Annotated in this window: 55 protein-coding genes and 2 tRNA genes (2 of these 57 running past the window's edge); 38 read left to right on the top strand and 19 right to left on the bottom strand. The window is 69.9% G+C overall.

The window, feature by feature from the left end; genetic code table 11:
• From ACQPZZ_RS32780 to dapC, 5 genes are all read left to right on the top strand, one after another.
• Positions 1–6644, top strand: partial view of an amino acid adenylation domain-containing protein gene (locus ACQPZZ_RS32780; protein WP_432925478.1) — the 3' portion only. The gene continues 619 nt to the left of window position 1, outside the view; only the last 6644 of its 7263 coding nucleotides appear in the window; its start codon lies beyond the left edge, outside the window; its stop codon occupies positions 6642–6644.
• Positions 6645–6772: 128 nt separating this feature from the next.
• Positions 6773–9826, top strand: a complete 3054-nt coding sequence (locus tag ACQPZZ_RS32775; RefSeq protein WP_432925476.1) for an amino acid adenylation domain-containing protein — start codon at positions 6773–6775, stop codon at positions 9824–9826.
• Positions 9827–9932: 106 nt separating this feature from the next.
• The gene (locus ACQPZZ_RS32770; protein WP_432925474.1) at positions 9933–10628 is read left to right on the top strand and encodes a class I SAM-dependent methyltransferase; all 696 of its coding nucleotides are present in this window, start codon (positions 9933–9935) and stop codon (positions 10626–10628) included.
• 6 nt (positions 10629–10634) lie between these two features.
• Positions 10635–11918: a diaminopimelate decarboxylase family protein gene (locus ACQPZZ_RS32765; protein ID WP_432925469.1), complete on the top strand. Its 1284-nt coding sequence runs from the start codon at positions 10635–10637 to the stop codon at positions 11916–11918.
• Positions 11915–13012, top strand: a complete 1098-nt coding sequence (gene dapC / locus ACQPZZ_RS32760) for a succinyldiaminopimelate transaminase (protein ID WP_432925468.1) — start codon at positions 11915–11917, stop codon at positions 13010–13012. The genes ACQPZZ_RS32765 and dapC overlap by 4 nt, the downstream gene beginning before the upstream one ends.
• Positions 13013–13070: 58 nt before the next feature.
• Here dapC and ACQPZZ_RS32755 read toward each other — a convergent pair whose 3' ends face one another.
• Positions 13071–14153, bottom strand: coding sequence for a tryptophan dimethylallyltransferase family protein (locus tag ACQPZZ_RS32755; RefSeq protein ID WP_432925466.1), 1083 nt, complete (start codon positions 14151–14153; stop codon positions 13071–13073).
• Between the two features lie 776 nt (positions 14154–14929).
• Between ACQPZZ_RS32755 and ACQPZZ_RS32750 the strand changes: the two genes are divergently transcribed.
• The 4 genes from ACQPZZ_RS32750 (at position 14930) to ACQPZZ_RS32735 (ending at position 18297) form a co-directional block, all read left to right on the top strand.
• On the top strand, positions 14930–15529 hold the full coding sequence (locus tag ACQPZZ_RS32750; RefSeq protein WP_432925464.1) for a hypothetical protein: 600 nt from the start codon (positions 14930–14932) through the stop codon (positions 15527–15529).
• Positions 15530–15599: 70 nt separating this feature from the next.
• A tRNA-Lys gene (locus ACQPZZ_RS32745) sits at positions 15600–15673 on the top strand.
• Positions 15674–15919: 246 nt separating this feature from the next.
• Complete coding sequence (gene nhaA / locus ACQPZZ_RS32740) at positions 15920–17338, top strand: Na+/H+ antiporter NhaA (protein WP_432925462.1); 1419 nt, start codon at positions 15920–15922, stop codon at positions 17336–17338.
• The gene (locus tag ACQPZZ_RS32735) at positions 17335–18297 is read left to right on the top strand and encodes an anti-sigma factor RsbA family regulatory protein (RefSeq protein WP_432925460.1); all 963 of its coding nucleotides are present in this window, start codon (positions 17335–17337) and stop codon (positions 18295–18297) included. The genes nhaA and ACQPZZ_RS32735 overlap by 4 nt, the downstream gene beginning before the upstream one ends.
• Here ACQPZZ_RS32735 and ACQPZZ_RS32730 read toward each other — a convergent pair.
• On the bottom strand, positions 18287–19462 hold the full coding sequence (locus ACQPZZ_RS32730; protein WP_363646558.1) for a cytochrome P450: 1176 nt from the start codon (positions 19460–19462) through the stop codon (positions 18287–18289). The two genes, ACQPZZ_RS32735 and ACQPZZ_RS32730, sit on opposite strands and share 11 nt — an antisense overlap.
• 360 nt (positions 19463–19822) lie before the next feature.
• Between ACQPZZ_RS32730 and ACQPZZ_RS32725 the strand changes: the two genes are divergently transcribed.
• The 3 genes from ACQPZZ_RS32725 to ACQPZZ_RS32715 all read left to right on the top strand — a co-directional run bounded on the left by ACQPZZ_RS32725 (position 19823) and on the right by ACQPZZ_RS32715 (position 21893).
• Positions 19823–20056 carry a hypothetical protein gene (locus ACQPZZ_RS32725; RefSeq protein WP_363646559.1) on the top strand — a complete coding sequence of 78 codons (234 nt, stop codon included), beginning with the start codon at positions 19823–19825 and terminating at the stop codon, positions 20054–20056.
• Positions 20057–20113: 57 nt separating this feature from the next.
• Positions 20114–21058, top strand: a complete 945-nt coding sequence (locus tag ACQPZZ_RS32720) for an aldose 1-epimerase family protein (protein WP_432925458.1) — start codon at positions 20114–20116, stop codon at positions 21056–21058.
• Positions 21059–21425: 367 nt separating this feature from the next.
• Positions 21426–21893: an ATP-binding protein gene (locus tag ACQPZZ_RS32715; protein ID WP_432925456.1), complete on the top strand. Its 468-nt coding sequence runs from the start codon at positions 21426–21428 to the stop codon at positions 21891–21893.
• 59 nt (positions 21894–21952) lie between these two features.
• On the opposite strand, the gene ACQPZZ_RS32710 is transcribed toward ACQPZZ_RS32715, so the two are convergent.
• Positions 21953–22483, bottom strand: coding sequence for a shikimate kinase (locus ACQPZZ_RS32710; protein ID WP_432925455.1), 531 nt, complete (start codon positions 22481–22483; stop codon positions 21953–21955).
• Between the two features lie 87 nt (positions 22484–22570).
• On the opposite strand from ACQPZZ_RS32710, the gene ACQPZZ_RS32705 reads away from it, so the two are divergent.
• Complete coding sequence (locus tag ACQPZZ_RS32705) at positions 22571–22831, top strand: DUF6458 family protein (RefSeq protein ID WP_363646563.1); 261 nt, start codon at positions 22571–22573, stop codon at positions 22829–22831.
• A gap of 44 nt (positions 22832–22875) precedes the next feature.
• A complete protein-coding gene (locus tag ACQPZZ_RS32700; protein ID WP_432925453.1) occupies positions 22876–23268 on the top strand; it encodes a ChaB family protein in 393 nt (130 codons plus the stop codon).
• A 120-nt stretch (positions 23269–23388) separates the two neighbouring features.
• Here ACQPZZ_RS32700 and ACQPZZ_RS32695 read toward each other — a convergent pair whose 3' ends face one another.
• Complete coding sequence (locus tag ACQPZZ_RS32695) at positions 23389–24387, bottom strand: helix-turn-helix transcriptional regulator (protein ID WP_432925451.1); 999 nt, start codon at positions 24385–24387, stop codon at positions 23389–23391.
• 62 nt (positions 24388–24449) lie between these two features.
• Between ACQPZZ_RS32695 and ACQPZZ_RS32690 the strand changes: the two genes are divergently transcribed.
• Positions 24450–26717 carry an ATP-binding cassette domain-containing protein gene (locus ACQPZZ_RS32690; protein ID WP_432925449.1) on the top strand — a complete coding sequence of 756 codons (2268 nt, stop codon included), beginning with the start codon at positions 24450–24452 and terminating at the stop codon, positions 26715–26717.
• Positions 26718–26723: 6 nt separating this feature from the next.
• Here the strand turns inward: ACQPZZ_RS32690 and ACQPZZ_RS32685 are convergent, their stop codons facing one another.
• From ACQPZZ_RS32685 to rfaE2, 4 genes are all read right to left on the bottom strand, one after another.
• Positions 26724–28550: a transketolase gene (locus tag ACQPZZ_RS32685; protein WP_432925447.1), complete on the bottom strand. Its 1827-nt coding sequence runs from the start codon at positions 28548–28550 to the stop codon at positions 26724–26726.
• Between the two features lie 77 nt (positions 28551–28627).
• Positions 28628–29626 (bottom strand): SDR family oxidoreductase, encoded by a 999-nt coding sequence (locus tag ACQPZZ_RS32680; protein WP_432925445.1) that lies wholly within the window; start codon positions 29624–29626, stop codon positions 28628–28630.
• Between the two features lie 7 nt (positions 29627–29633).
• Entirely contained in the window at positions 29634–29882 is a 249-nt protein-coding gene (locus ACQPZZ_RS32675) for a hypothetical protein (protein WP_432925443.1), read from the bottom strand.
• A gap of 10 nt (positions 29883–29892) precedes the next feature.
• On the bottom strand, positions 29893–31338 hold the full coding sequence (gene rfaE2 / locus ACQPZZ_RS32670) for a D-glycero-beta-D-manno-heptose 1-phosphate adenylyltransferase (RefSeq protein WP_432925441.1): 1446 nt from the start codon (positions 31336–31338) through the stop codon (positions 29893–29895).
• A 429-nt stretch (positions 31339–31767) separates the two neighbouring features.
• Here rfaE2 and ACQPZZ_RS32665 point away from each other — a divergent pair, with 429 nt between their 5' ends.
• Together ACQPZZ_RS32665 and ACQPZZ_RS32660 are read left to right on the top strand one after the other, a co-directional pair.
• Positions 31768–32820 (top strand): glycosyltransferase family 9 protein, encoded by a 1053-nt coding sequence (locus ACQPZZ_RS32665; protein ID WP_432925439.1) that lies wholly within the window; start codon positions 31768–31770, stop codon positions 32818–32820.
• Positions 32817–33860 (top strand): DNA topoisomerase IB, encoded by a 1044-nt coding sequence (locus ACQPZZ_RS32660; RefSeq protein ID WP_432925437.1) that lies wholly within the window; start codon positions 32817–32819, stop codon positions 33858–33860. Before ACQPZZ_RS32665 ends, ACQPZZ_RS32660 begins: the two co-directional genes overlap by 4 nt.
• On the opposite strand, the gene ACQPZZ_RS32655 is transcribed toward ACQPZZ_RS32660, so the two are convergent.
• Both ACQPZZ_RS32655 and ACQPZZ_RS32650 read right to left on the bottom strand, forming a co-directional pair.
• Entirely contained in the window at positions 33820–34728 is a 909-nt protein-coding gene (locus ACQPZZ_RS32655; protein ID WP_432925435.1) for a glycosyltransferase family 9 protein, read from the bottom strand. The two genes, ACQPZZ_RS32660 and ACQPZZ_RS32655, sit on opposite strands and share 41 nt — an antisense overlap.
• Positions 34729–34753: 25 nt before the next feature.
• Positions 34754–35962: a glycosyltransferase gene (locus ACQPZZ_RS32650; protein ID WP_432925433.1), complete on the bottom strand. Its 1209-nt coding sequence runs from the start codon at positions 35960–35962 to the stop codon at positions 34754–34756.
• Between the two features lie 59 nt (positions 35963–36021).
• Here ACQPZZ_RS32650 and ACQPZZ_RS32645 point away from each other — a divergent pair, with 59 nt between their 5' ends.
• The 3 genes from ACQPZZ_RS32645 (at position 36022) to ACQPZZ_RS32635 (ending at position 37411) form a co-directional block, all read left to right on the top strand.
• Positions 36022–36207 (top strand): hypothetical protein, encoded by a 186-nt coding sequence (locus ACQPZZ_RS32645; protein ID WP_432925431.1) that lies wholly within the window; start codon positions 36022–36024, stop codon positions 36205–36207.
• Between the two features lie 233 nt (positions 36208–36440).
• On the top strand, positions 36441–36686 hold the full coding sequence (locus ACQPZZ_RS32640) for a BON domain-containing protein (protein ID WP_357217769.1): 246 nt from the start codon (positions 36441–36443) through the stop codon (positions 36684–36686).
• Entirely contained in the window at positions 36683–37411 is a 729-nt protein-coding gene (locus tag ACQPZZ_RS32635; RefSeq protein ID WP_363646576.1) for a metallophosphoesterase family protein, read from the top strand. The genes ACQPZZ_RS32640 and ACQPZZ_RS32635 overlap by 4 nt, the downstream gene beginning before the upstream one ends.
• A 102-nt stretch (positions 37412–37513) precedes the next feature.
• Here the strand turns inward: ACQPZZ_RS32635 and ACQPZZ_RS32630 are convergent, their stop codons facing one another.
• Entirely contained in the window at positions 37514–37663 is a 150-nt protein-coding gene (locus ACQPZZ_RS32630) for a GPGG-motif small membrane protein (protein ID WP_169947694.1), read from the bottom strand.
• Between the two features lie 226 nt (positions 37664–37889).
• Between ACQPZZ_RS32630 and ACQPZZ_RS32625 the strand changes: the two genes are divergently transcribed.
• Positions 37890–38852: a TIGR03557 family F420-dependent LLM class oxidoreductase gene (locus ACQPZZ_RS32625; protein WP_432925428.1), complete on the top strand. Its 963-nt coding sequence runs from the start codon at positions 37890–37892 to the stop codon at positions 38850–38852.
• Positions 38853–38864: 12 nt separating this feature from the next.
• Here the strand turns inward: ACQPZZ_RS32625 and ACQPZZ_RS32620 are convergent, their stop codons facing one another.
• Complete coding sequence (locus tag ACQPZZ_RS32620) at positions 38865–39356, bottom strand: DUF6328 family protein (RefSeq protein ID WP_432925426.1); 492 nt, start codon at positions 39354–39356, stop codon at positions 38865–38867.
• Positions 39353–39853, bottom strand: coding sequence for a DUF1360 domain-containing protein (locus ACQPZZ_RS32615; protein ID WP_432925424.1), 501 nt, complete (start codon positions 39851–39853; stop codon positions 39353–39355). Before ACQPZZ_RS32615 ends, ACQPZZ_RS32620 begins: the two co-directional genes overlap by 4 nt.
• A 55-nt stretch (positions 39854–39908) precedes the next feature.
• On the opposite strand from ACQPZZ_RS32615, the gene ACQPZZ_RS32610 reads away from it, so the two are divergent.
• On the top strand, positions 39909–40505 hold the full coding sequence (locus ACQPZZ_RS32610; protein WP_432925423.1) for a hypothetical protein: 597 nt from the start codon (positions 39909–39911) through the stop codon (positions 40503–40505).
• 83 nt (positions 40506–40588) lie between these two features.
• Here the strand turns inward: ACQPZZ_RS32610 and ACQPZZ_RS32605 are convergent, their stop codons facing one another.
• Positions 40589–40954: a PRC-barrel domain containing protein gene (locus tag ACQPZZ_RS32605; protein WP_432925421.1), complete on the bottom strand. Its 366-nt coding sequence runs from the start codon at positions 40952–40954 to the stop codon at positions 40589–40591.
• Positions 40955–41112: 158 nt separating this feature from the next.
• Here ACQPZZ_RS32605 and ACQPZZ_RS32600 point away from each other — a divergent pair.
• The 4 genes from ACQPZZ_RS32600 (at position 41113) to ACQPZZ_RS32585 (ending at position 43919) form a co-directional block, all read left to right on the top strand.
• Positions 41113–41189, top strand: a tRNA-Lys gene (locus tag ACQPZZ_RS32600).
• A gap of 28 nt (positions 41190–41217) precedes the next feature.
• Complete coding sequence (locus ACQPZZ_RS32595; RefSeq protein ID WP_432925419.1) at positions 41218–41799, top strand: TetR/AcrR family transcriptional regulator; 582 nt, start codon at positions 41218–41220, stop codon at positions 41797–41799.
• Positions 41800–41958: 159 nt separating this feature from the next.
• Positions 41959–42243, top strand: a complete 285-nt coding sequence (locus tag ACQPZZ_RS32590) for a hypothetical protein (protein WP_432925417.1) — start codon at positions 41959–41961, stop codon at positions 42241–42243.
• The gene (locus tag ACQPZZ_RS32585) at positions 42228–43919 is read left to right on the top strand and encodes a hypothetical protein (RefSeq protein WP_432925415.1); all 1692 of its coding nucleotides are present in this window, start codon (positions 42228–42230) and stop codon (positions 43917–43919) included. Before ACQPZZ_RS32590 ends, ACQPZZ_RS32585 begins: the two co-directional genes overlap by 16 nt.
• Positions 43920–44025: 106 nt before the next feature.
• Here the strand turns inward: ACQPZZ_RS32585 and ACQPZZ_RS32580 are convergent, their stop codons facing one another.
• Positions 44026–44232, bottom strand: coding sequence for a hypothetical protein (locus ACQPZZ_RS32580; RefSeq protein ID WP_432925414.1), 207 nt, complete (start codon positions 44230–44232; stop codon positions 44026–44028).
• A gap of 175 nt (positions 44233–44407) precedes the next feature.
• Between ACQPZZ_RS32580 and ACQPZZ_RS32575 the strand changes: the two genes are divergently transcribed.
• Both ACQPZZ_RS32575 and ACQPZZ_RS32570 read left to right on the top strand, forming a co-directional pair.
• Positions 44408–45331, top strand: a complete 924-nt coding sequence (locus ACQPZZ_RS32575) for a 2'-5' RNA ligase family protein (protein WP_432925412.1) — start codon at positions 44408–44410, stop codon at positions 45329–45331.
• 247 nt (positions 45332–45578) lie between these two features.
• Positions 45579–46910, top strand: coding sequence for a DUF2786 domain-containing protein (locus ACQPZZ_RS32570; RefSeq protein WP_432925410.1), 1332 nt, complete (start codon positions 45579–45581; stop codon positions 46908–46910).
• 80 nt (positions 46911–46990) lie between these two features.
• Here the strand turns inward: ACQPZZ_RS32570 and ACQPZZ_RS32565 are convergent, their stop codons facing one another.
• The gene (locus tag ACQPZZ_RS32565) at positions 46991–47614 is read right to left on the bottom strand and encodes a hypothetical protein (RefSeq protein ID WP_432925408.1); all 624 of its coding nucleotides are present in this window, start codon (positions 47612–47614) and stop codon (positions 46991–46993) included.
• Positions 47615–47710: 96 nt separating this feature from the next.
• Between ACQPZZ_RS32565 and ACQPZZ_RS32560 the strand changes: the two genes are divergently transcribed.
• Entirely contained in the window at positions 47711–48049 is a 339-nt protein-coding gene (locus tag ACQPZZ_RS32560; RefSeq protein ID WP_432925406.1) for a hypothetical protein, read from the top strand.
• A gap of 233 nt (positions 48050–48282) precedes the next feature.
• A complete protein-coding gene (locus ACQPZZ_RS32555) occupies positions 48283–48936 on the top strand; it encodes an HAD family hydrolase (RefSeq protein WP_432925404.1) in 654 nt (217 codons plus the stop codon).
• A 4-nt stretch (positions 48937–48940) separates the two neighbouring features.
• On the opposite strand, the gene ACQPZZ_RS32550 is transcribed toward ACQPZZ_RS32555, so the two are convergent.
• Positions 48941–49843 carry a LysR family transcriptional regulator gene (locus tag ACQPZZ_RS32550; protein WP_432925402.1) on the bottom strand — a complete coding sequence of 301 codons (903 nt, stop codon included), beginning with the start codon at positions 49841–49843 and terminating at the stop codon, positions 48941–48943.
• A 105-nt stretch (positions 49844–49948) separates the two neighbouring features.
• Here ACQPZZ_RS32550 and ACQPZZ_RS32545 point away from each other — a divergent pair, with 105 nt between their 5' ends.
• Together ACQPZZ_RS32545 and ACQPZZ_RS32540 are read left to right on the top strand one after the other, a co-directional pair.
• Positions 49949–50347: an SDR family NAD(P)-dependent oxidoreductase gene (locus ACQPZZ_RS32545; protein ID WP_432925400.1), complete on the top strand. Its 399-nt coding sequence runs from the start codon at positions 49949–49951 to the stop codon at positions 50345–50347.
• A gap of 9 nt (positions 50348–50356) precedes the next feature.
• The gene (locus ACQPZZ_RS32540; protein ID WP_432925398.1) at positions 50357–51049 is read left to right on the top strand and encodes a hypothetical protein; all 693 of its coding nucleotides are present in this window, start codon (positions 50357–50359) and stop codon (positions 51047–51049) included.
• Here ACQPZZ_RS32540 and ACQPZZ_RS32535 read toward each other — a convergent pair.
• Complete coding sequence (locus ACQPZZ_RS32535) at positions 51039–52379, bottom strand: helix-turn-helix domain-containing protein (RefSeq protein ID WP_432925397.1); 1341 nt, start codon at positions 52377–52379, stop codon at positions 51039–51041. The two genes, ACQPZZ_RS32540 and ACQPZZ_RS32535, sit on opposite strands and share 11 nt — an antisense overlap.
• Before the next feature lie 166 nt (positions 52380–52545).
• Here ACQPZZ_RS32535 and ACQPZZ_RS32530 point away from each other — a divergent pair, with 166 nt between their 5' ends.
• Complete coding sequence (locus tag ACQPZZ_RS32530) at positions 52546–52773, top strand: hypothetical protein (protein WP_432925395.1); 228 nt, start codon at positions 52546–52548, stop codon at positions 52771–52773.
• Between the two features lie 138 nt (positions 52774–52911).
• Here the strand turns inward: ACQPZZ_RS32530 and ACQPZZ_RS32525 are convergent, their stop codons facing one another.
• Positions 52912–53085 carry a hypothetical protein gene (locus ACQPZZ_RS32525; RefSeq protein WP_432925393.1) on the bottom strand — a complete coding sequence of 58 codons (174 nt, stop codon included), beginning with the start codon at positions 53083–53085 and terminating at the stop codon, positions 52912–52914.
• Positions 53086–53194: 109 nt separating this feature from the next.
• On the opposite strand from ACQPZZ_RS32525, the gene ACQPZZ_RS32520 reads away from it, so the two are divergent.
• The 5 genes from ACQPZZ_RS32520 to mgrA form a co-directional block, all read left to right on the top strand.
• Complete coding sequence (locus ACQPZZ_RS32520; RefSeq protein WP_432925392.1) at positions 53195–53788, top strand: PadR family transcriptional regulator; 594 nt, start codon at positions 53195–53197, stop codon at positions 53786–53788.
• Positions 53789–53908: 120 nt separating this feature from the next.
• Positions 53909–54142, top strand: a complete 234-nt coding sequence (locus tag ACQPZZ_RS32515) for an SgcJ/EcaC family oxidoreductase (RefSeq protein ID WP_432925390.1) — start codon at positions 53909–53911, stop codon at positions 54140–54142.
• Positions 54139–54594: a hypothetical protein gene (locus ACQPZZ_RS32510; protein WP_432925388.1), complete on the top strand. Its 456-nt coding sequence runs from the start codon at positions 54139–54141 to the stop codon at positions 54592–54594. The genes ACQPZZ_RS32515 and ACQPZZ_RS32510 overlap by 4 nt, the downstream gene beginning before the upstream one ends.
• Before the next feature lie 70 nt (positions 54595–54664).
• Positions 54665–55294, top strand: coding sequence for an alpha-ketoglutarate-dependent dioxygenase AlkB (locus ACQPZZ_RS32505; protein WP_432925386.1), 630 nt, complete (start codon positions 54665–54667; stop codon positions 55292–55294).
• Between the two features lie 143 nt (positions 55295–55437).
• Positions 55438–55455: the 5' end (the start) of an L-glyceraldehyde 3-phosphate reductase gene (gene mgrA, locus ACQPZZ_RS32500; RefSeq protein ID WP_432925384.1), read on the top strand. 978 nt of this gene lie beyond the right edge of the window; 18 of the gene's 996 nt are visible here — the first part of the coding sequence; it begins with the start codon at positions 55438–55440; its stop codon lies off the right edge, out of view.

Raw genomic sequence — 55455 nt, 5'->3', positions numbered from 1 at the left:
CGGCCTGGCAGCGGCAGTGGCTCTCCGGGGGGGTACGAGAGCACCAGTTGGCCTATTGGCGGGAGAAGCTCGCGAACCTCGAGCCCGTAGAGCTCCAAACGGACCGGCCTCGACCCGCGGTACCTTCCGGAGCAGGCGACAGTGTGTCATTCGCGGTGCCGGCAGAGGTGGTTTCATGCCTGCGCGACATCGCTACCCGAAGTGGCTCCTCACTTTTCATGGTGACATTGGCGGCCTTCAAGGTCGTACTGCAACGGTGGACCGGGTGCCATGACATATCTGTGGGCACCCCCATAGCCGGGCGGAACAGGTTCGAGGTGGAAGACCTGATCGGCTTCTTCGTCAACACCCTCGTGATCCGCTCCGACCTGCATGGGGATCCGACCTTCGAAGATCTGCTGGGGCAGGTCAAGGAGACAATGCTGGAAGCCTACTCCCATCAGGACCTGGCGTTCGATTTGCTGGTCGAAGACTTGGCTCCAGAGCGGGATCCAAGCCGCATGCCGCTCGTTGGCTGCACCTTCTCCTTCGATGATTCGAACGACGGAGGCTGGGACCTTCCCGGTCTGACCGTGGATCCGGTCGAACTTCCTTACAAGACCACGAAGTTCGACCTCTCGGTCTTCCTCGCCGAAGACGACAACGGTGGATTCCGTGGCGATTTCGTCTTCTCCACCGAGCTGTTCGACAAGGAAACCATCAGGAATCTCGCGGACCGATACGCAAGGGTTCTGGAGGGGGTCGCCGCCGGTCCGGATCTGGCGATCAGCCGGATTGATGTCCTTGCTCCCGCGGAGCGTGAGCTGCTGTTGCGGGTGTGGAACGACACCGCGGTTGTTCGTGCGGATGAGTTGACGGTGCATGAGCTGGTGGAGCGGCAGGCGGGGCGGACGCCGGATGCGGTCGCGGTGGTGTGTGGGGGGAGCCGGCTGACGTATCGGGTGTTGAACGGCCGGGCTAATCAGCTGGCTCGTCATCTGGTGGCGCGGGGGGTGGGTGCGGGGGATCTGGTCGGGGTGTGTCTGGAGCGCGGTCCGGACATGATCGTCGCGTTGCTCGGTGTTTTGAAGGCGGGTGCGGCCTATGTGCCGATGGATCCTGACTATCCGGGGCAGCGTTTGGAGTTCATGCTGGGTGATACCGGGGCGTCGTTGCTGGTGACGCAGGAGTCGTTGGCGGGGCGTTTCGCGGGTGTGGCTGTCGAGTGTGTGCTGGTGGATCGGGATCGGCCGGTTCTGGATGCTTTGGCGGATGCGGATCTTCGGCTGCGGGTGGGGCCTGATTGTCTGGCTTATGTCATTTACACCTCTGGTTCCACCGGGGTTCCCAAGGGCGTGATGATCGAGCATCGCTCGATCTGCCGGTTGGTGGAGGACAACTGGTTTGCTCCGCTGAGTTCGGAAGACGTGGTGGCTCAGGCGGCGAGTGCTTCTTTTGACGCCTTCACGTTCGAGTGCTGGGCTCCTTTGGTGTGGGGAGGCTCGATCGTTGTCCTGGACAAGGACACGGTTCTCAGTGCCACGGCGTTACGGGCCGCTTTGCGGGAGCATCGTGTTTCGGTGTTGTTCTTGACGTCCGCGCTGTTCAACCAGCACGGACGGGATTGTCCTGACGTGTTCGCGGGCGTCGGGAGGATTCTTTACGGCGGTGAGCTTGTCGATCAATCCGTGGCGTCGGAACTGGCCGCGGGTGAGCATCGCCCGGAGCGGCTGGTTCACCTCTACGGACCGGCGGAGGCCACTGTCATCGCGACGTCGTTTGTGGTGGGGGAGAGGCATCCGAGCAGCCTGACGATGCCGATCGGGCGTCCGGTCGCGAACACCGAGGTGTACGTGATGGACGAGTACGGGCAGCTCGCGCCGGTCGGGGTGCCCGGGGAGCTGTGGATCGGCGGGGCCGGTCTCGCTCGTGGTTATCTGAACCGGCCGGAGCTCACCCGGGAGAAGTTCGTCCCGCATCCCTTCTCCGGCGATCCCGATGCCCGCGTGTATCGCACGGGTGATCGGGTTCGCTGGCTTGCCGACGGCACCCTGGAGTTCCTCGGGCGTGTGGATCACCAGGTCAAAGTCCGCGGTCTGCGTATCGAGCTGGGGGAGATCGAGGCGGTGCTGGCCTCTCATGATCAGATCACCGCGGCTGTCGTGGTGGTCCGTGAGGACGGTCCGGGTGACAAGCGTCTGGTCGCCTACGTCGCGCCCGCCGCCGGTGCCGACCCCGGCGCGGCCGCGCTGCGGGAATGGTGCAGGCGTGCTCTTCCCGACTACATGGTCCCGGGGTGGATCGTCAGCCTGCCGGCTCTTCCCCTCACTCCCAACGGCAAGATCGACCGTGATGCCCTGCCCGAGCCTCCCAGCGACCGGCCCGACCTCGCCGACGCCTACACCGCACCCCGCGACGAGATCGAAACCGCCATCGCCGGCATCTGGTCCGACGTCCTCGGCATCGACCGCGTCGGCATCCACGACAACTTCTTCGACCTCGGCGGACACTCACTCCTCGCGACACGAGTCATCAACCAGATTTCGAAGTCGTTGAATTCGAATGTCTCGGTCCGTGACCTGTTCAGATTTCCGACGATTTCGGGGTTGGCCGCTGAGGTCTCGGCTGCCGTAGAGAGCTCCGCTCCGCCCGCCATCCAGCGGGTGGTCTCCGAGGAACATGCGCTGTCATTCGCACAGCGCCGCCTTTGGTTCTTGAACCAGCTGGAGCCGGGAAGCCCGGAGTACAACATCCCGATGGGCTTCAGGATCAGAGGAAATCTCGACATCGGCGCGCTCGAAGAAGCGCTCGCCGACCTGGTCGCCAGACACGAGACGTTGAGAACCAGGTTTGTGCTGCGCGGTGACGGAGAGCCGATCCAGGTTGTCGACGCCCCGTGGCACGTCGAGATCGGCCTGCTGGACCTCTCGGCGGTGCCCGACGACAGGAGCCGGGAAACCGCGGCTCGGGCGGCGGTCGACGCCGAGGCGTCCAAGCCCTTCGATCTGACATCAGGCCGACTGCTGCGCGCCATGGCTGTCCGCCTGACCGACAGCGAGTGGTGGCTCCTCATATCGCTCCACCACATCGTCGCGGACGGCTGGTCTGTGGGTGTGTTGACCCGCGAGCTCCAAGCACTGTACGAGGAGGCGCTCACCGGCGCACCGGCAAGGCTCGCGGAATTGCCCATCCAGTACAAAGACTTCGCCGCTTGGCAGCACGAGTGGTTGTCCGGATCGACGCTGGAACGGCAGCTGGCCTACTGGCAGGAGCAGCTGACCGGTTTAGAACCGCTGGAACTCCCCACTGATCGGATTCGTACTCCAACGCGGTCGAACGCTGGGGGCGAGGTCTCGTTCGTGGTTCCGGCAACCGTCGCCGCGGGGCTGCGTACCGTTGCCATCGAGCGTGGCGCATCGTTGTTCATGGTCTCTCTCGCAGCCCTCCAGGTCGTGCTTTCCCGCTGGAGCGGACAGCATGACATCTCGATCGGCACCCCTATTTCCGGCCGGAACAAGGCGGAGGTTGAGGATCTGGTCGGTTTCTTCGTCAACACATTGGTGATTCGCGCCGATTTGAGTGGGAACCCGACGTTCAGAGAGTTCCTCGAGCAGGTCAAGGAAACGACTCTGCAGGCATACACACATCAGGATCTTCCGTACCAGCAACTGGTCGAGGTCCTGGCTCCTGACCGGGATCTCACGCGTGCGCCGCTCGTTCAAACCACCTTCGCGCTGCAGAACGCGAATCAGGGGAAGCTGGTTCTCGGTGACCTCGATATCTCACCTCTCGCGCTGACGACGCACACCTCCAAGTTCGATCTCTCCGTCTTTCTCACAGAACGGGAAGACGGAGAACTCGTGGGCGAGGTGGAGTATTCAACGGATCTTTTCGATCCGGCCACGATCGAAAGGCTGACCAAGAATTTCGTGGCCACGCTGCGGTGTGTGGCGGACGATCCGACGCTGCCTCTGGGGAGCATCGACATGCTCTCGGCGACGGAGCGTGAGCTGCTGTTGCGGGTGTGGAACGACACCGCGGTCGTTCGTGCGGATGAGTTGACGGTGCATGAGCTGGTGGAGCGGCAGGCGGGGCGGACGCCGGATGCGGTTGCGGTGGTGTGTGGGGGGAGCCGGCTGACGTATCGGGTGTTGAACGGCCGGGCTAATCAGTTGGCTCGTCATCTGGTGGCGCGGGGGGTGGGTGCGGGGGATCTGGTCGGGGTGTGTCTGGAGCGCGGTCCGGACATGATCGTCGCGTTGCTCGGTGTTTTGAAGGCGGGTGCGGCCTATGTGCCGATGGATCCTGACTATCCGGGGCAGCGTTTGGAGTTCATGCTGGGTGATACCGGGGCGTCGTTGCTGGTGACGCAGGAGTCGTTGGCGGGGCGTTTCGCGGGTGTGGCTGTCGAGTGTGTGCTGGTGGATCGGGATCGGCCGGTTCTGGATGCTTTGGCGGATGCGGATCTTCGGCTGCGGGTGGGGCCTGATTGTCTGGCTTATGTCATTTACACCTCTGGTTCCACCGGGGTTCCCAAGGGCGTGATGATCGAGCATCGCTCGATCTGTCGGTTGGTGGAGGACAACTGGTTTGCTCCGCTGAGTTCGGAAGACGTGGTGGCTCAGGCGGCGAGTGCTTCTTTTGACGCCTTCACGTTCGAGTGCTGGGCTCCTTTGGTGTGGGGAGGCTCGATCGTTGTCCTGGACAAGGACACGGTTCTCAGTGCCACGGCGTTACGGGCCGCTTTGCGGGAGCATCGTGTTTCGGTGTTGTTCTTGACGTCCGCGCTGTTCAACCAGCACGTACGGGATTGTCCTGACGTGTTCGCGGGCGTCGGGAGGATTCTTTACGGCGGTGAGCTTGTCGATCAATCCGTGGCGTCGGAACTGGCCGCGGGTGAGTATCGCCCGGAGCGGCTGGTCCACCTCTACGGACCGACAGAGACGACCACCTTCGCTACGTCGTATCCGGTCGGGGAGGGGGAGAGACATCCGAGCAGCCTGACGATGCCGATCGGGCGTCCGGTCGCGAACACCGAGGTGTACGTGATGGACGAGTACGGGCAGCTCGCGCCGGTCGGGGTGCCCGGGGAGCTGTGGATCGGCGGGGCCGGTCTCGCTCGTGGTTACCTGAACCGGCCGGAGCTCACCCGGGAGAAGTTCGTCCCGCATCCCTTCTCCGGCGATCCCGATGCCCGCGTGTATCGCACGGGTGATCGGGTTCGCTGGCTTGCCGACGGCACCCTGGAGTTCCTCGGGCGTGTGGATCACCAGGTCAAAGTCCGCGGTCTGCGTATCGAGCTGGGGGAGATCGAGGCGGTGCTCGCCTCTCATGATCAGATCACCGCGGCTGTCGTGGTGGTCCGTGAGGACGGTCCGGGTGACAAGCGTCTGGTCGCCTACGTCGCGCCCGCCGCCGGTGCCGACCCCGGCGCGGCCGCGCTGCGGGAATGGTGCAGGCGTGCTCTTCCCGACTACATGGTCCCGGGGTGGATCGTCAGCCTGCCGGCTCTTCCCCTCACTCCCAACGGCAAGATCGACCGTGATGCCCTGCCCGAGCCTCCCAGCGACCGGCCCGACCTCGCCGACGCCTACACCGCACCCCGCGACGAGATCGAAACCGCCATCGCCGGCATCTGGTCCGACGTCCTCGGCATCGACCGCGTCGGCATCCACGACAACTTCTTCGACCTCGGCGGACACTCACTACGAGCAGTGGCGGTGGCGACTCGTCTACAGGATGTCGGCATCGACGTTTCGGTACGCCAGGTCATGCAGCACAGGTCCATCGCGGAGATCGCGGAGGCCGTCACGGGGCAACCCCGCTCGTCGCTGCGGGCCCTGACCCTTGAGTTCGCGTCCGAGGGATCGGCGCGCACCGACGACCTGGTCTTGTTCTGCATCCATCCCAGCGGCGGAAGCGCGCACTGGTATGAAGCGCTCGCCCAGAAGCTCACAGGCTCCTGCCGGACGTACGGAATCCAGGCTGCGGGAATGGATCCCGGTGAGGTTCCGTACAGAAGCGTCCCGGAAATGGCGAGCCGCTATTGGGAGGAGATCAGAAGGGTCCAGCCGAGGGGCCCTTACCGTGTGCTGGGATGGTCGTTCGGAGGGCTGGTCGCCCACGAGATCGGGCAACAGCATCCGGATGAGGTGGACGCGGTCTATCTATTGGAGCCTCCGACGGTGCAGCCCGGTATTCGGCGCCGGATGCTTGATTATGCCGATGTCTACCGTAAGGCCGGCGAGATCTGGCTCGAGGGGCGCGCGGCCGACGGCGCCAGGCGCGTTGAGATCGAAACAAAATTTCGAGACTTCGTGGATTCCCTTGAATTCACCACAGAATCTCCCGGGTTGGACGACTGGCTCCCGTTCGGCGCATTGGGCGGAATCATGGAGGCCGCCGGAAACTACATGCCCGGCGTCTCCCGGGCCAACGCCACCCTGATGATCAGCGAAGACAGCCGCAGTATGTCTGCTGAATCCAAGTACAGAGAGGGGGGACTCGCAAAATACCTCGAATTCTGGAAGTCGCTCTATCGAGATGACATCCGAGTGGTCGATGTCTCCGGAGATCATATCGATATGATGACCAAGGACTCTTCGATCGCGGAGGTCTCCCAGCAGATCAGGACGGCATCTTCCGGTTTTCGTGACCGGTCCTGACCGCTCTCGGCCTGTCATGCGGTTTCCGGCGTAGGTGTCCGGGCCGCCGAGTGATGTGACTCTTCCGACCGTCCTCTGAAAACAGCTCCATTCACTGTTGGGCCGTAGAACCAGGAGATCCAGTCCAGATGACGCATGTTTCGCCCACCGAGCCGATCGGGAGCCCGGCGCGGGAAGCCAGGATGCTGTCCGAACGGGAACGGCACCAGGTGCTGGTGGAGTGGAACCGCACCCGGCACGAGGTCGAGCCGGCCACGCTGCCGGACCTGTTCGAGGCCCGGGTGGAGGCCACTCCCGACGCGGTCGCCGTCGAGTTCGAAGACCACACCCTCACATACGGCCAACTCAACGCCCGGGCCAATCAGCTGGCCTGGCATCTGATCGGCCAGGGCATCGGCCCTGAGGACGTCGTCGCCCTGGCCATCCCACGTTCGCATGAGCTGATCATCGCGGTTCTCGCAACCATGAAAGCCGGCGCCGCCTACCTTCCCCTGGACCCCGAATACCCCGCGGAACGCATCGCGTTCATGCTTCGGGACGCAGCGCCCGGCTTGCTCCTGACCGCCGAAGCCGTCACGCTCGAACACCCGGCCGGCACCCGCCTGCTGATCACCGATCCCGCCATCGCCCAGCGACCCGCCACAAACCCGACCAACGGCGATCGCGTCCAACCTCTGCACCACCAGAACGCCGCGTACCTCATTTACACCTCAGGATCCACCGGCCTGCCCAAAGCCGTTCTCGTCCCTCACACCGGGATCAGCAGCCTCATCAGAGACCACATCTCCTGTCTCGATCTCGGTGAAGAAACCCGTCTGCTGAATCATGTGTCGCCCAACTTCGACGCGTGGAGCGCAGAAATCTTCTTCGGACTGGTCAGCGGCGCCACTGTGATTGTGGCTGGCGCGGACAAGCTGCTGGGAGAGGACCTGCTTCTGGCCGTGGAAAGCAAGAGGGTCACCCACCTCAGTGCCCCCGCTCCGGTCCTGGCCACCGTCCCAGCGCGCGACCTGCCCGAGCTGCGGACTCTGCTCGTAGGCGGTGATGTCTGCTCGGTCGCTCTGGTCAACGACTGGGCTCCGGGCTGTCGGATGCTGAACGGTTACGGTCCGACGGAGTCGACCGTTGCCGCGACACTGAGTTTCCCGTTGGTGGCCGGCGAGACGCCTCCCATCGGCGCACCGGTGTCGAACACGCGGGTGTTCGTGCTGGACGCGGAGCTGCGTCCGGTGGCACCGGGCGTCGCGGGTGAGCTGTACGTGAGCGGGGCAGGGCTGGCCCGCGGGTACGTCAACCATCCGCGCCTGACCGCGGAGCGGTTCGTCGCCTGCCCGTTCGGCACTGGGGAGCGGATGTACCGCACGGGTGACATCGTGCGGTGGCGTCACGACGGACAGCTCGAGTTCCTTTCCCGGGCGGATGAGCAGGTGAAGATCCGCGGTTTCCGGGTCGAGCCCGGTGAGATCGAATCCGTCCTGACCGGCCATCCGGGGGTCGCCCGGGCCGTGGTCCTGGTTCACGAGAACCAGCCCGGCGACAAACGCCTCGTCGCCTACTTCGTCCCCCAGCGGAACGCGTCCGGCGGACATCGTTCTCAGCACCACGTCGACGAGTGGCGGCAGTTGCACGAGGAGCATTTCGAAACATCGAGGATGGCTCCCTTCGGTAGAGATTTCGAAGGCTGGGCGAACAGCTCGGACGGCTCCAGGATTCCCGTCGAGGAAATGCGGGAGTGGCGAGACGAGATCGTGCGGAGGATCGTCTCGCTGAAGCCGCGGCGCGTACTCGAGATCGGCGCCGGATCCGGAGCCATCGTGGAGAAGCTGGCTCCGCACTGTGTGGAATATTGGGCGACAGACTTCTCGGCGGCGGCGATGGAGAAGCTCTCGGAAGACGTTGCGGGTGTCCCGGAGTTACGCTCCAAGGTTCACGCGAGAGTCATGGCTGCGGACGATTTTTCTGGAATCCCTCAAGCGTATTTTGACACCATCGTCATAAATTCGGTCATCCAGTACTTTCCCTCTGGATCGTACCTGGAGGATGTACTCGCGCAGGCGTCCCAGGCTCTGCGGCCTGGAGGAAGGATATTCGTAGGGGACGTCCGCAATCTTCGTCTCCTGGACGAGTTCCATACTGCGGTGGCACGGAGTAAGGTCGGCGGCGACATGGGCAGGATTGCTCTGTGGAAGTCGGCGAGCTTGGCGCGGGAGAAGGAGCTTCTCGTCGACCCGGCATTCTTCACCGCACTGGGCGACCGTATTCCCGCTTTCTCGAACGTCGATATCAGAATCAAAAGTGGCAGGGCGGTCAACGAGCTGACCCGATATCGATACGATGTGATTCTGCACACCGAAACGGTGGACCGGGAGGCATCTGGGACGAGGTTCCGGGACTACCGCTGGGGTGAGGGGGTCGGCAGCCTCTCGGAGGTCAGGGGGCTGCTGGGTGAGTTGAGGGGCGAAGCACTCCGGGTGCTCGGCATTCCGAACTCCCGCCTCACAAGCGGAATCTCCGGCCCTGGTCCGGGCTCGGAAAGCCCGCACGCCCTCTGCGCACTCGGTGACGATTTAGGAATCGACGCTGTACCGACCTGGTCCGAGCATCCCCACATGTTCGACGTGATCTTCACGGACAAGAGCATGGCGTCAGGCGGCCGTGTCAATTGGCGACCAATGGCCGGTGGCGTCGGCCGTGAAGGTCTCACGAACACTCCATTCAGTGGTCACGCCGAGACTCCAAGCAGTCTGGAGCTGGCCTCATTCGTCAACTCCCGGCTTCCGTCGCACATGGTCCCTGCCTCGTTCGTTCCGTTGGAGGAATTTCCTCTGACGCACAACGGAAAGCTGGACCGAAGCCGGCTGTCCGAGCTGGGAGCCCTGGCGGTGACCAATGATCGCCGGCCGCATGGCCCCACATCTCACAGCCCCGCAGTGGAAACTCTCTGCTCACTCTTCGCGGAGGCCCTCGGGCTTGACGGGTTTCGGGCCACAGACAACTTCTTCACGTCCGGAGGGCACTCGTTGATTGCCACGCGTCTGGTGAGCCGCATCCGCACCTGCTTCGACGTCGAGATCTCTCTGCGGGTCCTCTTCGAGGCTCCGACGCCAGAAGAGATCGCTTCGAGGATCGCCGGTGCCGGGAAGCGGCGCCGGCCGGCACTCCGCCGGAAGCCGCCAACGTGAGTCCACTCCTGTACGTGACTCAGCCGGAGCGACCCATCACATGCACTTCATGGGCCCCAGCCAATACTGGTCAGACTTATTACGAATGCCAGGCAGAGGAGAGAATATGCGGCATCCGCTCGTCACCGAGACGTACGTGAAACCTGTCGAGGATTTCTATCTCCGCCGCGACCCCGCAGGTGGCACCGTCTTCGACGTCTGGGAGCGCGGCGAGGCCGTCGGGGACTCGATCACACCGTCAACGTACGACAACGGCTACCGGGCATGGATGGGTTTCCTGCTCCACTCCCAGCTCGGGCGGCCGGGCGAGCACACGCTGATCAGCGTCGGCTGCGGCAACGCGATGATCGAATCGGAGCTGGTCCGTCGTGGGCACGGGGTCACGGCGGTGGACGTGCTGCCACAGGCCGTCAGCTTGGCGCAGGCCAAGGGCGTCCCCGCCGTGTGTGCCGATGTGATGACCTGGACGCCGTCCGCACCGGGACCGCTCATCGTGTACGCCGACGGTCTGCTGGGGCATCTCTACTCCACCGAAAATCACAGCCTGCCGATCCTCGACGTCATCCACCGGTGGCTCGCCGAGCGGCCGGGCAGCGCCTTGATCATCTCGAACGACGAGAGCCACGACGAGCTGCCGGTCGAGCCGGCGCGCGGGGTGCCCGGGTTCCACTGGTTTTCCGCCGGCTACCTCCAGGAACAGTGCGGACGCGCCGGATTCACCGACGTGGATCACATCCGGTACACCTACCAGCGACCGCTGTCCGGACCGCGCCACCGCGTCGTCCTGATGGCGCGCGGCTGATCCGCCATGCCCGTCTCCGACGACTTCCGGCAACGCCTCGATGCCTGCCTGCCTGCCGTGGCCGAGCATTTCGGCACGCCGTTCTACCTCTACGATGAGCAGGGCATCGTCGACACGATGGCTCAGCTGCGGGACGCCTTCGCTCCACTCGACTTCCGCGAGTTCTACGCCGTCAAGGCCGTGTCCAACCCACGCATTCTGCGCCTGCTGCGGGAGCACGGCGCGGGCTTCGACTGCGGCTCGGTGCCCGACCTCGGCGTCGCCCGCCGGGCCGGTGCGACCGCCGGCGATCTGATCTTCACGTCCAACAACACGACCGCCGCGGAGTTCGCGGCCGCCCGCGCGACCGGAGCCCTGCTCACCATCGACGACCTGGCCGCGTTCGGCAAGCTGCCGGACCTACCCGAGCGGGTCGGGCTCCGGCTCAACCCCGGCACCCTGCCCTACGGCGGCGAGGCGGAGCTGGTGACCAGCGGGCAGAAGTTCGGCCTGCGCCCTGACCAGCTTCTCGCCGCCGAGCGGGCGGCCCGGGCGCGCGGGGCCCGCTCGTTCGGCCTGCATGCCATGGTGGCGTCGGGGCTCACCAGCACCGACGTCATTCGCGCGACGCTCGAGTTCCTGCTCACCATGGCCGGGCGATGGCATTCGGACACCGGCACAGTCGTCGACTTCATCGACGTGGGCGGCGGCCTGGGGATCCCGTTCCGGCCGGGCGAGCCCGCCTTCGACCTACGCGGGTTCGCCGCCGACGCCAACCGTCTCCTCACCGGCTGGGCCGAGCGCGAGGGTATTCCGCGTCCGCGTCTGTTCCTGGAGTCCGGTCGTTACGTGACCGGACCGCACGGCGTGCTGGTGACCCGCGTGGTCAATCGGATGGAGAAATGGCGGACCTTCGTCGGCGTGGACACCGGGGTCTCCGCGATGATCCGGCCGGCGCTCTATGACACGGCGTACCACCACATCTCGGTGCACGACGCCGACGACCGGCCCGAAGAGGTGGTCGACGTCGTCGGCAGCATGTGCGAGAACAACGACAAGCTCGCCACCGCCCGCCGGCTGCCCCGCGCCGAGGAGGGCGACCTGATGTACGTGCACGACGTGGGCGCGCACGGATATTCGATGAGCTTTCCGTACAACCACCGTTTGCGCCCGCAGGAACTCCTGCTGCACGCCGACGGCGACGTGGAGCTGATCCGGCGCGCGGAGACGGAGGCGGACTTCCTCGCCACCCTCGAGTGCGAGCGGCGAGTGCTGCACACGCGCGCCGGCGGCCGACGGGTGACCACGTGAGCTTCTGGGATCGCCTGGACTGCCTGCGCGCGGTCGCCGCCCGGCATCCGGACGGCATGGTGGACCTCACCAAAGGGGAACCGGTCGACCCGGTCCCGATGATCATCCAGCGGGCCCTCGGAGGCGCCGCGAACGCGCCCGGCTACCCCCTGACCCGCGGCACCGCGGCACTGCGCGAGTCCGCCGCGGTGTGGCTCGCGCGCTGCCACGGTGTGTCCGTGCCGTCCGGCCAGGTGCTGCCCACCATCGGGTCGAAGGAGTTCATCGGCCTGCTCCCGCTGATGCTCGGGCTCGGACCGGAGGACGCCGTCGCGTATCCGGAGCTCGCCTATCCCAGCTACGCGGCCGGCGCCCGCCTGGCCGGCGCCGAGACCGTCGCCTCCGACGACGTGACCGCCCGTGATCCGGTGCTGCCGAGCGGGCGCCGCATCCGGCTGATCTGGCTGAACTCACCAGCCAACCCCACGGGGAGGGTATGGCCGGCCGAGAGCATGCGCCGTATCGTCGGATGGGCCCGGAAACACGACGTCGTGGTGGCCTCCGACGAGTGTTACCTCGACTACGGCTGGGATGCCGCGCCGGTCTCACTGCTGACCCCGGCCGTGGCGGGCGAGTCCCACACGGGGCTGGTGAGCGTGTACTCGCTCTCAAAACGCAGCAACCTGGCCGGCTACCGGGCGGGTGTGGCTGCGGGCGACCCGGAACTGATGGACAGGATGTGGCAGCGGCGTCGTGAGATCGGCCTGATCACCCCCGCCCCCGTGCAGCGCGCCATGATCGCAGCCCTCGACGATGACGCCCACGTCAAGCGGCAACGCGAGCGGTATGCCCATCGGCGTGCCCTCTTGCGGGCCACCCTCTCGGCGGCTGGATGGACGATCGACCACTCCGAGGCCGGTCTGTTCCTTTGGGCACGCTGCCCGGCACTGCCCGGCTGGGCGGCGTGCGAGCGGCTCGCCGAGGCCGGCATCCTGGCCACCCCGGGCGACATGTACGGCGACGCAGGCCGCCGGCATGTGCGCTTCGCCGTAACCGCCTCCGATGTGGCGATCGAGATCGCATGCCGCCGCCTCCACACCGCTGTTCGGCCCTGACCGGACAGGTTCTCCCTTTCACACCACGGTGATCGGCGCCGGCATCCCCGGTGCTACCTCAATGAGCAGGGATTCTGCGTCGCGCGACGCCCACGCCGTACGCCTCGGACGACAGATAGATCGACACGCCGGGACTGGGCGGCCCGATCCGCAGCGACACGTGCGCGACCAGGCCGACGCCATCCTCGAGCGGGCGGCTTGTGACCGCGGCGACAGCCGCCTCCAGCCTGTCCGTGTCGAAGCCGTACCGGCCGAGCAGCGTATGGACGCGGTCGTACGCCTGCCGATCGTCGGCGACGTAGCTGCGGATCGGTACGTAAACGCTGTATCCGACCGGCCGTGCCGCCTGTGCCACGAAGGTGTAGCTGCTGATGATGGGACGCCTGTCGTAGGGACCGGCGAAACCGGCGGCCGACTCACAGAAGGCGACCACCTCAGCGGGATCTGCGCCTGGCACCACCGCCGCCGCCCGTGCCAGGTCGGCCGGCTCTGCGTCGTGCTGTGACACGTAGAGCTTGATCCTGGCCGTGTCGGTGTCCCGCAGATCCAGGGCGAAGAAGGTCAGGCGGTCGCCCCGGCCGATCTCGCCCGGCCGCAGCGCCTGCTCACACACCGCCCGGTAGGCCGCACCGGCGCCGAGCCGGCCGAGCCCCTCCTGGACCAGTGGGACGGACCGGGCCACCCCGTGAATCTCGGGGTTCAGGTACACCTTGAACTCGGGCGTCGTACGCAGGATCAGCGAGTGCCACATGCCGAAGGTCCCCTGCGGCCGGTCAGTGGTGAACAGATCTCGGACCCGTTCGAGGCGCGACATGCTCACCGCATGCCGGGCAGCCTGGCGACGGAGGAACGCGAGGGCAGGCGTGAGATCGGCCGGGGACGCCGGATCGGTGACCGCGGCCTCGCCGAGAATTCGCAGCACGGGTGGTCCGGCCGGATCGAACGCCAAGGAGAACTCCACCGGGGTGTGGTCGTCCGAGACGTCGGAATCCCACGCGGGTCCGGCCGCGAGGGGCCGCTGCCCCGCGGAACCCAACAGATCGGTTACCAATTCGACGGCTGTGGCGACATCGGCGTGCGTGACCTGGCTTAACCGCACCAGCTGATCCGTGATACGCGTGACGAGCGACTCGACAGACACTTAGCCTCCGCTCAGGACGCGATCACGATTCACTGATCATCTAACTTGGTGTATATCGATTAGTCCAGACCCGCGTTGTTCCGGCCATGTGTGGAAACGGACCCCCTGGTGCCGGGCCACCCGGTGCCGCCCGGCCCTTCGCGCGCCTCCTGACCTGGCCATGGTCCGTCCGGCGACGCCTGTGATCGTCACGGGCGACTGCCGTCCGCGCTTCCCTGAAAAGGACCTTTGCCTTCGTAAACCGGTGATCTTCCTCTGGCTCTGCGGCTCCGCTTTTACGGCGAGTTGCTTTGTCGCGCCGTCACCGGTGATTTCCTTTGCGGTCTCTTGCCGTACGGCCTCCGGTCTTTGCCCTGCGCGCGACAGAGTCTCAGTCACGCACCGTCAACAGCGCCTCGGGCAGAGGGGCGAAGCCCGGTCCGCTTTGGGGTAAACAGTCCCACTGGTAGATCTTCTGGGGTCTGTGCGGCTTTTACTTTGCTCCATCCTGACTCGTCCTGTAGTGTCCTGTTTGCCGCCAACCGGTGGCTGGATTGGACTTGGAGAGGAGATCACCGTGGGTGACCCCACATCGACCTCTGAACCAAGGCTTTTCGGATCACACGTCTGACTCACGACGGCCTTCCGGCCGATCGCCATAGCTTCAGCGCACACGCCTCCGGGTGAACGACTTTTCCGCGCCCGGACACGTGGCCCGTCTTCGCGGTCTGCCGTACGCAGGTCCCTAGATGACGCATGGCCATCCACTGTCGTCTCACGAAAGATCCCCAGCCCTCATGAAGACTCTGTTTGACCTGCGTGGCAATCGACGCCTCACCGCCGTGGCCACGTTGGCCGGGGTGGCGGCCCTCACCACTTCCCTCGTGGCCGCCGCGCCCGCGCCTGTCGAGCAGCCGGTCAACGAGGCCGCCAACGTTTCCTCCACGGTCCCGACGCAGGACCTTTCCCTCGCCATGCCGGCGCACGAGGAGGCCCTGCTCCAGGGCAGCACCACCGGCTCGTACTTCTGGGACGACTCCTCCGGCCGCCAGGGCGACACGGGCCTGCCCGCGATCGGCAAGCCCATGCAGAAGGGCCTTTTCGCCAGCCCGAGCTGGCCGCTGGGCACCGAGGGCTACGTCTTCTACAAGGGCAAGAAGGCCAAGTTCTTCATCGGCGACCGCGGCCCGGGCATCCCGTCGAACAACGGCGTCATGCTCGACATCGACGGCAAGACCTTCGCCGAACTCACCGGCACCACCTGGAACGAGAACACGCTGACCGTCACCGGGGACCTCGGCCACATCCCGATTCAGTACGTCGTCACCAAGTGGGGCGACGGACCGGGCCTGCGCGGCGAGCCCGTGCCTTTCTCCAGCGGCGCCTGGCGGGGCTGACCCCCGAGATCTCGATGCATGAGCGATGTGCGCGACCTTCGGGAGACTGCTAAGGTTACGGACATCGCAGGCGCCGCTAGCTCAGTTGGTTAGAGCAGCTGACTCTTAATCAGCGGGTCCGGGGTTCGAGTCCCTGGCGGCGCACAGAAGTACGAAAGCCCAGGTCGGCATAGTCGGCCTGGGCTTTCGTCGTCGAATGACCGTCTCCGCGGCCTCCCGGGTCCTGCCACCCTGTTGACGGCTCGCAGCACACTCAAGTGGGCTCCTTCAAGGCCCGGGGGGACGAAAGGTGCAGTGGGCAAGGATCTGGGCGAATGCCCATAAGATGGGGTCGGGGTGCCGGGAAGTCTGGTCGGCGGTCGTCGAACCGAGCCCGGAAACGGAGCGCCCATGGCCCCTTCCCAGCGACTGTCCCTCCTCGGTCCCGGATCCCGGGCCGAGGCCCGCCGCGTCGCCGACATCCTCCGCAAGGAGACGATCGGCGGCGCCCTGCTCCTGATCGCCGCCGTCGCGGCCCTCATCTGGGCGAATTCCCCCTGGTCGGAGGCGTACGCGGGGCTGCGCTCGGTGACGGTCGGGCCGGCTGGGTGGCACCTGGACCTCAGCCTCGCCAAATGGGCCTCGGACGGGTTACTGGCGATCTTCTTCTTCGTCGCCGGCCTGGAACTGAAGCGCGAGTTCGTGGCGGGGGACCTACGCGACCCCCGGCGGGCCGTCGTTCCGATCGCGGCGGCCGTCGGCGGCGTGATCGTACCGGCGCTTCTCTACCTGCTGGTCAACGTGCTGATGGACGGTGCGGTGCGGGGATGGGCGACCCCGACGGCCACCGACATCGCGTTCGCGCTCGCGGTGCTCGCCGTGGTGGGGCGGCGGCTGCCCCCCGCGCTGCGTACGTTCCTGCTCACCCTGGCCGTCGTGGACGACCTGCTGGCCATCGTGATCATCGCGGTGTTCTACACGTCGCATCTGTCGGTGCTGCCGTTGCTGGCGGCACTGGTGCCGCTCGGCGTCTTCACTGCGCTGGTGCGGCGGCGGGTGCGCTCGTGGTGGCTGCTGCTCCCCCTGGCCGTCGTGGCCTGGGGGCTGGTCCACGCCTCGGGTGTGCACGCCACCGTGGCCGGGGTGCTGCTCGGCTTCGCCGTACCCGTCCTGCGGAGCGAGAAGGCGGGTGGTCCGGAGGCGGGGCCGGGGCTCGCCGAGCACTTCGAGCACCGGTTCCGCCCGATTTCGGCCGGGGTCGCCGTGCCGCTGTTCGCGTTCCTGTCCGCGGGTGTGCCGTTCGGCGGGCTGGGGGGCGTGACGAACCTGCTCGCCGATCCGGTGTCGCTCGGCGTCATCGTCGGGCTCGTCGTGGGCAAGCCGCTGGGGATCATGGCGGCCACCTGGCTGACCGCTCGCTTCACCCGTGCCGACATCGACGAGGGACTGGCGTGGGTGGACATCGGCGGGCTGGCGATCCTGTCCGGCATCGGGTTCACGGTGTCCCTGCTCATCGGCGAGCTGGCGTTCGGTCTGGGCACGGCCCGCGACGCCCAGGTCAAGCTGGCGGTCCTGGCCGGCTCGCTGGTCGCGGCGCTGCTGGCGACGGTGGTGCTGCGACTGCGTAACCGCGCGTACCGGCGGCTCGCCGATGCCGAAACCGCCGATACCGCCGATACCGCAACAGCCGATGCGGAAACCGCCGACGATTCGACCGTGGGCGGACAGGGCCCCGGGCAGGCTCCCTTACGGGCGCCCGTACAGGCTCCCCACGGTGAGAGGCAGTGGACGACCGGCGCGCGCGGGCCGGGCCGCGAGGCGGAGACATGACCGGTCTCGAGCACATCGGCCTGCTCTACGGAAGCGAGGACGAGTACGTCACCGGATGCGTCGCTTTCCTCCGGCAGGCACTCAAGGCGGGGGAGCCCGCGCTCGTCGCGGTTCCCGGGGGTGGCGGCGAGCTGGTGCGGGCGGACCTCGGGCACGACGCCGAGAGGGTGACCTTCCGGGACATGAGCGTCGTCGGCCGCAATCCCGGCCGGATCATCCCCTCGGTCCTGCTCGCCTTCCAACGGGCGCACCCGGGCCGGCGCGTGTGGATCATCGGCGAGTCGATGTGGAACGGCCGCAGCGGCCTCGAACACCCCGCCTGCGTGCAGGACGAGGCCCTGGTCAACGTCGTCTTCGCCGACAGTGAGGCCGCCATCCTCTGCCCGTACGACACGGTGGGGCTCGGGGCGAAGGCGATCCGCGACGCGCATCGCACGCATCCGGTCGTGCGGGACCGGAACGGCACCTTTCCGAGCCCCGCCTACGCCGACCCGCTCGCGACCGCCGCCGCCTGCGATCTGCCGTTGCCCGCGCCTCCGGCGCACGCGGCCGTCTTCCGGTTCACCGGGCTTCGAGCGCTTCCCGAGTTGCGCGCGTTCGCCTCAGCCGGAGCCGAGGCCGCCGGGCTCGAACCACGCCGCCTCGCCGACATGGTCATCGCGGTCAACGAGCTGGCCACCAACACGGGCGAGCACACCGACGGGCCCGGCACGCTGGCGCTGTGGGCCGAGCGCGGCACGCTGGTGTGCCAGGTCGACGACGGCGGCCGGCTCGATCCGCTGGCCGGGCGGGTGCCGCCGCCCGATCACGCCGCCCACGGGCGCGGCCTGCTCGTCGTGCACGAGCTGGCGGACCTGGTGCGGATTCACCGGCACGAGCGGGGAACGAGCATCCGCATTCACTTCGACCTGCCCGGGAGGCGCGCCGCGTGCACCTCCCGGCCTCCGGTCACCAGGTGACGGGCAGCGCGTCGAACCCTCCTGCCAGCCTGTCGGTGTGCGTCCTCAGCTCCTCGTACGGCATCGCGAGCGCCAGCGTGGGGAAGCGGGTGAAGAGAGAGCCGAAGACCGCGCGCAGCTCGACCCGTGCCAGGGACGCCCCGAGACAGTGGTGCGGCCCGTGACCGAACCCGACGTGCGGTTGGGGATCGCGCCGCCGGATGTCGAACCTTTCGGGGTCGGTATAGACGCGCTCGTCCCTGTTGGCCGCCGAGGTGGACAGCATGAGCAGGTCGCCCGCGCGGATCGGCACCCCGGCGACCTCGACGTCCTCGTGCGCGTAGCGCACCAGCCCGTGTTCGCTCGGCGAGGCGACCCGCATGATCTCCTCGACCGCGCCGTCCAGGAGAGAGGGGTCGCTCAGCAGGGCGTCGCGCTGGGCGGGGTTGCGCAGGAACAGCAGCACGCCGTAGTCGATCTGGTTGACCGTCGTCTCGTGGCCGGCGAACAGCAGGCCGCCCGCGATCCTGGCGACGTCGTCCTCGGGCAGTGAGGCGTTCGCCAGGTCGGAGTAGACGTCCTCGCCCGGGTCGTCCCGCTTGGCCTTCACGATCTCGTAGGTGTAGGTGTTGATCTCCATTTGAGCCGCGGCGGACCGCTCGGGGTCGCTGAGGTCGGTCATCGCCTCGGCCATCGCGCGGAACCTGCCCCTGTCCTCGTACGGCACGCCGAGGAGCTCGCAGATCACCTGGATCGGCAGCGGGAGCGACAGGCCGGCGTGCAGGTCCGCGGGCGGGCCCTGCTCGGCGAGCCCGTCGAGCAGGTTCCCGACCAGCGAGCCGATCCGGTCCGACAGGTTCCGCATGCGCCGGGCCGAGAACGCGGGAGCGAGCAGACGTCTCATCTCCTTGTGGACGGACCGCTCTGTGGCGTACTGGCCGGTCGGGCCGCCGAGCAGGGCGTTGTTCGACAGGCGGGCCGCGGTCTCGGGGGCGGGATGAGAGCGGCCGAACCTGTCGTCGGTGAACACCTGCCGTATCTCCTCGTAGCCCGTGACCAGCCACGCTTCGTCGCCCATCGCGGTCGTGACCTTGGTGATCGGCGCCCTGGCCCGCAGTTCGCCGAAGCCGGGGGATAGCCCCAGGGCGTCCGGCCGGTCGAACGGCAGCCGTGGCAGTCCGGGCATGGTGAATTTCCCTTCGCTCGATGTCGGGCCCTTACGAATCTCTCCCCTGACTTCCAGTCCGGCAAGGTAGTAAAACCATGTCCGGTGTGACCGAAGACGGGACGTTTGCCGCGCCCGCCGCCCGGTATGCGGCCATGCCGCCCCCCCGCGAACACCAGCGTCGTTCCGCGGCCCGGCATGAGACGGGTGGTACGGGAGGAACGGGGATCAAGTCGTGGTGAAGTCACCGCAGCCAATGGAAGATCTTCATCGGCGCGGCGGTGGCCGTGCCACCGGAGAGGGGAGACCGCTTCTCACTACCAATCGTGTCCGGACGAGCACATCGTTGTCTCCCGGCACAGAGCCTGGAGGTGGTGACGAGTGCGGTTCTCAGCCGAGGACGCTGCCTGGAGACAACTGAGCAGCGAGTACGCCGGTCGCTGGTCGATCTGGAGAAGCGACGCCGGCCGCTGGTACGCGACCCGGCTGATCAGGTCGCTGTCCCGGATCGAGATGGACCGGGGACTGATCATGACCGCATGCGGCGAGAGCGCGGAGGAACTGCGCGCGCTGCTCACCGCGCAGGAGGGCCTGACGGGCCAGGCGCTCTCCTGACACCCAGGACGTGGGCCCGGCCCGCCATGCCGTGGGACGGATGGGAAAATCCCTCTCATGACAGAACCAGCGGTTGCCGAACCCGTTCACCCGACCGGCACGCAGCGCACCATCGCCGCGCACGGATACGTGGCGACCGTCACCGAGGTGGGCGGGGGCCTGCGCGCCCTGACGTACCGTGAACGGCCGCTGGTCATGTCGTACCCCGCCGACGCGCAGCCCGTGGGCGGCGCCGGGCAGTTGCTGTTGCCCTGGCCGAACCGGGTGCGCGACGGCAGGTATGACTTCGGCGGCGAGACCAGGCAGCTCGCGATCAGCGAGCCCAGGACCGGCAACGCCGCGCACGGCTTCGCGCGCCTGATGCCCTGGACGGTGCTGGACCGGGATCCCGCCTCGGTCCGGCTCGGGCTGCGGTTGTTCCCCCAACTGGGCTACCCCCACGTGCTCGATTTGACGGTGTTCTACGCCCTGGGCGAGGCGGGCCTGGAGGTCGAGGTGTCGGCCGTGAACGTGGGAGACGGCGTCGCGCCGTACGGCATGGGTGCGCACCCCTACCTCACCCTCGGCGAGGAGACGGTGGACGACGCCGTGCTGGAGGTCCCCGCGGCCGAGTGGGCTCCGGTGGACGAGCAGAAGATCCCGGTCGGCCGCCGCCCGGTCGAGGGCACGGAGTACGACTTCCGCGAGGGGCGCCGCATCGGCGGCACGGTGCTCGACACTCCCTGTACGGCCCTGCGGCGCGACGACGACGGGCTGGTGCGGGCCCGGCTCATGACGGCCGACGGCTCCCGGGGCGTGGAGCTGTGGGCCGCGCCCGGTGTCGAATGGCTCCAGATCTTCACCGGAGACACGCTGACCGAGCCGTACCGGCGGGCCGGCGTCGCGGTGGAGCCGATGAGCTGTCCGCCGAACGCCTTCGCGACCGGCGAGTGCCTGGTGCGCCTGGCTCCGGGAGAGCGGGTCACCCACCGGTGGGGGATCACCGCGCTGCGGAGGGCGTGAAAGCGACACGGACGGGCGCGCGGGAAGCAACCGCGAACGGGTCGTTGCGGGTCATGAGGGAGATAGGGGACGATTCGGTCTGCCGCATTGAAGCGCTGGGATGGGCTGATTTCAGTTATTTTCACGACAGCGTTGACCGGGCGAAGGCGTGGCGGCACCGGGGACCCGCGGCCGGTGGTGCCAAGTGCGGCGTCGTTGACGTGCGCACACGAGGCGCGGGAGACGAGCCTTCCGGCGATATCCTCTGTCGGCCCATCACAAATCGGGCATTGACCGGAAACAATCTTGTTTCTTTGAATTCACATGACTGCGTTGCGTGCCGTATCTTGAGCCGTGGGAGCGCTCCCATGAGCCTAAGGAGGCGCGCGTGACTCTCCCCTTCGGTACGGCGCCGGTCAACCCGGCCCCCGTATGGACCACCGAATGCCTCCTGCCCGCCGTCGGCGCGAGTGTGGCGGAGGCGCGCGCCCTCGTTCGCCGTGAACTGTGCCGGTGGGGCCTGGACGAGCTCGTCGACGACTGCTCCCTCATCGTGAGCGAACTCGCCTCCAACGTCGTACGGCACGGCGGCAACGTCTTCACCCTCCGGCTCGGCAGCAACGGCACCTGGGTGTACGGCGAGGTCTTCGACCAGGGGGAGGGCGTGCCGCAGCAGCGTGACGCGGATGTCGACTCCATCGGCGGCCGGGGGCTGCTCATCGTGGACGAACTCGCCGACGACTGGGGAGTGGCCAGTTCGGGTCCGAGCGGCAAGACCGTCTGGTTCCTCGCCGGTGCGGGCAGCCCGTCGCTGTTGCCCGTCGTCCCGCACCAGTCCCGTATCGCCGTCGGCTGACCGCGCCCGGGGGACAGGACCGCGCCCGTCCCCGCCGGCGACGCGGGGCGGTCGTCCGTTCAGCCGTTCCCGCGGGTCTGCGCACCGTCGAGGCGGGCGAGCACGGTGGCCGCGATCTCCTCGGGCCATTGTGTGGAGGGGTCGGCGACGAGGTCCGCCACCTCGCGGAACCCCGGCAGCCGCAGGTCGCGCTGCTCGGTCAGCATCCGTATGAGGTCGGGCTTGAAATGCGGGCGATGAGGACTCGACTTCATGCGTTCGGCGAGCACTTCGGGCGGGCCGTCGAGAAACACCACGAAGGCGGGGGCCAGCGCGCGGCGCGTCTCGGGGTCCTCCACGGTGCTGGCCGCGGCCGCGATGACCGGGGAGGGCCGGGCCGCAAGTGCGTCCCGCAGCACCAGCGCCTCGCGTGCGTGCAACTCGTCGGCGCCCACGTCGGCGGCCATCGCGGCGGCGGTGGTGCCGTACTTCGCCTCCAGGTCGGCGTCGCTGTCGCGCATGGGACGGCCGAGCGCGTCGGCGAGCAGCCGGGCGACGGTGCTTTTCCCGGCGCCCATGAGGCCCATCACCACAATGGGGGTATCGGTCATGATTCGCATGGTGCCCTACGCGGGCACCCGCATGCGACGTTTGGAATCCGTGACAGGGATAGAGCAGAAGGCGAAGGAGGAAACGCCATGACCATCGCCGGAAGCATCATCCTCATCATGCTGGGGGCCATCCTCACCTGGGCGGTCGACTTCGACATCGCGGGCCTCGACATCCAGGTGATCGGGGTGATCCTCATGGTGGGCGGCCTGGCCGGGCTGCTCTTCGGCATCTGGCGCCTGACGACGGTCCGCCGCAGGACCACCGTCACCGCCGCCGCCCCCGTGGACGCGACCGCCACCCGCCGCCACGTGTACGAGGAGCGGCGCTACGACGACCCCACCATCTGACCCCCTCCAACGGACTTCCGACGGTCTGAAGGGAGGCATGGACAATGCCAGGACGTAAGGAACTGCCCTCGACCCTGGAGCGCTCGCCCAAGGAGGCCCAGGAGACGTGGATCAAGGCGCACGACTCCGCCGTCGGCACGTACGGCGAGGGCCAGCGCGCCCACCGTACGGCGTTCGCCGCGCTCAAGCACTCCTTCGAGAAGGTGGGCGACCACTGGGAGAAGAAGGAAGGGCGCGGACCGTCGGACGAGCAGGCGAAGAAGGGCACGCCGAAGCAGGGCAAGACGGCCGAGGGTGTCGACGCGAACGCCTCCAAGCAGCACCTTTACGACGTCGCCAGCCGCCTCGGCATCCCGGGCCGGTCGAAGATGACCAAGGACGAGCTCGTGGACGCGATCAAGAAGGCCAACCGCAAGGCGACCGCCAAGGCCCGCTGACCCCTCCCACGCGCCGTCGGCCGCTCGAGGAAGAGCGGTCGGCGGCGCCTACGGCCCCGCGGCCGCATGACGCGTCCCCGCCGCGCGACGTGTCCCCGCCGCATGACGCGTCCCCGTCGTTCAGGGCGCCGGTCTCGTCGGCGCCGGTCTCGTCGTCGCCGCACCGGAGGCGGCGAGCAGACGGCGGGCGAAGGCGGCGAGGGCGGCCCGGAAGTCCTCGGGCTCGACGACGGTGAAGTCGGCGTCGAGGTGGGCGAGGCAGGGGATGAGCCATCTCCAGGAGTCGAGCCGGACGGTGACCTGGATCTCCCCGTCGCCGGGCCCCGGATGTATCTCGGCGTCCTCGAACTTCACCGCGTCGGCGACCTGGCCGGGCCGTGCGCGCACGACGAGCCGTACGCGCCGCCGGTCCGTGTTGAGGCCCTGACGGAGGTACTCCAGGGCGGCGTCGGCGGGCAGGGCGCGGGGAGCGTGCCGGACACCGGTGCGCACCAGGTCGCCGACACGGTCGAGGCGGAACACCCGCCAGTCGTCCCTGCCCAGGTCCCAGCCCAGGAGATACCAGCGCTGAAGCAGGTGGACCTGCCGGTGCGGCTCCACCCGCCGACGGCTCCGCTCGCCGTGCCTGTCGCTGTAGTCGAACCGCACGACCTCCCGGTCGTCGATAGCCTCGGCGAGATCGGCCAGGAGCGCCGCGTTCACCGCGGGCGCGACGTGCCGGCCGGTCTCCAGACTGGCCCGCAGCGCTGCCGCACGCGGACGCAGCCGCGCGGGCAGAAACTGGTCGAGCTTGCCGTACGCCCGGGTGGCCGCGTCGTCGAGCGCCCCGTCCTCGCCGGAACCGGAGGAGGCGAGAGTGGCGAGGCCGAGCAACGCGGCGACCGCCTCGTCGTCGTCGAGGACGAGCGGTGGCATGGTCCGGCCCGCCACGAGCCGGTAGTAGCCGCCCGGTCCCGGCTGGGTCTCGACGGGATAGCCGTACTCCCTGAGCCGGTCCACGTCGCGGCGTACGGTGCGGGGGCTGACGTCCAGGCGCGAGGCGAGCTCGTCCCCGCTGAACGGCCGTCCCGTCTGGAGGAGCGACAGCAGAGCCAGCATGCGTCGGGTCACGTCGGCCACCCGCCCATCATGCCCACAATTGCGGTCAGATTCCGGCCACAACTGTTCGTACGGTCGGGAGCATGGCTTCACCACGCATCTCCATAAGAAAGGCCCGTACGAACAACCTCCGCGGTCTCGACGTGGACATCCCGCGGGGCCGTATCGTCGTCTTCGCCGGCGTCTCGGGCTCCGGCAAGTCGTCGCTGGTCTTCGACACGATCGCGGCGGAGGCCGGTCACCAGCTGAACGAGACCTTCCCGCCGTTCACGCGGAACCGGCTGCCGAAGTGGACGCGTCCCGACGTGGAGCACATCGACGGGCTGTCGCCCGTGGTGGTGATCGACCAGCGGCGCCTCGGCGGCAACGCCCGGTCCACGGTCGGCACGATCACCGACACCTGGACCTACCTGCGGCTGCTGTTCTCCCGCCTCGGCGAGCCGCACGTGGGCGAGTCGAACCACTTCTCGTTCAACGATCCGGCCGGAATGTGCCTCACGTGCTCGGGCCTCGGCGACGTCGTCGTCACGGCCGTGGACCGCATCCTCGACCCGGACAGATCGCTGCGGGAGGGCGCGATCCGGCTTCCGGGGTTCGGCGAGGGCAACTACTGGTACTCCCAGTACGCCGGCATCGGCGTGTTCAGCCCGGAGACACCGCTGCGGGACTGGAGCGACGACGAGCGGAACGCCCTGCTGCACGGCGGCGAGGCGGCCGCCCGGCTGGAGCGGCGGCTGGGGCGCCGGCTGCCGAAGGACTACGAGGGAGTCGTCGAGCGGTTCGAGCGCATCTACCTCAACACCTCCGACAACCTGTCCGAGCGCAAGCAGGAGACGATCCGCCGGTTCACCCGGTCGCAGATCTGCCCGGACTGCGGGGGAGACCGGCTCAACGAGGCGTCGCGCGCCGCCACCGTGCTCGGGCACACCATCGGCGCGCTGTCCCGGCTGGAGGTCGCCGAGCTCGCCGGACTCGTCCGCCGTATCGACACGCCGAGCGTCGCTCCCGTCGTCGCCGCGCTGACCGCGCGGCTGGACGCCATGGTGACCATCGGACTGGGCTACCTCAGCCTGGCCCGCGCGACCACGACGCTGTCGGGCGGCGAGTCGCAGCGCATCAAGATCGTGAAGCATCTCGGGTCGAGCCTCACCGAGATGCTCTACGTGTTCGACGAGCCCACGGCCGGGCTGCACCCCACCGATGTGGAATCTATGACGAGACTGCTGGAGCGGCTGCGCGACAGGGGCAACACCGTCCTCGTCGTCGAGCACGACCCCGCGGTCATGGCGGTCGCCGACGAGATCGTCGAGATCGGTCCCGGGGCGGGGGCGGACGGAGGCCGGCTCGTCTTCCAGGGCACGTTCTCCGAGCTCCGGCGGGCCGGCACCCCCACAGGACGCGCGCTCTCCCGGCCCGCGCCGCTCAAGACGACCCCGCGTACGGCCCCGTTCAGGGCAGGGGCGGCGATCACCGTGACCGAGGCGACGCGCAACAACCTGCGGCGCGTCACCGTGGACGTCCCCGCCGGCGTGATGACGGTCCTCACGGGCGTCGCCGGCTCGGGCAAGTCCAGCCTGGCCGCCGAACTCGTCGAGCAGCACGGCGCCGTCGTGATCGACCAGAGGCCGGTCGGCGTCAACCGCCGGTCCACACCGATCACCTACACCGGCATCGCGCCGGCCATCCGGAGGCTGTTCGCCCGGCGGAGCGGCGTGCCCGCCGCGTTGTTCAGCGCGAACTCCGAAGGCGCCTGCCCCGCGTGCGACGGGCTCGGGATCATCTACACCGATCTGGCCTTCATGGACGGCCAGGAGGTCGTCTGCGAGGCATGCGAGGGGCGGCGCTTCACCCCCGAGGTGCTCGCCTACACCGTCGACGGCCTGTCCATCGCCGACGTCGACGCCCTGTCCGTCGACGAGGCCAGGCACCGGCTGCCCGACAAGGCCGTCGACCGGGCGCTGCGGCACCTGTCGCAGGCCGGTCTCGGCTATCTCCGGCTGGGCCAGTCGCTCACCACACTGTCCGGAGGGGAGTGCCAGCGGCTCAAAATCGCCAAGGAGTTGCGCGACGCCGAGCACCCCTCCACGTACGTGCTCGACGAACCCACCACGGGCCTGCACATGAGCGACATCGACGGGCTGCTCCACGTCCTGGACGCGCTCGTCGACCGGGGTCACACGGTCGTGGTCGTCGAGCACAACCTGGACGTCATCCGGCAGGCCGACTGGCTGATCGATCTCGGGCCCGGCCCCGGCAGGCACGGCGGGAGGGTCGTCTTCGAGGGGCACGTCGCGGACTATCCGGCGGACGCCGGAACGCCGACGGCCCGCGCCCTCGCCGCCGGCCGGTAGACCGTCTCAGCGAATCAGGGACAGGACGGCGTCGCGGATCGCGCCCCTGTCGACGCCGGCGTCCTCCAGCTGCTCTTGTGAGGTCGCGCTGCCGGGCATGCCCGCGACGCCCAGCTTGCGCACCTGCACCGGCGTCCCCGCCAGCGCCGAGAGCACCGCGTCGCCCAGCCCGCCCTCCGGCCAGTGGTCCTCCACCGTGACCACCTTCCCCGTCGCCTCGGCCATCGCGACCAGTTCGGGCGAGTCGAGCGGCTTGATCGAGTAGGCGTCGACCACGGTGACGGAGACGCCGTCCTCGGCGAGCAGGTCGGCGGCGGCCAGGGCCTCGTGCACGGTGACGCCCGCGGCGACCACGGTCGCCTGACCGCCGGTGCGCAGGATCTTGCAGCCGCCCACGGGGAACTCCTCGTCCGGGCCGTAGATCACCGGTGTCTCGCCCCGCGTCGTCCGCAGGTAGCGCACGCCCTCCAGGTCGGCCATGTCCGCGACCAGCCGCGCCGTCTGGTTCGCGTCGCAGGGATACAGCACCGTGCTGCCGTGCACCGCGCGGAACGCCGCGAGGTCCTCCAGGCCCATCTGGGAGGGCCCGTCCTCGCCGATCGACACCCCGCCGTGCGACCCCACCAGGCAGATCCCGGCCCGGCTCACCGCCGCCATCCGGACGAAGTCGTACGCCCGGGTGAGGAAGGCGGCGAACGTCGCGGCGTACGGGGTCCAGCCGCGGGCGGCCATGCCGATCGCGGCGGCGACCATCTGCTGCTCGGCGATGTAGCACTCGAAGAACCGCTCCGGGTGCGCCTTGGCGAACGTCTCCAGCTTGGTCGAGTCGGCCACCTCGCCGTCGAGCGCGACGACGTCGCCGCGCGCCGTGCCGAGCGCGGCCAGCGCCTCGCCGAAGGCGGTCCGGGTGGCCACACGCTCGCCCACCCCGTATCGCGGCAGGTCGAGCGGGCCGCCGGCGTACCGGTAGGGCGTGGCGGGGGCGTCGGGCGGGGTGATCTCGACGGTGAGCGTGCGGGGTCCGCCGAGCTCGCCGAGCGCCTGGTCGGCGTCCTCCAGCGGCTTGCCGTGTTTGCCCTCGCGGTTCTCCACGGCCGACACGCCGCGGCCCTTGCAGGTCCTGGCGATGATCGCCGTCGGGCGGCGCCGGGTGGCCCGGGCGTCGGCGAGCGCGTAGTCGATCTGGCCGGGGTCATGGCCGTCGATCTCGATGGTGTGCCAGCCGAAGGCGCCGAGCCTGGCGGCGTACGCGCCGAGGTCCCAGCCGTGCCGGGTCGGGCCGCGCTGGCCGAGCCGGTTGACGTCGACGATCGCCGTGAGGTTGTTCAGCCCCTCGTGCCCGGCGTGCTCGAACGCCTCCCACATCGATCCCTCGGCGAGCTCGCTGTCGCCGCACAACACCCAGACGTGGTAGGGCAGGCGGTCCAGCCTGCGCGCGGTCAGCGCCAGCCCCACCCCCACGGGCAGGCCGAAGCCCAGGGATCCCGTGGCCACGTCGACGAACGGCACCTGTGGGGTGGGGTGACCCTCCAGGCGGCTGCCGCGCCTGCGGAAGGTCAGCAGCTCCTCGTCGGTGACGACCCCGGCCGCCTTGAGCATCGCGTACAGGAGGGGGGAGGCGTGACCCTTCGAGAAGACGAGGTGGTCGTTGGCCGGGTTGGCCGGATCCGCGACGTCGACGCGCAGGTGACGCGCGAGCAGTACGGCCATCAGCTCGGCCGCCGACATCGAGGACGTGGGATGTCCCGAGCCGGCGGCCGCGGCGGCCCGCACCGAGTCCGCCCGGAGCTGGGCCGCGAGTTCGCACAGGAAGCGGTAGTCAAGCTCGTCCATCGCCATCGACTACCCCGGTACGCCCCCTCGTATCGCCACAAAAGGTGCGTACCCCGATATATAGGGGTTTGAATTCGTCAGCGGCGGCGCAGGCCCAGACCAGCGACGGCGGCGAGCCCGAGACCCGCGGCGGTGACCAGGCGGCGGTGCTGCGACATCCACAACTGCACGCTGCGGCCGTGCGACCGCCGGTCGAAGCCGCCGTGCGCGCCGTAGTCCTTGTCCTCGTCCGCGGGCTCCCACAGGTTGGACACCCCGGTCGGCGCCTTTTCCCCGGTGAGCTGCGACTTCACCCCGGTTCTCGCGAGGTAGCGGTCGAGCAGGGCGGGCACCGCCCGCTGGCCGATGATCGTGGCCGCGGTCATCCCGCCGACCCAGTATTCCTTGCGCTCCGGGTGCTCGGCGGCGTAGACGAGCGCGTCGGCGGCCACCTCCGGCTGGTAGATCGGCGGCACCGGCTGCGCGTGCCGCCGCATCCGGTTCAGCCCCCAGTCGAACTGCGGGGTGTTGAGCGCCGGGAGCTGCACCACCGTGATCTTCACGCCCGAGTCCTCGGCGAGCAGCTCCGTCCGCACCGACTCGGTGAACCCGACGATCGCGTGCTTGGCGCCGCAGTACGCCGACTGCAGGGGTATCGACCGATAGGCCAGGGCCGAGCCCGCCTGCACGATGACGCCCTTGTCGCGCGGCTTCATCAGCTCCAGGGCCACCCGGGTGCCCCAGACGTAGCCGAGGTAGGTCACCTTGGTCTCGCGCTCGTACTCCTCGGGAGTGATGTCCAGGAACGGCGCGAAGACCGTCGTGAACGCTATGTTGATCCACACGTCGATCGGGCCGAGCTCGGCCTCGGCCCGCTGGGCGGCCTGGCGGACCTGGTCGTAGTCGGAGACGTCCGCGGCGAAGACCTTCGCGGTCCCGCCCTCGGCCCCGACGTCCACGGCGGCGCCTGCGAGGCCCGCCTCCCCACGTGCGATGAGCGCGACCTTGGCGCCCTCCGCGCCGAGCTGCCGGACCACCGCGCGGCCCACCCCGCCGCTCGCGCCGGTCACCACGACGACCTTGTCCTTCAGGCTCACCTCGTTGTCATCCTCTCGATCGCGGCCCGCCGCCGAGCCTCTTCTGCCTGCGTATGGCGACCGCCATGTAGATCGCGATAATCGCCATGATCGCCACGACGACCCCGGTCAGCACCCAGATGCGTCCGACGAAGGAGAGCACCAGAACGGCGAAACAGAAGACCAGGGCGAACGACGCGATACGGACGTGGATCACGTCCATCGGCGTCGCCTCCACCATCGGCTTGCCGGTCGACGAGCGTTGTTCTTCGGTCATGCAGCCCCCTCTACCCTCGAATCCGGTTCACTATCGCCGTGGTGGAGCGGTCCGGAACGTAACCGAGCACCCGGACCTCGCCACCCAGCTCCTTGACCAGCTCCCCCTCGGGCAGCAGGTCGGGGTGGTAGTCGCCGCCCTTGACGTACACGTCCGGCCGGACGAGCCGCAGCAGCTCGGCCGGGCTGTCCTCGTCGAAGACGGTGATGTAGTCCACGCAGCCCAGCGCCGCGAGCACCGCGACCCGGTCCTCGCACCTGTTGATCGGGCGTTGCGGTCCCTTCAGCCGGGCCACGCCGTCGTCGCCGTTCACCGCGACGACCAGCACGTCGCCGAGCCGGGCGGCCTCCTCCAGGCATGCGACGTGACCGCGGTGGAGCACGTCGAAGCAGCCGTTGGTGAAGACGATCCGCTTGCCCTCGGCGCGGTCGCGCTCCAGGCACGCCGCCAGCCGCTCGGGCGGCAGCGCGGTGCCGGGACGCAGCGCCTGCAGCAGGTCCTCGTGAGAGCAGGCCGCCGTCCCCTGACGGCGTACGACCACGCTCGCCGCGGCCTGGCCGATGTCGGCGGCGCGCTCGGGCTCCGCGCCCGCCGCCAGCGCGAGCGCGAACGCCGCCGTGAAGGTGTCGCCCGCGCCGATGCTCATGGTGTCGGGCGCGGGAGTCGCGTACGTGCGATGCGGCTGCCTGCCGCGCCGGTGCAGCAGCGTGCCCTCGCCGTCCAGCGTGGTGACCACGAGGCCGGCGCCGGTGGCCTCGATGAGCTCCTCCGACCGCGCGGACAGGAACGCGACCCTGTCGTGGTCGCCGCCCTCGCCCAGCAGCCGGCGCACCTCGGCGTAGTTGGGCAGCACGGCCGTCGGGCGGCAGTCCCGCCAGGCCGCCACGTCGTGGGCGTCCACCACGAGGATCGGCGCGCCGCGCGATCCCTCGCTCCGGTCGATGCTCAGGTCGCACAGCACCCGGCGGACGTCCGGGGTGCACACCCCGCCGCCGTAGTCGCAGGCGATGATGACGTCCGCGTCCGCCGCGAGCCGGATGATCTGCTCGATGAGCTCGCGCTCGGCCGCCTCGGGCAGCGGTGCGTCGTCCTCCTCGTCGTACCGCGCCACGATCTGGCCGTCGGTCAGCACCCGGCGCTTGACCGAGGTCCGCCAGCTGCGCACGATGACCAGGCCTTCGACGTCGAGCCGTCCCAGGGCCGCGTTGAGCGTCGCCCCGGCGGGATCGGCGCCCGTGACCCCCACCATGTGGACCCGCGCGCCCAGGGCGGCCAGGTTCACGGCCGTGTTGGCGGCGCCGCCCGGCTGGTCCTCGATCTGCTCGACGGTCACCACCGGCACCGGGGCCTCCTGCGCCATGCGCTTGGTGTGGCCCCGCAACCACGAGTCGAGCATCACGTCCCCGACGACGACGGCTGTGACTTCACCGAAACGGTTGAGCGTCTCTTCCGTCATATCCGGCGGCTACCCCGGCAGACGCAGGGGAAACAACAGGCACGGCAGACCCGGCGGGCCGGTTTGGGGCGGTCGCACCGGGGTAACCGGGATCAGACGTCGCTCCACACAGCGCTCCACACAGCGCTCCGCCGGAGGTCAGCCGGCGGGCCGGACGAATGGGGGTGTCCGATGGACGAGGGGACGAAGCGGGTGACCGTCCGTTCGCGTGGCGGCTTGTGCCCATGAGCGAGCGAAGCGAGCGAATCAATAAGCACAGTGCGATTCGAGAAGTGCTGACCTGCGCGCCTCCGGCACGACGCGACTCCGAGCCGTCAGGCGAGGAGGTGGCATGAGCGAGCGAATCGGTAGGCACAGCGCGCTTCGAGAAGTGCTGACCTGCGCGCCTCCGGCACGACGCGACCCCGAGCCGCCAGGCGAGGGGGAGACATGAGTGCGCTGCTCGTCGAAGGGGTGGAGCGCATCGCCGTGCTGAGGGCCAACGCCCTCGGCGACCTGCTGCTGGCTCTGCCCGCCATCGGGGCGCTCAGACGGGCGTATCCCGCCGCCAAGATCACCCTGCTTGGCCGTGAGTGGCACGCGCGGTTCCTGCGGGGCCGCCCCGGCCCGGTGGACGAGGTGGTGGCGTTGCCGCCCATCTCCGGCGTCTCCTCACCGCCGGACGGGCCCACCGCGCCCGAGGAGCTCTACGAGGACCTGCGTGAGCGCAGGTTCGACCTGGCCGTCCAGATGCACGGCGGCGGGCGCAACTCCAACCCGTTCATCCGCCGCCTCGGCGCGCGGGTGACGGCCGGCCTGCGCACCCCCGACGCCGCACCGCTCGATCGCTGGGTGCCGTACGTCCACTACCAGCACGAAACCCTGCGCTATCTCGAGGTGGCCGGGCTGCTCGGCGCCGCCACCAGCGAGATCGAGCCGAGGGTCGCCGTCGTCAGGGAGGACTGGGCGGAGCTGAACCGCACCCTCGGCAAGGTGCCGCGGGGCCTGGTGGCGATCCACCCGGGCGCGGGGGACCGCCGCAGGAGATGGCCGCCGGAACGCTTCGCCGAGGTCGCCGACCGCCTCGGGCGGCCGGTGGTGGTGACCGGCGTCGAGGAGGAGCGGGAGGTCGTCGAGAAGGTCGTCGCGCAGATGCAGACCCCGGCGAGGGCCGTCGTCGGAGAGCTGTCCCTCGGCGGGCTCACCGCGCTGTACGCCGCCTGCGATCTGCTCGTCTCCAACGACACCGGGCCGCGCCACCTGGCGGCGGCGACCGGCACGCCCACCGTCGGCGTCTACTGGTGCGGCAACATGATCAACTGGGGTCCGCTGAGCAGGGGCCATCAGCGGCCGCTGATCTCCTGGACGTCCGGCTGCCCGGTCTGCGGAACACCGGCCGACCCCAGGCTGGGCATGCGGGAGTGCGGCCACCGCGACGTCTCGTGGGTGGGTGACGTGAGCGTGGACGACGTGCTCGAACAGGCGTGGGACCTGCTGCGATGAGCACCGCCGCGGAGGTCTTCGCGACCCCGCCCGTCGAACTGCGGCCGAGCGACCCGAGCGAGCCGGGCATCCGGCGCCGGCGCCGCGGCCGCGGGTTCAGCTACACGTGGGCCTCCGGCCGGCCCGTGAAGGACCGCTCCACCCTGCGCCGGATCAAGAGCCTCGCGATCCCGCCGGCCTGGACCGACGTGTGGATCTGCGCCCATCCGAACGGCCACCTCCAGGCCGTGGGCACCGACTCCGCGGGCCGCCGGCAGTACCGCTACCACGACGAATGGCGCAGGCAGCAGGACGAGGCCAAGTTCGACCACGTGCTGGAGATCGCTCAGCGGCTCCCCGCGTTCCGCGAGCGGATCGCGCGCGACCTGCGCGGCGACGAGCTGGGCCGCGAGCGCGTGCTGGCCACCGCCGCCCGCATGCTCGACATCGGCTTCTTCCGCGTCGGCGGGGAGGAGTACACCGACTCCTACGGCCTGGCCACGCTCAAGACGTCGCACGTGAAGTGCGGCGACGGCAAGGTCGTGTGCCACTACCTGGCCAAGGGCCGCAAGGAGCGGGAGCAGGTGCTGGCCGACGCCGACGTGTGCGAGGTGCTGACCGCGCTGTCCAAGGGGCACCGGGGCGAACTGCTGCGCTACCGCACGGACGACGGCTGGGTGGACGTGCGCAGCGCCGACATCAACGCCTACCTCAAGGAGGCGTTCGGCACCGACGTCTCCGCCAAGGACTTCCGCACCTGGCACGCCACCGTCCTGGCGGCGGTCGGGCTCGCCGTCTCCCGCCCCGTACGCAGCGGCGCCGGGCGCAAGCGCGCGGTCTCACGGGTGATGAAGGAGGTGTCGGAGTATCTCGGCAACACCCCGTCGGTGTGCCGCGCCTCCTACGTCGACCCGCGCCTCGTCGCGTTGTACGAGAAGGGGCGGACGATCCCCCTCGAACGGCTGGGCGAGGACACCGGCGAAGGCGGCCTCGCCACGCATGGGCCGGTCGAGGAGGCCGTCATCGAACTCCTGCGCCGAGCGCCCGCACGGCGGCGCTGACCACCTGGGCGGCCGGGACCGCCGCGTCCAGACGCTCGGCGGCGTCCGTCTCGTGCAGGATCGGGTGCCGTCCGTCCGCGGTGGAGACGAGCACCGAGGGCGTCCGGTACGCCTCGGCGAGCCGTGTCATCGCGACGTCGCCGCTGATGACCAGGCGCGCCCCCGCGACCAGTGCGCACAGCTCCCGCAGCGAGGTGCGGCCCGCCAGCACGATCTGCGGCGGCAGCACCGCCCGGGTCGCCACGAGCAGGGCCATCGGCCGTTCCCGCAGGCTGCCGGTGATCACGACGGGCAGGCCCTCGTCGGTCAGCGCGCGCGCCACCTCGGCGAACCGCTCGGCGGGCCAGCGCAGCGACGTGCCGCCCGCGCCGGGGTGGATCACGACGGCTCCCGGCGCGGGGCTGGCGGTGAGGGGAGTGGGCAACGCCAGGTCCTCGGGGTCGGCCGGCACGCCGTGCCACCGGAGCAGCCGGCACCACCGCAGCACCTCGTGCTCGCCCGGGTCCCACCACGGTCCCCTGATCCACGGGACGTCCGGGTTGGCGTACGCCCACAGGCGCCTCGTCCCCACACCGAGCAGGACGCGGTGGCTGCGCGGCCCCCGGTCCTGCAGGTTGACGGCGAGGTCCGGCAGGAGCGGCGGGTGGTCGGCGCTCTCCTCGCCGGGTCCGGGCCACGACAGCGGCGCGAGCCCGTACGCGGGCAGGATCCGGTCGACCGCGCCGGTGAGCGCGGCGAGCTCGCTCAGCTCCGGCGGGCAGGCGAGGACGACGCGCAGCCCGTGGCGGCGCAGGGCGCGCAGCGCGGGCACCACGGCGAGCAGGCCTCCGATGCCGTCCGAGCGCAGCACCAGGGCCGTCGACGTCACCGGCTCACCTCGCGGGACGGCGGGATCATGAGGCGCTCCTTTCCAGCTCCCGGGCGGACAGGGCCCGCTCATAGGCGGCCAGGGTCTCGCCGGCGATGCGGCTCCAGGCGTACCTCGCGCGGGCCCGGTCGGCACCCGCGATGCCGTACGCGGTGCGCCGCACCCGATCGTCGAGCAGCTTGCGCAGCGCCCTGGCCAGCACGGCGGGCTGGCGGGGCGGCACGAGGAGACCGGTCACGTTGTTGACCACGGTCTCCTTCTGGCCGCCCACCGCCGAGGCGACGACCGGGACGCCGCAGGCCATCGCCTCGAGGGCCACCATGCCGAACGGCTCATACCAGGGCACGGACACGACGGCGGTGGCCGAGCGCATCAGCGAGGGCAGCGTGTCACGCTCGACCCGGCCGAGGAATCGGACCCTGTCGGAGACGCCCGCCTGGGTCGCGAGCCAGCGCAGCCGGGTGACCTCGGGGTCGTGGTGCAGCTCCGCCGCCGGAGGACCGCCCGCGACGACCAGCTCGGCGTCCCGCAGGTACTGCAGCGCCCTGATGGTGGTCTCCAGGCCCTTGCGCGGCACGAGCCGGCCGACCGACAGCAGGCGCGGGCGCTCCGGCCGCTCCAGCGGCTCGACGTGCGGGTGGAAGGCGGTGACGTCCACTCCGCAGGGGACGACCCGGGCCGCGCGGCGGGGCACGCGCATGCGGATGAGTTCGTCGATCTCGTCGGTGCAGGTCGCGATGATGCCGTCGACGCGCCGTCCGATGTCGGCCTCGGCCTCGATGCGCTCCCGCGGGCTGGTGTCGGCCGTGCCCTGGTGGCGCCGCTTGACGCTGCCGAGCGCGTGATAGGTGTGGACGACCGGGATGCGCAGCTTCTCCGCCGCTGGGAGGGCGGCCAGCCCGCTCATCCAGAAGTGGCTGTGCACGATGTCCGGCCGGTCGAACAGCCACCGGTCGTGCAGCCACTTCCCGAAGTGGGGAATCCAGGGAAGGATCTCGTCCTTGGGGATCTCGGAGGCGGGACCGGCGGGAACGTGGACGACGTTCACGCCCCGGCCGAAGGCGACGGTTTCCGGCAGGTCCTCGCGGTCCTTGCGCGTGTAGACGGTGACCTCGTGGCCTGCTCGGGCGAGCTCCCGGGCGAGGGCGGCGACGTGCACGTTCTGACCGCCGGCGTCGACACCGCCGAGGGTGGCGAGCGGACTGGCGTGCTCCGAGACCATGGCGATCTTCACTGGGGGTTCCTCCAAGAGCGGCAGTGGCGGGTACCCGGCTCGGGGGTCAGGGAGTCCAGGTGAGCAGTCCCGGCGACGGCGGCGCACGCATGGCGGGCCGCGGCGGGCGGACGGTGGAGGGCGGGCACGCGGCCCGCGAGGAGGGCGGCGCACGCGTGGCGGCGGGCGGCGCCGGAGGCGGCCGGAAGGGAATGGGCCGCGATGTGGGGGCCGGAGGGGAGAGTGCCCGTGGAAGAGGCGCGTGAAGAGATGCGGCCGACCCACCCGGCATGCCGGTCGGGGCGAGGTGAAGGCCGATCAAAGGTTCCCAAGACGCTCCTCCGTCGCGGCATGCTCACGCCAAGGAGGTACCTGCGTCTTAGGCACCAGGAATACCGACAACCATATCCACCCACGCGCCAGTCAAACCACTGGTTTCGCTTGGAAAGGGCCGGGCAGCGCTAACCATACGGAACCGAGGGGGACACGAGGGGAAGAGATGGAGACGCCGCACTATGTCGCGGCCCGCGTGCAGCGGGCTCTCGCGGAGGACGAACGGACCACCGAGCTGGGCATTCGGGTGGATGTGCGAGGAGAAGAGGTCTACCTGCGCGGGCAGGTCTCCTGTGACGAGCGGCGACACCAGATCGAGAACGTCGCCAGGGAGGCGGCTCCGGGCCTGCGGGTGCACAACGAGATCACCTTGGTGGAGGTGCGGGAGCCGGGAGAGGAGGAACATCTGTGAGGGAGCTGCGGATCGCCGCCGTCGCGGACATCCATCTGGGCGAGGACCTGCGCGGCCACTATCGCAAGAAGATCGAGGGCATCGAGCGTCGTGCGGACGTGTTGCTGGTGGGAGGCGATCTGACCAGGCACGGCACGATCCCCGAAGCGCGGGTGGTCGCCGACGAGCTGCGCGGCCTGCCCATCCCCGTCGTCGCCGTGCTGGGCAACCACGACTACCACTCCGACCGCAACCAGGAGATCGTCGATCTCCTCCGTGACGCAGGCATCGTCGTCCTGGACGACGAGGGCACGGTCGTCCCCATCGACGGCGTACGGCTCGGAGTCGCCGGCGGCAAGGGCTTCGGCGGTGGTTTCGCCGGGAAATGCGCGAGCGAGTTCGGCGAACCGGAGACCAAGGCGTTCGTCCGGCACACCAAGGAGATCGCCGAGCGGTGGCGGCGGGCGCTCAAGGAGCTGGACGCCGACCACAAGATCGTGCTCAGTCATTATTCGCCCGTGAAGGACACGCTGATGGGCGAGCCCCCGGAAATCTATCCGTTCCTCGGCAGTTACATGCTGGCGGAGGCCGCCGACGCCGAGGGCGCGGATCTCTTCATTCACGGTCACGCGCACGCGGGAACGGAAAAGGGTGTCACTCCCGGAGGTATTCGCGTGCGAAACGTCGCCCTTCCGGTGATCAAGCACGCGTACACCGTCTACTGCCTGAACGGCGACCATTGCTGATCCGCCGGTCTCCACGCCGTGCGGCTTCGAGTTGCGGGACGGCGGCCGGCCTTGTGGCCAGCCGCCGTCCCGATGTCCGCGAGCAGGGTGGGCGAGGTGCGACTATGGATTGAAGATGCTGACGCCACCGGGGCCGACGAGGAATCCGATGACGATGAGGACGATCCCCCAGAGGATGTCCCGACGGGCCAGGATCACGTAGATCCCGGCGATTACCAGTACCACGGCGATGATCCAAAGCAGAGTAGCCATGGCCCTCCACTGCCCGTACAAGGGGCCTCGTAACATCAATCGGCCCCGGGTCCTGTCCCATGATCTTTCTCGCCTGCCGCGGCCGCCCGCCGAGATCCCGCCCCGCGTCCATCAGGTCGAACTCCGCCGCGGCGGACGATCGAGGGACACTCCCGAGGCCGATTACATTGCCCCTTAAGGGATCATTACTACGTTTGCTTGACCGTATTGGGGCATGTGGTGATACATGACCACTTTCGGATATTTCCTGTCCAGCGAGGAGCATGACCCCAAGGAACTGGTCCGCCAGGCGAAACTCGCCGAGGAAGCCGGCTTCGAGGCATTGTGGATCTCCGACCACTATCACCCGTGGCTGGACGAGCAGGGCGAGAGCTCGTTCGTGTGGTCCGTCATCGGGGCCATCTCGCAGGCCACGTCGCTACCGGTGACCACGGCGGTCACCTGCCCCATCATCCGGATACACCCAGCGATCATCGCCCAGGCCGCGGCGACCGCCCAGATCCTGCTGGGCGGCGGGTTCCGCCTGGGGGTCGGCACCGGCGAGGCTCTGAACGAGCACATCCTGGGCGACCAGTGGCCTCCCGCCGAGGAGCGCCAGCGCATGCTGGAGGAGGCCCTCGACGTCATCAGGGAGCTGTGGACCGGCGAGCTCGTGACGTATCACGGCGAGTTCTACGAGGTGGACACGGCGCGGCTGTACTCGCTGCCCGACCGGCCCCCGCCGATCTACATCTCGGGCTTCGGACCCAAGTCCGTCGAGCTGGCGGGCAGGCTCGGCGACGGGTACATCCACACCGCGCCGGCGGCCGACATGGTGGAGGCGTTCCACAAGGCGGGCGGCGAGGGCAAACCGTGCGCGGCGGGGCTGAAGGTGTGCTGGTCGGACGACGAGGCCGAGGCGCGCAGGACGGTGCACAGGCTCTGGCCCAACCAGGGGATCCCGGGTGAGGCGGCACAGCTCCTGCCGCTGCCGCGGCACTTCGAGCAGCTCTCGCAGCTCGTCACGGAGGAGGCCGCCACCCGGTCCACGCCCTGCGGTCCCTCTCCGGAGACGCACCTCGGCGCGATCCGCGAGTATGTGGACGCCGGCTTCGACGAGGTCTACATCTCGCAGATCGGCCCGGATCAGGACGGGTTCTTCGAGTTCTACGCGACGCGGATTCTGCCGAGCCTGAGGGAGGCGGGCTGACCGCGCTCTTTCTCAGGCGTCGTTCCTGACCGTGCGCAGCGACAGGAGCGGCTGGATGAACCACAGCCAGCCGGACAACAACGCCACACCCGCGCCGATCAGCACCGTCGGCCACCTGCCGGTCAGCGCGTCCATGACCAGGGCGGTGGAGCAGGCCATCGACACGGCCAGGGCGAGCCCGCCGGCCACACCGAGCCGGTTCGCCCGGTGCAGCAGCAGCTCCTTGAGCCCCGATCGGAACAGGATCCGGTGCTGGGTGGCCGGAGCGATGAGGCAGATCGACGCGACCGCGGCGGTCACGACCGCGATGTAGAACAGCCAGTTCCCGGTCGCGTCGACCTTCTCGAAACCGGCGGAGAACGGGAGCGTCAGCAGGAAGGCGAACAGCACCTGCACGCCCGTCGCCGCCACCCGCAGACCCTGGAGCAGCTCGCCGAGCTCGCGGTCGACGCGCTCCTTCGGGTGCTCGCCGGTGTTCTCGAGGGGCTCCAGCACCTCGCTCATTCGGCGGCCTTCATCAGGCGCGCGTAGGCCAGCTGGAGCCAGTCGGAGATCGCCACGGCCGCCATGGTGGCCCCGGCCAGCCGGGTCACCCTGGGGAAGAACACGGTGCCCGCCGCATACCCCGTCGCGACCCACTGAGACAGGCAGAACGGGCAGGTCAGCAGCTCGCCCACGGCGTGCTGCAGACCGTGACCGCGGACCTCCTCCTTGAGCTCGGCCGGGCCCGAGACGCCCTCGTATCTGGTGAAGGGGGCGCGAATGGGACTGGTCACCGGGTCCTTCGCGAGCGTGCGCGAGAGCCGGTGCGTGAAGAGCCCCATGAGTGCGATGTCCATCACCTTGATCTTCTCTGGGCCCTTGCGGCCCGTCAGTTTCGCGGCGGCGAGCAGCGTCGCCACGGCCCCGCCGTACACCGCGAGAACCCGTGTGTACGAGGCGAGGGGACGGTCGTCCTCCCCCTCGTATTCGCGCTTGATCTCCTGGAGGGTCTCGGTCATGAGCGCGCCCTACCCGGGATTGTTTGCGGCGAACATGGCTGGGCAAGCGACGTGAGTGGGTAGTCACAGTCACGAAGTCACCGACGCGATCCTTGAAACGCTCAAGCGCGCCGGGGCCGGCCTCAAGGAGGCCGGGGTGCGGTTCGCCCTGGCCGGAGGCTGCGCCGGTTACGCGAGGGGCGCCGCGCCATCGCTGCACGACGTCGACTTCGCTCTGATCGAGGAAGACGTCCCGCTCGCGCTGAAAACCCTGGAGAGCCTGGGTTTCCGGACCGCGAGACCACCGGAGGACTGGCTGGTCAAGGCGTTCGACGAGGAAGGTGTGCTCGTCGACCTGATCTTCTCGCTCGCCGACAGGCCCGTGACCGAGGCCATGATCGGCCGAGCCGAGATGATCAATACCGCCGCGCTGAGTTTGCCCGTCCTCGAAGCCACCGACCTTGTGATCTCCTGGATACTGCCGCTGTCGGAACACGCCTGCGACTACGGTTCGCTGCTGCCCATGGTCCGCGCCATGCGGGAGCAGGTGGACTGGGACCGGGTCGCCTCGGTCGCCGCCCCGTCGCCGTACGCGTCGACGTTCGTCACGCTTCTGGAGCGGCTGCACATCATCGCCCCTACGACACCTCGGCCTGACAGCACCTGGCCCTGAGGGCCGGTAATCATGCGGAGGAGGGCCGGGCGAAGGAAAGGGGCCGCGCCGTCACGGCGCGGCCCCCTTTTCGGAAATCACTCTCACATGGACGACGAAGTGCGGGGGAAACGCCCGTAGTACTCCCCGACGCGGTCCCGGTAGCCCGGATCGCTCATCGCCGTCTCGTTGAACTCCGGCGCGTTCTTGATCTCTTGTTTCGTCCGGCTGACGAAGACCTTGCGGTCCTGGAAGTCGATCCTCGTCACCACACTCGCGGGGAGCATGACCTTCTTACCGAAGATCCACGGGCCCGTGTCGACGACGATGTAGCTCTGGCCCGCCTCATAGGTGGCCTCGTCCACGGAACCGATCTTTCCATCCACGGCCTGCACGTCGTATCCGGCGATGTCCATCTGCTGTCCGGTGCCGGAGACGGTGTCGGAATACGACCAGAGATCCGGTGTCATGGTGCTCACTCCCTTCGTCGTCACTCCACGTACCCGAAGGGAAGAAGGGGAACATCCCGGACACGTAAGGGCAGGACATGATCTGGCCGTGTCGTTTTCCGGGGCGGGGCGCGCCATGGCGCGAGAAGCCTCCGGATGCCGCTACTCTTGTGGTGCGGGCGCCGCTAGCTCAGTTGGTTAGAGCAGCTGACTCTTAATCAGCGGGTCCGGGGTTCGAGTCCCTGGCGGCGCACCACAATAGACGGGCATTCGCGATCTCGCGGATGCCCGTCGTCGTTTCCGGGCCCGAGATCGGGCCGTCGCAACTTCTGACCCACCGTCGTGGGTACGCACAGGCGTCCCTCGCCCGCATCGCGAAGCTGGCGAAGATCAGCACCGGGGTGATCTCGTATCACTTCGGCAGCAAGGACGAGCTGATCCGGGCCGTGGTCGCCGAGGTGGCCCGGATCGCGACCGAGATGGTGGAGCCGCGCATCGTCGCCCAGGCCAACGCCACCGACGCCCTGCGGGTCTACATCGAGGCGAACCTGGAGTTCATGCGCGCGCACCCCAAGCCGTTGCTCGCGTTCGTGGAGATCATCACGCACGGCCGTGACCCCGAGGGCGGCCCGTCCCCCTACGCGCCGCAGCACGAGATCGCGCTCGAGGACCTGCAGAAGGTGCTGGCGTGGGGGCGGGCCACCGGGGAGTTCCGCGACTTCGACCCGCGCACGATGGCGATCGCGATCCGCGGAGCCATCGACGCGGTGCCGGCGCAGATGCTCGTCCGCCCGGATCTGGACTTCGATCTTCTCGCCCGCGAACTGACCACTCTCTTCACGCTCGCGACAAGGAGCACCGCATGACGGCGGCGCTGGAGATCTCAGGCTTACGCAAGACCTTCGGGGAGAAGACGGCGGTCGACGACGTCGACCTGACCGTTCCCGGGGGTTCCCTTCTACGGCCTCGTCGGCCAGAACGGTGCGGGGAAGACGACGACCCTGCTCCACGCGCCGAGACTCCTCGTGCTGGACGAGCCGTTCGAGGCGGTCGACCCGGTCTCGGCCGCGACGATCAAGACCATCCTGCGCGGGTCCGTCGCCGGGGGCGGCTCCATCGTCTTCTCCAGCCACGTCATGGCCCTGGTCGAGCAGCTCTGCGACCACGTCGCCGTGATCGACAAGGGCAGGGTGGCGGCGGCGGGCCCGCTGGCGCAGGTGCGCGGCTCCGGCACGCTCGAGGACGCCTTCGTCGGCCTGGTCGGCGCCGTCGACGGCGGTGTGAGGGAGCTGTCGTGGCTGTCGCACTGATCATGGTCCGTATGAGGCTGGCCGTGCTCCGCAACTCGATGAGCGGGCAGCGCGGCGGCATGATGGCCCTGGGCGCCGTGGCCGGTCTGGTCCTGGCGGCCGGCACGGTCGCGCTGGCCCTTTCCGACACGGCACTGCTCGCGCCGGCGTACACCGTCTGGCTGCTCGGCCGGATCTTCGGCCCGGTCTTCAGCGGGGGCGGCGACGAGACACTGCGGCCCGAGTACTTCGCCTCCCTGGGCCTGCCCGCCCGCCGCCTCGCCGTGGGTCTCCTCGTCTCGGCCTTCGCCGGGGTGACGCCCGCCGTGAGCGCGCTCTCCCTGACCGGTCTCGTGGTCGCCGGCGTACGGCAGGGCCCCGCCGCCGCGCTCGCCGCGATTCCCGCGCTGCTCCTGCAGCTCGTGGTGTTCGTGCTGGCGTCCAAGGTCGCGGTCGCCCTGTTCGGTCTGGTCCTGCGCTCACGGGTGGGCGCGGTCGGCGCCGGGATGGTCAACGGCGCGATCCTCGCGGTGCTCGGGCAGATCTGGGTCGTCTTCGTGGCTTTCGGCGAGGTGGGCGGGGTGCCGCCCGAGGTGACGGAGCCGGCCGCGTACCTGCCCGGCGCCTGGGGACTGGCGGCCGTCGAGGCCGTGGGGGCCGCCGACTGGTGGCGGGCCGCGGCCGCTTTGCTCGGGCTCGCGGTGCTCGGGCTCGCGGTGCTCGGGCTCGCGGTGCTCGGGCTCGCGGTGCTCGGGCTCGCGGTGCTCGCCGTCCTGCTGCTCGCCGTCCTGCTGCTCGCCGCGTGGGCCGCGCTGCTCGCCCGGCGCGCGGGCTCCGTCAGGGCCGCGACCCGGGGGCGCAGGCCGATCCGGGCGGCCACCGCCGAGGGCGCCGTCCTCGCGAAGGAGCTGCGTACGTGGTCGCGCGATCTCGTGCGCACCCACTACATGACGTTCAGCCTCGTCTATGGGGTGTTCTTCGCGGGAGTGCCGCTGCTGACGGGACGGACCTGGATGCTGCCCTGGGCGGGCCCGATCTTCATCCTGATGGCCGCCGCGATGTCGGCCAACCTCTACGGCACCGACGGCACCGCGCTGTGGCTGACGCTGATGACGCCGCGGGCGAGTGACGTCCGCGGCCGGCAGTACGCCTGGCTGCTGACCGTCGCCCCGGTCGCGGTCGCGCTGACTCTCGGCCTCACCGCGGTCGCCGGAGGGCCCTGGCCGCTCGTGCTCGCCGTCCTCCTCGCGCTGCTGGGCGGAGGCGCCGGGATGGTGACGCTCGTCTCTGTGTACGCGCCCGTCCCCGGCGTCGATCCTCACCGGCGCGGCGGCAACCCCCTGCGCACGACGGAGGACGACGGCGCGGCCACCGGCATGGTGTACGCCGTGCTGGCGCTGGTCGCCCTCACCGCGGCCCCCGCCGCCGTCGCCGCCCTGCTGTGGGGCTGGGCGGGCGTGGCCGCCGGAGCGATCACGGGTGCCTTCTTCTGTTGGGGTCTCGGCCTGCTCGCGGAGCGCCGGCTGTCCTCCCGGGGTCCCGAACTGCTCCACCTGCTGCGCACCGGCCGCCCGGACACGCCCCCCCGCCGGCCGGACCGGCATGGAGGACATGCCACGCCGGGCGCGACTCGTGGTCGGGCTCTGCTTCTCCACCGGTGCGATCCCGCTGGTTCCGCAGGGAGTGGTGGCCGGTGATCGTCCTCATGGCACTGCTGGGGGTGGCGATCTACGCGACCGGCGTCGTCGTCCTCCTCCGCCACCGCGGGCGGAGGGCGTGACGCCGCGCCGGGGGCGCCGGGTCTCAGCGGGAGGTCTCGTACCAGAGGTAGGGGATCGACCAGTCCCAGTGCTCGGCCTCCTCCAACTGATCGAGTGCGAGGTGGGCCGCGTCATCGGGAGCCCATGCCGGCATGCAGATGACGCCGAACTGGGCGGCCCAGTACCGTCCGAGTCGTACGAACCCCCCTCCGATAGCACAGACCATTCGCTTCACCAGCGAGAACACCATCGGGCACCACTCCTCGCACGATCAGGCACGGCACCAATGTGGCCCAGATCACTCTGCATCTGGAAATAAAGATTTAATCTGGTCGAATCCTCCATGTAAATGCCCAGAGGGTACGTGACGCACTCGCGGTGATTTTCGGTGGTACGCGTGACCACCGGGCGGGAGGATGCCGGGCATGTCACCCTTCGAAATCGGTGAGACCGCCCTGGTGGTGGAGGTCCCGTCGGCGGAGCCCCTGGTCCGGGGCCTGCGCGAACGCTACGACTCCTCCGCGGCGTACGGCATGCCCGCGCACGCCACCGTCCTGTATCCGTTCCTGCCCCGTGAGCGCCTCGACGACGGCGTGCTCGCCGCCCTGCGGGAGCTGTTCGCGGCACGGCGGCCGTTCGAGGTCGCGTTCCGGGGCGTCGGCCGCTTCCCTGGCGTGGTCTACCTCGCTCCGGAGCCGGACGGCCCGTTGCGCGAGCTCACCGAGACGGTGGCGGGCCGCTGGCCGGAGGCGCCGCCGTACGGAGGCCGGTTCGACGCCGTCGTGCCCCATCTCACGGTCGCCGAGGGCCTCGCCGGCGAGGACCTCGCGAGGATCGCGGCGGGCCTGGCGGCCGGGCTTCCCGTGACGACGCTCGTCGGCGGCGTGACGCTGCGGGTCTTCGACGGCGAGGGCTGGCGTGCGGAGGCGTTCTTCCCCCTGGGTGAGCCGCCGGTGGCCGAGTTCGCCTTCCCCGGGCCGCTGCGCGAGCGCCTGGTCGCGGCGATTCTGAGCGGGGCAAAGACGGCCTCCGCGGGCTTGCTGGCGGATTACGAGCACTGCGGTGACCCCCTTCCTGCCGCCGGCCGGTGGGCCGCGCTGATCGACTCCGCCGGACGGCGTCTGGCGCTGCTGGAGACGACGCAGGTGCGGGTCGTGCCGATCCGGGAAATCGACGAGGCGTTCGCCCGCGACGAGGGCGAGGGGTTCGACACCGTCGCACAGTGGCGTGCCGCGCACGAGCGCTTCTGGACCGGCCCGGAGATGTCCGCCCTCCTGGGCGGACCACCGGTGATCGACGACGACACGTTGATCGTGGCCGAACGCTTCCGCCTGCTCGGTCCCCTCTGACCGCCGTCCCGCACGGTCGTGCGCCTGGCCTGTGGATAACGTCACGGAGCCGGTGACGGGGGCTGACAGAATCGCTCGCACGACCGACCGGGGGCCGCCGAGGGCCACCCGGAGGGGACGCCGATCGGGGGAGGGCGAGCGGATGAGCGGGGCGAACCGGCACGGTCATACCCAGGACACGCAGGAGCGTCGCGCCGGAGGCGCGCGGGGGGAGGGTGCGCGGAGGGACGGCGCGCGGGAGGACGCTGTGCAGGGGGATGGCGCGCGGCGGCGGTGGAGCCTCGGGCCGGCGGGCGGAGCCGACTGGAGCTTCCCCTGGTCGTCGTCGGGAGCTCCGCACCAGGCCGCCGAGGAACTGGTGGCCGAGTTGCTGTCGGCGGCGCTGCAGGCGCGGCGCCGCCGCGACGAGACCGAGTTCGGGCGGTGCATGAAGGTCCTGGCGCGGGGACAGGGATTGCGCGAAGCCGTGGACCGCGCCCTGCTGGACGCCCTGAACCGGCACGTGACGCTCGCCTGGCAACGCGGCTGGCAGCCCGCCGACCTCGTCCGGCTGGTGGACCGGCGGCTGGAGGCCCGGCACGTCCGCCTCGTGACCGACGCCGTCGCGGCCGAGATGAGGGCCTACGCCGCGCCGACGGTGGACGACCGATGGCTGGACCAGCTCACGGCCGTCGGCGCGACGGTGTGGTGGCGCCGCGACGAGGAGTACCTGCGGGACGACGGCGACCGCACCGCGTTGGTCGCCTGCGTGCTGCGGGTGGTCCATCTGCTGGCCACGCTGCCGCCGCTGGAACGGCTGTGCCCGGTGCCGGGAACGGCCCGCCGTACGGGTGGCCCCCGCGGCGGCGCGGTGGACGAACGCGTGCTCGCCCGGGTGCGGGCCCTGCTGGCCAAGGCCGAGTCGACCGAGTTCGAGGCGGAGGCCGAGACGTTCACCGCCGCGGCCCAGTCACTGATGGCCCGCCACAGCATCGACGCCGCGCTGCTGGCCGCCCGGACGGCCGGTCAGAGAGGGGGCGGCCAGGGAGGAGCCGGCCGGCCGGAGGGACGCCGGCTGGGCGTCGACGCGCCCTACGAGGGCCCGAAGGCGATGCTGCTGGACGTCATCGCGTCGGCCAACCGCTGCCGCTCGGTTTGGAGCCGGCATTTCGGTTTCGCCACCGTGCTCGGGTTTCCCGCGGACCTGGCCGCGGTGGAGATGCTGTTCACCTCCCTGCTGGTGCAGGCCACGACCGCGATGAGGCTGGCCGGGGCCCGCCGGGACGGCTCCGGCCGGTCCCGCACGAGGTCGTTCAGGCAGTCGTTCCTCGCGGCGTACGCCCAGCGCATCGGGGAGCGGCTTCGGGAGGCGACGGGGCAGGCGGTGCGGGAGGCCGCCGCCGACACCGGGCGCGACCTGCTGCCGGTGCTGGCGGCCCGGGAGGCCGCGGTCGAGGCGAGGGTCGAGGAGCTCTTCCCCACGCTGACCATGGTCGGCGCGGGCGCGATCAGCAACCGGGAGGGCTGGATTTCCGGCCGGGCCGCCGCTGACCGGGCCATTCTCGACGTATACGGCAAAATCACCCAGGGAGGCCGGTGATCGACTCGGTGCCGGCGGCCCACAACGCGGTCCGAGCGCTCGGTCGCCACGGGACCACGAGGGCTGCCGGACGGCGGGGTTCACACATCGAGCAACTCGTGCGGCCCCCAGCCGTCGGCGTCCTCCACCACCCGCAGGGCCAGCTCCGCGCGGCCGGCCATGTCGAGTGGGGCGACGCCCGAGACCGCGTGACCGTGCGCGAGCCGATCCAGCGCGGCGCCGACGAGCGACCCGGCCGTCCGTACGGTCGAGGGCAGCGCGATCGAACGCGTCGAACCGCCGTGCAGCACGATGTTGCGCTGGCGGTAGAGGCGCCGGAAGCAACCGCGCAGATAGCGCTCCACCCGGCCGAGGGTCACGGACGGCGCGGCGACCAGCTCGCGCATCCGCCCGAGCGCGGCGGTGGCCACCGGGTCGTCCACGCGCACGATCGGCTCCGCGGCCAGCCACCGGGCCATCCGCCGCGCTCGTTCGCGGTTGTTGGCGCCGGCCGCGTCGAGGTCGCGGCACAGGCGCGCGTCCTCCTCGCGGATCCGGGCGTCGTAGCTGAGCGCGAGCAGGCCCCCGCTCGCGCGGACCCCGGTGACGTGCGGAAACCCGACGACCAGATCGACGGCGTCGGCGGAGGTCCCGAGCCGTGACTTGATCTCACGTCGGAGGAAATCCTGAGGAAGCCCTCGTCCAGCAGGTGAGCGGCGATGCATCGGGAGGAACGTTCCACATGCACGTGGCCGGAGGCGAGGAGATCGCGCCACCGGCGAAGATAACCGTCCGTCACCAGGTCCGACAGGAGCGCCAGGGTGCGCCGGCTGCGGGCGCCCGGTTTGATCGGCCTGACGCAGATCTGGTGCAGGTGCCGGCGGATCAGCCCGTCGCCGAGCGCGCTGTCGGTCTTCAGCCTGGGCAGCAGCGACTCCCGGGCGTACCACGCGAGAGAGGCCTGCGAGAGGACGTGGCGCCCCACCCAGTCGGCCGCCTCCACCGCCTCGCGCAGGGCGAGGACGGTGCCCACGTCCCACAGGCGGCGATGCCAGGGACGCCAGGACTCCAGCAACTCCTGGACCCGGGCGGTGACCAAGGCGCCGGTTCAAGGTCTGCTGCTGACTCCCATCGGCGAGGTGCCTCCTTCGGCTGAGTGACTGCGTCGTCAACGCTTGCCCCGGTCCGGCGGCCAGCCGTCGCGCCCGGTGCGGGGCTTGGGGAAGGCGGCCCGCACCCCTTCGACCTCGAGTGTCCCCCGTGCGTCGTCCCCGGGCCTGCCGTAACCGAATCTTTTTCTGCCGTCACGGTGGCTTCGGTCCTGCCCGACAGGGCAGTGAAGGCCGGCCGAATCCGCGTAAGGTGCATGCAGCGTGAGAGACGGGAGGTACCGATGCGGCTGGAGGCGGTCTTCTTCGACGTCGGAGAGACCCTGGTGGACGAGACCCGCGAGTACGGCACCTGGGCCGACTGGCTGGGCGTCCCGCGGCACACCTTCTCCGCCGTGTTCGGCGCCGTGATCGCACGCGGGGGCGACTACCGGGACACCTTCCAGCACTTCCGGCCCGGATTCGACCTCCATGCGGAGCGGGAGCGCAGGGCCAGGGAAGGCCAGGCCGAGACGTTCGGCGAGGAGAACCTCTATCCGGACGCCCGGCCCTGCCTGGCGGAGTTGCGGGAGATGGGACTGCGCGTCGGCCTCGCCGGCAACCAGACCGCCCGCGCCGAGACCATCCTGCGCGCCCTCGACCTGCCCGTGGACGTGATCGGCACCTCCGACGGCTGGGGTGTGGAGAAGCCCGACGCGTCCTTCTTCGACCGTGTGGTGGCGGAGGCCGGATGCCCGGCGGAGTCCGTCCTCTACGTGGGCGACCGCCTCGACAACGACATCCGGCCCGCCCAGAAGGCCGGGCTGCGCACCGCCCTCGTACGGCGGGGTCCCTGGGGGCACATCCTCCGGCACGAGCCGGCCGCCCGGGCGTGCCTGTTCCACGTCGACTCACTGGCCGAGCTGCCCGCCCTGATCCGCAAGCACAACGGCGACTGATCGCTCAACCGGCCGCGGTGAGATCGATCGAGGCGGCCAGTTCCGCCGCGACGGCGAGCAGGTTCCGTACGGCCTGCCGGTCGCGCGCGGGGTGCCAGGCCATGACGGTCTCGGCCCGGTCGCCGGAGAGCGGCACGAAGACGACACCGCTGCGCCGGAGGCTGTGCGAGGACCGGGCGAGCCGCGTCACGCCGACACCGGCGGCGACCAGACCGAGCAGGCTCGGCACACCGTCGGCCCGCTGTACCACCCGCGGCTCGAAGCCCGCAGCACGGAAGTCCTCGTCGTACTTGCGATGCCAGGGTGGCCACGAGCCGCGCGGGGTGAGGACCCACGGCTCGCCGGCCAGATCGGCGAGCGACAGCTCGGCCCGTCCGGCGAGCGGGTGACCCGCCGGCAGGACCGCGCAGACGGGCTCGGCGACCAGCGTCGCGGTCGCAAGGTCGCCGACCAGCGGCGGCCGGGTGAACGCCGCGTCGTATCGGTCCTCGCGCAGCCCGGCTACGAGCTCGGCGATGCCGACGGCCTCGGCGAGCAGCTCGACATCCGGGTACCGCTCCCGGAACGCGCGGACGACCGGGGGCATCATGTAGTTCGCGGTTGAGACGAGGAAGGCCACCCGAAGCCGGCCGATCTTGCCGCGCACCGCCCTGTGGGCGGTTTCCAGGGCCGCGTCCGCCCGAGCCGGGACGGCCCGCGCCTCGGGCAGGAACACCCGGCCGACCTCGGTCAGTCGCGTGCCCCGGGTGTCGCGGTCGAACAACCGTGCGCCGAGAGTGCGCTCGAGTGCTGCGATCTGCTGTGACAGCGACTGCTGGGCGATGTGCGGCTCCCGCGCGGCGACGGTGAAGCTCAGATGCTCGGCCACGGCGGCGAAATACCGCAGATGACGCAGCTCGGGGGTCACAGGCCCTGACTGTAACCCCTGCAGGGAGCGAGTGTTGGCCGGGAGGGTCTCGCCCGGCGCAGCTGCGCGGGCTGATGGAGGTCATGTTCTCCGGGGCAGCTCAGCATGCCGGGGTTCGGCGCCTACTGCGCCGCCAAGTTCGCCCTGGAAGGGCTGTCGGAAGCGCTCGCCGCCGAGGTCGCGCCCTTCGGCGTACGGGTGCTCATCGTGGAGCCGGGCGCGTTCCGCACCGAGTTCGGCGGCCGTCGCATGCACCGCTCTGAGCCGATCGACGCCTACCGGGTGTCCACGGGTACGACCAGGTCCTTCGTGGACGGCATGGACGGCACCCAGCCGGGGGACCCGGCCAAGGCCGCGCAGGCGATCCTCCGGGTCCTCGACGACGAGCCGCCGCTGCGGCTCGCCCTGGGCGACGACGCCAAGGAGGCCATCCGCGCCCACCACGAGACTCTCCGTGAGGACCTGGACCGCTGGGAGAAGCTCAGCAGGACGACGAATCTCTAGAGTGGTCGGATGCGATCCGATCACGATCCGGATGTCATGCCATGGCTCGGCCGTGACTGGGGGGCGGTGAACCACCGGGACGCGCTGGCCGACCTCGTCAGGCTCGGCTGGACACCCTGTGGAGTGGGCGACTGGGCCGTCGGGCTGCGCTCACCACGCGGCCTGCTCGCGGCGCGGATCTGCCCGTTCGACCCGGCCTATCCGGCCTTCCTGGAGCTGTGCCGCCGCTGCCCCGGCAACCCGTACCTGCCGGGGGTGGCGCTCGCCGAGGGCCTCGACGGCGGCGGCTCGCTCACGGTCCTGGAGTTCCTGACCCCTGCCGAGGAGGCCGAGGCGGCCGAGGTCGCCCGGCGGTGGCGCGAGGGGGCGGGCGACGAGGCCTTCGACGCCGTACGGCGGACCGCCCTCGCGGTGGACGAGGAGTGGCGGGCGCGGATGCCGTGGTGGGACGGGCTCGACCTCAACCACGGCAACGTGCGCCGGGCGGTGGACGGAAGAACCGTGCTCGTCGACGTCTTCTGCATGGACGGGGCGTCGCTGTACGGCCAGGTGCTCGACGACTCCGCCGTCGTGCGTGAGCGCCTGTCGGCCGACGCGACGCGACACCTGCTGGACATCCCGTACATCGCCCGCGCGAGCTCCCCGGCGGAGATCGAGGCGCTGCGCGCGGCGTGGCGGGCGGGGGCCGCCGTCACATCGTGAGCTCGGGGTGTCTGGCGCGGCCGAGTTCGGTGAGCCGTTCGTCCAGCGCCCGCGTCGCCGCCGCGGGCGGCAGGACCTTCAGCACGCCGCGGACGCGGTCGTGCCCGATCGCGTACCACTGGTCCTCCAGCGCGTCGACCGCCCGCCTGAGATGCTCGGCGGCCTGGTCGCCGTCCCCCGGGGCGTGCGCGGCGGCGAGGTCGGCGAGCAGCACCGAACGCTGCTTGCCGCCGTTCGGGCCCAGGTCGTCCAGCGCCTTGACCAGGCGGCGGGCCGCTTCTTCGTGGTTGCCCGCCGTCAGCGCGCTGTAGCCGGCGAAGCCGTCGAGCCTGGCCCGCTCGAAGAAGTCCAGCCAGGCCGGGTCGTCGCCGCCCGCGTCCACCATGTGGTCGGCGCGGTCGATGTGGCGCATGCACTCCTTCGGTTCGCCGCAGCGGGCCGAGATCTCCGACGCCACGCAGTGCAACCACGCCCTGGTCAGCGGGCCGACGCCGTGCCAGGCGTGCGCGAACGCCGCGTCCAGCAGGCCCAGAGCGTCCGTACGGTGGCCCTCGAACCCCGGCACGAACGCCGCGTGGGCGAGCACGGCGGCGGCGAGCGGATGGTCTCCGCACTCCCGGGTGGCCGACAGGGCCATCCGGTACAGCCGCGCCGCGGTGGGGCCGTCGTTCAGGTCGAAGAAGGCGACCCTGCCCGACAGCAGGGCCGAGCGTGCGGCGGCCTCGGCCAGTGTCTGCCGGACCGGTCCCTCCGGCGCCCCTCGCAACAGGCTCATGCCGAGCCGTGTGTGCGCGACCGACGCCTGGAAGATGTCGTCGGGCGGCGAGGTCCAGTAGAGGGCGGCCTGCTTGTCGACGACCCGGGCGAACGCCTCGGCCGACTCGGCGTCGACACCGCGCCCGCGTTCGACCGCCGCGGGAAGACGCTCGCCGCCCTCGCCGAGGAGCGGAGCGAGCACGCCCGCGCCGAGAAGCCCCCGCAGGAACGTGTAGCGGTCGATGCCTTCTGCGACGATCATGCTCAGCAGCCTCCGTATCTCGTCCACCACCTCCGTGACCGGCCGCATGGCCATCTCGTCGGGGGTGAGCAGTCCCAGTTCGCTCGCGGGCTTGTCGAAAATCGTCACGAGATGCTTGCGGTAGCGCGGATCCGGCCACCGCTCGCCGGTCTCCCACCGTCGCACCGTGTTGGCCGTCAGGCCGGTGTCCTTCTCACCGCACGCCCGCATGGACGCACGGATGCGTTCGCACAGCTCCTCGTAGGACCACCCGCGCTGCAGGCGTTCCCACGCGAGCCGGCGATTCGGCGGATGGCGGTGGTTGGCCGGCATGTCGCACCCCCAGCACACTGCGTCAGCGTGACACGCTGACACTACGGGAGATTCTGTGTTCGCGTGGCTACTGGCTGTGATTGGACGTCCTCTGGCTGATACTCCAACCGCTTCAAAAGCGCTTAGCTTGGCCCACTTCCGCGAGCAGCCGTTGGAGATGGGTGACATGACCACGTTGGAGGACATCGCACGGGTCCATACCGGCTGGATCATCTGGCGGTCGGACGTCGGCCGCTGGTGGGCGACCAGGCGCGGGACGGTGGACCTCGACGCGATCCGCTTGGGATGCGCGATGACGCTCGACGCCGACGACCCCGAGGCCCTCGCCGTCGCGCTGGCCGCTCAGGCCGAGATCACCGCCGCTGTCGTCGCCGACCCCGCCGCGGCCGGGTGAGCGGGGCCTCGGGCGCGGTCATCGGCCGTGCCGCAGACGGTCCCTGATGTAGCCGGCGACGTGAACCGCGCAGGCGCCGTTGTTCGCGCCTGCGCGATCCGTGGAACTTGATCTGCGGCAGATCAAGCAAGGAGGCGTTCAAGCGTCGGCCTTCCCGCTCATCCCCCCTTCGTCGAGGAGGTCGACCTTCAGGGTCAGGTCGACGACGACCGGGAGACCGCCGGTGAGGTGGTAGACCTGCCACACCTGCCCGTTCGTCAGCACCGTCCATTCGACGCCCTCGTTCACCGCGTACATCTGCACCTGCCGCATGCGCGAGGCCGGGGTGGTGCGCCGCCGCCCGTGCGCGTTGGCGCACGGGGGTTCCCTGTTGCATTGCGTCTCGCTATAGTGCGGAGTGCAATAAGCCAATGGGGGAGTGATGAGGCGGGCGGACAGGGATCTGGTCGGGCTGACGGTGCTCGCCCTGCTGTCCGTACGGCCCGCCCACCCCTACGAGCTGCACCGGTTCGTCGTCGACACGCACAAGGACTACATCGGGGGCCTGCCGCGCAGCCTCTACCACGCGGTCGACCGGCTGGCCCGCGAGGAACTCATCGTTCCCGTGGAAACCAGCAGGGAGGGCCGCCGGCCGGAGCGCACGGTCTACCGGGTGACCGAGGAGGGGCGGGCCGAGCTGAGCACCCGGCTGCGCCGTCTCCTGGAACAGCCGGACGGCGACACCAAGGTCTTCCTGGCCGCGGTGTCGCTGATGGGATGCCTTCCGGTTCCCGAGGTGGAGCGGGCGCTGGGCACCCGCGCCGCCACGCTGGAGGGCGCGATCGTCTCCGCCGACGCGCACATCGAGGGGCTGGCCGGTTCCGGTCTGCCGCGCGTGCTGGTCCTCGAAGTGGAGTACGACCGGGCGATGAAGGCCGCGGAACTCGAGTGGGTCCGCAGGACCCTCGCGGAGATCCGGTCCGGCCGGATCGCCTGGAGTGCCGACTCGAACGCCGGACAGCTCGACCGACAGTGACGCGCCGGCCGGATGCGTCAACATCCGGCCGGCGCCGGACCCGACCACCGCGAAGCGGCCGATCAGGACTCGCACTCGAAGGATAGGCGGCTTCGCGGTCACCCGAGAGGAGCCGCCACCATGTCCGACGACATCCGCCGACTGCTGGACGCGCTGACCGCAGCCTGGAACGACGGAGACGCCGCCGCGTTCGCCGGGCTGTTCACCGAGGACGCCGACTATGTGACGTTCTTCGGCCTTCACATGGAGGGCCGCCGGGCCATCGAGGACAGCCACCGGGCGTTGTTCGAGGGCCCGCTGAAGGGGGCCCAGCGCTTCGCGTCGTTCCAGAACACGCGGATCGGCGCGCCGTGACGTCCGCGGGGACCCTCCTGTGCGAGGTGCGCGGCGTCGTCGAGGCGCCGGTCGAGCGTGTGGCCGGCCTGCTCCTGCGCGTACGGCCGGGGCCGGTGGGACGCGACAACTGCTTCCCGTTCGCCGACCACGGCGGAACGCTCACGGGCGGGCCGGACCGCTTCGTTCTGGCCGCGCCCGGCCACGCGATGACGGTCGAGGTGGGCCCGGACCGGCTGGCCGCGCAGGGCGGCTGGTGGTGGCGGGGCGAGTATCGCCTCGCGCCCGATCCCGCCGGCACCCTGCTGATGCACCGGGTCCGCAACGTGGCCGAGCGCATGCGCTGGGGGGTGCCCCTGGCCAACCGGTTCTTCCTCGGGTTCCGGCCGGCCACGCGTGCGGGCTTCGCCGTCCTGCTCGACCGGGTCGGCGCCGAGCTGCACTGCCAGGTCCGTTTGCTGGACGGCCCCTGAATCATCGTGGCGAGCACGGGCGTGCCCGGCACCGGCATGATCGAATGCGTGTTTGAATATGCTGGTGGGCATGAGGACTTTCCAGGCTTCGCTCCTCGACTGGGACGAGGATGTTCACGTCGGCCCGCTCGGCTCGTCGGTGCGGCGCACCCCGCTCGACCGGGGCGCCTGGATCGACGTCAGGCCGCACTGGATCGAGGGGGCCGACGCGCTCTTCGAACGCCTTCTCGAGGTGGTGCCGTGGCACGCCGAGCGCAGGCACATGTACGACCGGGTCGTGGACGTGCCCCGTCTGCTGAAGTTCTACGAGGAGGACGAGGAGCTTCCCGACCCGGTGCTGGTCCAGGCGCGGGACGCGCTCGACGCCCACTACGAGGAGGAGCTCGGCGAGCCGTTCCGCACGGCCGGGATGTGCCTCTACCGGGACGGCCGGGACAGCGTGGCCTGGCACGGTGACACGATCGGGCGCGGCAGCACGCAGGACACCATGGTCGCGATCGTGTCGGTCGGCACGCCGCGCCCGCTGCTGCTGCGTCCGCGCGGCGGGGGCGGCCCGACGGTGCGGCACGAGCTGGGCCACGGCGACCTCATCGTCATGGGCGGGAGCTGCCAGCGCACCTGGGAGCACGCGATCCCGAAGTCCGCCACCGTGGCCGGCGCCCGCATCAGCGTTCAGTTCCGCCCCAGAGGCGTGCGCTGAGGGGCGGCGACAGGCCGGCCCCGCCGGTCCGGGTTCGGGGTGTCGCCCCACCTGCCGGGCCGTTGACACGTGCGGTTTCCTGGTAGTCCTGGAGCAAGGCCCCGGCTAAGCACGGGCCACGGCCGCACGAAGAAAGGTCACGGATGATCCCGAACCCTTAC

The sequence above is a fragment of the Microbispora sp. CA-135349 genome (genome assembly GCF_050947365.1).
GTDB lineage: Bacteria > Actinomycetota > Actinomycetes > Streptosporangiales > Streptosporangiaceae > Microbispora.
The sequence above is the reverse complement of the archived record's forward strand: the minus strand, read 5'-3'. Positions and strand labels throughout refer to the sequence as shown.

Coding starts and splice junctions, on each gene's coding strand:
- ACQPZZ_RS32775 (WP_432925476.1), top strand. CDS start 6,773: ATGACGCATGTTTCGCCCACCGAGCCGATCGGGAGCCCGGCGCGGGAA.
- ACQPZZ_RS32770 (WP_432925474.1), top strand. CDS start 9,933: ATGCGGCATCCGCTCGTCACCGAGACGTACGTGAAACCTGTCGAGGAT.
- ACQPZZ_RS32765 (WP_432925469.1), top strand. CDS start 10,635: ATGCCCGTCTCCGACGACTTCCGGCAACGCCTCGATGCCTGCCTGCCT.
- ACQPZZ_RS32750 (WP_432925464.1), top strand. CDS start 14,930: ATGAAGACTCTGTTTGACCTGCGTGGCAATCGACGCCTCACCGCCGTG.
- nhaA (WP_432925462.1), top strand. CDS start 15,920: ATGGCCCCTTCCCAGCGACTGTCCCTCCTCGGTCCCGGATCCCGGGCC.
- ACQPZZ_RS32735 (WP_432925460.1), top strand. CDS start 17,335: ATGACCGGTCTCGAGCACATCGGCCTGCTCTACGGAAGCGAGGACGAG.
- ACQPZZ_RS32730 (WP_363646558.1), bottom strand. CDS start 19,462: ATGCCCGGACTGCCACGGCTGCCGTTCGACCGGCCGGACGCCCTGGGG.
- ACQPZZ_RS32720 (WP_432925458.1), top strand. CDS start 20,114: ATGACAGAACCAGCGGTTGCCGAACCCGTTCACCCGACCGGCACGCAG.
- ACQPZZ_RS32710 (WP_432925455.1), bottom strand. CDS start 22,483: ATGACCGATACCCCCATTGTGGTGATGGGCCTCATGGGCGCCGGGAAA.
- ACQPZZ_RS32705 (WP_363646563.1), top strand. CDS start 22,571: ATGACCATCGCCGGAAGCATCATCCTCATCATGCTGGGGGCCATCCTC.
- ACQPZZ_RS32700 (WP_432925453.1), top strand. CDS start 22,876: ATGCCAGGACGTAAGGAACTGCCCTCGACCCTGGAGCGCTCGCCCAAG.
- ACQPZZ_RS32690 (WP_432925449.1), top strand. CDS start 24,450: ATGGCTTCACCACGCATCTCCATAAGAAAGGCCCGTACGAACAACCTC.
- ACQPZZ_RS32685 (WP_432925447.1), bottom strand. CDS start 28,550: ATGGACGAGCTTGACTACCGCTTCCTGTGCGAACTCGCGGCCCAGCTC.
- ACQPZZ_RS32675 (WP_432925443.1), bottom strand. CDS start 29,882: ATGACCGAAGAACAACGCTCGTCGACCGGCAAGCCGATGGTGGAGGCG.
- rfaE2 (WP_432925441.1), bottom strand. CDS start 31,338: ATGACGGAAGAGACGCTCAACCGTTTCGGTGAAGTCACAGCCGTCGTC.
- ACQPZZ_RS32665 (WP_432925439.1), top strand. CDS start 31,768: ATGAGTGCGCTGCTCGTCGAAGGGGTGGAGCGCATCGCCGTGCTGAGG.
- ACQPZZ_RS32660 (WP_432925437.1), top strand. CDS start 32,817: ATGAGCACCGCCGCGGAGGTCTTCGCGACCCCGCCCGTCGAACTGCGG.
- ACQPZZ_RS32640 (WP_357217769.1), top strand. CDS start 36,441: ATGGAGACGCCGCACTATGTCGCGGCCCGCGTGCAGCGGGCTCTCGCG.
- ACQPZZ_RS32630 (WP_169947694.1), bottom strand. CDS start 37,663: ATGGCTACTCTGCTTTGGATCATCGCCGTGGTACTGGTAATCGCCGGG.
- ACQPZZ_RS32625 (WP_432925428.1), top strand. CDS start 37,890: ATGACCACTTTCGGATATTTCCTGTCCAGCGAGGAGCATGACCCCAAG.
- ACQPZZ_RS32620 (WP_432925426.1), bottom strand. CDS start 39,356: ATGAGCGAGGTGCTGGAGCCCCTCGAGAACACCGGCGAGCACCCGAAG.
- ACQPZZ_RS32615 (WP_432925424.1), bottom strand. CDS start 39,853: ATGACCGAGACCCTCCAGGAGATCAAGCGCGAATACGAGGGGGAGGAC.
- ACQPZZ_RS32605 (WP_432925421.1), bottom strand. CDS start 40,954: ATGACACCGGATCTCTGGTCGTATTCCGACACCGTCTCCGGCACCGGA.
- ACQPZZ_RS32595 (WP_432925419.1), top strand. CDS start 41,218: ATGCCCGTCGTCGTTTCCGGGCCCGAGATCGGGCCGTCGCAACTTCTG.
- ACQPZZ_RS32580 (WP_432925414.1), bottom strand. CDS start 44,232: ATGGTGTTCTCGCTGGTGAAGCGAATGGTCTGTGCTATCGGAGGGGGG.
- ACQPZZ_RS32575 (WP_432925412.1), top strand. CDS start 44,408: ATGTCACCCTTCGAAATCGGTGAGACCGCCCTGGTGGTGGAGGTCCCG.
- ACQPZZ_RS32565 (WP_432925408.1), bottom strand. CDS start 47,614: ATGCATCGCCGCTCACCTGCTGGACGAGGGCTTCCTCAGGATTTCCTC.
- ACQPZZ_RS32555 (WP_432925404.1), top strand. CDS start 48,283: ATGCGGCTGGAGGCGGTCTTCTTCGACGTCGGAGAGACCCTGGTGGAC.
- ACQPZZ_RS32545 (WP_432925400.1), top strand. CDS start 49,949: ATGCCGGGGTTCGGCGCCTACTGCGCCGCCAAGTTCGCCCTGGAAGGG.
- ACQPZZ_RS32540 (WP_432925398.1), top strand. CDS start 50,357: ATGCGATCCGATCACGATCCGGATGTCATGCCATGGCTCGGCCGTGAC.
- ACQPZZ_RS32535 (WP_432925397.1), bottom strand. CDS start 52,379: ATGCCGGCCAACCACCGCCATCCGCCGAATCGCCGGCTCGCGTGGGAA.
- ACQPZZ_RS32530 (WP_432925395.1), top strand. CDS start 52,546: ATGACCACGTTGGAGGACATCGCACGGGTCCATACCGGCTGGATCATC.
- ACQPZZ_RS32525 (WP_432925393.1), bottom strand. CDS start 53,085: ATGCGGCAGGTGCAGATGTACGCGGTGAACGAGGGCGTCGAATGGACG.
- ACQPZZ_RS32520 (WP_432925392.1), top strand. CDS start 53,195: ATGAGGCGGGCGGACAGGGATCTGGTCGGGCTGACGGTGCTCGCCCTG.
- ACQPZZ_RS32515 (WP_432925390.1), top strand. CDS start 53,909: ATGTCCGACGACATCCGCCGACTGCTGGACGCGCTGACCGCAGCCTGG.
- ACQPZZ_RS32505 (WP_432925386.1), top strand. CDS start 54,665: ATGAGGACTTTCCAGGCTTCGCTCCTCGACTGGGACGAGGATGTTCAC.